Source organism: Lysinibacillus sp. SGAir0095 (assembly GCF_005491425.1).
Classification (GTDB): domain Bacteria; phylum Bacillota; class Bacilli; order Bacillales_A; family Planococcaceae; genus Ureibacillus.
On sequence record NZ_CP028083.1, the window covers coordinates 1,968,089 to 2,025,759 of the forward strand.

Annotated in this window: 60 protein-coding genes and 1 pseudogene (1 of these 61 cut by a window edge); 40 read left to right on the forward strand and 21 right to left on the reverse strand. The window is 34.8% G+C overall.

Going from position 1 to position 57,671, the window contains the following annotated elements; translation table 11 throughout:
* Both C1N55_RS09640 and C1N55_RS09645 read left to right on the forward strand, forming a co-directional pair.
* Window positions 1-432: the final stretch of an LCP family protein gene (locus C1N55_RS09640; RefSeq protein ID WP_137728629.1), read on the forward strand. Its footprint begins 522 nt before the window's first position; only the last 432 of its 954 coding nucleotides appear in the window; its start codon lies off the left edge, out of view; it ends in the stop codon at window positions 430-432.
* 136 nt (window positions 433-568) lie between these two features.
* On the forward strand, window positions 569-1,795 hold the full coding sequence (locus tag C1N55_RS09645) for an AI-2E family transporter (RefSeq protein ID WP_137728630.1): 1,227 nt from the start codon (window positions 569-571) through the stop codon (window positions 1,793-1,795).
* A gap of 46 nt (window positions 1,796-1,841) precedes the next feature.
* Here C1N55_RS09645 and C1N55_RS09650 read toward each other — a convergent pair whose 3' ends face one another.
* A complete protein-coding gene (locus tag C1N55_RS09650; RefSeq protein WP_137728631.1) occupies window positions 1,842-3,008 on the reverse strand; it encodes an aminotransferase class I/II-fold pyridoxal phosphate-dependent enzyme in 1,167 nt (388 codons plus the stop codon).
* A gap of 210 nt (window positions 3,009-3,218) precedes the next feature.
* On the opposite strand from C1N55_RS09650, the gene C1N55_RS09655 reads away from it, so the two are divergent.
* A complete protein-coding gene (locus tag C1N55_RS09655; protein WP_137728632.1) occupies window positions 3,219-4,022 on the forward strand; it encodes an ATP-binding protein in 804 nt (267 codons plus the stop codon).
* Window positions 4,023-4,085: 63 nt separating this feature from the next.
* Here C1N55_RS09655 and C1N55_RS09660 read toward each other — a convergent pair whose 3' ends face one another.
* The gene (locus tag C1N55_RS09660) at window positions 4,086-4,877 is read right to left on the reverse strand and encodes an enoyl-CoA hydratase/isomerase family protein (protein WP_137728633.1); all 792 of its coding nucleotides are present in this window, start codon (window positions 4,875-4,877) and stop codon (window positions 4,086-4,088) included.
* A 298-nt stretch (window positions 4,878-5,175) separates the two neighbouring features.
* On the opposite strand from C1N55_RS09660, the gene C1N55_RS09665 reads away from it, so the two are divergent.
* A complete protein-coding gene (locus C1N55_RS09665; protein WP_137728634.1) occupies window positions 5,176-6,048 on the forward strand; it encodes a tyrosine-type recombinase/integrase in 873 nt (290 codons plus the stop codon).
* Between the two features lie 34 nt (window positions 6,049-6,082).
* On the opposite strand, the gene C1N55_RS09670 is transcribed toward C1N55_RS09665, so the two are convergent.
* A complete protein-coding gene (locus tag C1N55_RS09670) occupies window positions 6,083-7,111 on the reverse strand; it encodes a PTS sugar transporter subunit IIC (protein ID WP_137728635.1) in 1,029 nt (342 codons plus the stop codon).
* Window positions 7,112-7,465: 354 nt separating this feature from the next.
* Here C1N55_RS09670 and C1N55_RS09675 point away from each other — a divergent pair, with 354 nt between their 5' ends.
* The 4 genes from C1N55_RS09675 (at window position 7,466) to C1N55_RS09690 (ending at window position 10,588) form a co-directional block, all read left to right on the forward strand.
* Complete coding sequence (locus C1N55_RS09675; protein WP_137728636.1) at window positions 7,466-7,891, forward strand: GatB/YqeY domain-containing protein; 426 nt, start codon at window positions 7,466-7,468, stop codon at window positions 7,889-7,891.
* Between the two features lie 425 nt (window positions 7,892-8,316).
* Entirely contained in the window at window positions 8,317-8,472 is a 156-nt protein-coding gene (locus C1N55_RS09680; RefSeq protein ID WP_137728637.1) for a transcriptional regulator, read from the forward strand.
* 1 nt (window position 8,473) lies between these two features.
* On the forward strand, window positions 8,474-8,638 hold the full coding sequence (locus C1N55_RS09685; RefSeq protein ID WP_137728638.1) for a transcriptional regulator: 165 nt from the start codon (window positions 8,474-8,476) through the stop codon (window positions 8,636-8,638).
* Window positions 8,639-8,875: 237 nt separating this feature from the next.
* A complete protein-coding gene (locus C1N55_RS09690) occupies window positions 8,876-10,588 on the forward strand; it encodes a sensor domain-containing protein (RefSeq protein WP_240758426.1) in 1,713 nt (570 codons plus the stop codon).
* 74 nt (window positions 10,589-10,662) lie between these two features.
* Here C1N55_RS09690 and C1N55_RS09695 read toward each other — a convergent pair whose 3' ends face one another.
* Entirely contained in the window at window positions 10,663-12,054 is a 1,392-nt protein-coding gene (locus C1N55_RS09695; RefSeq protein WP_137728639.1) for a nucleoside-diphosphate sugar epimerase, read from the reverse strand.
* A 360-nt stretch (window positions 12,055-12,414) separates the two neighbouring features.
* On the opposite strand from C1N55_RS09695, the gene C1N55_RS09700 reads away from it, so the two are divergent.
* Window positions 12,415-14,037, forward strand: a complete 1,623-nt coding sequence (locus tag C1N55_RS09700) for a YceG family protein (RefSeq protein WP_137728640.1) — start codon at window positions 12,415-12,417, stop codon at window positions 14,035-14,037.
* A 29-nt stretch (window positions 14,038-14,066) separates the two neighbouring features.
* Window positions 14,067-15,155, forward strand: coding sequence for a toxic anion resistance protein (locus tag C1N55_RS09705; protein WP_137728641.1), 1,089 nt, complete (start codon window positions 14,067-14,069; stop codon window positions 15,153-15,155).
* 256 nt (window positions 15,156-15,411) lie between these two features.
* On the opposite strand, the gene C1N55_RS09710 is transcribed toward C1N55_RS09705, so the two are convergent.
* Window positions 15,412-16,434, reverse strand: coding sequence for a DUF2332 domain-containing protein (locus C1N55_RS09710; protein ID WP_137728642.1), 1,023 nt, complete (start codon window positions 16,432-16,434; stop codon window positions 15,412-15,414).
* A gap of 109 nt (window positions 16,435-16,543) precedes the next feature.
* Between C1N55_RS09710 and C1N55_RS09715 the strand changes: the two genes are divergently transcribed.
* Together C1N55_RS09715 and C1N55_RS09720 are read left to right on the forward strand one after the other, a co-directional pair.
* On the forward strand, window positions 16,544-17,425 hold the full coding sequence (locus C1N55_RS09715; RefSeq protein ID WP_137728643.1) for a LysR family transcriptional regulator: 882 nt from the start codon (window positions 16,544-16,546) through the stop codon (window positions 17,423-17,425).
* A 193-nt stretch (window positions 17,426-17,618) separates the two neighbouring features.
* A complete protein-coding gene (locus C1N55_RS09720) occupies window positions 17,619-18,185 on the forward strand; it encodes a nitroreductase family protein (protein WP_137728644.1) in 567 nt (188 codons plus the stop codon).
* A 343-nt stretch (window positions 18,186-18,528) separates the two neighbouring features.
* Here the strand turns inward: C1N55_RS09720 and C1N55_RS09725 are convergent, their stop codons facing one another.
* Complete coding sequence (locus C1N55_RS09725; RefSeq protein WP_137728645.1) at window positions 18,529-19,392, reverse strand: LysR family transcriptional regulator; 864 nt, start codon at window positions 19,390-19,392, stop codon at window positions 18,529-18,531.
* Window positions 19,393-19,503: 111 nt separating this feature from the next.
* Here C1N55_RS09725 and C1N55_RS09730 point away from each other — a divergent pair, with 111 nt between their 5' ends.
* Window positions 19,504-20,382 carry a DMT family transporter gene (locus C1N55_RS09730; RefSeq protein WP_137728646.1) on the forward strand — a complete coding sequence of 293 codons (879 nt, stop codon included), beginning with the start codon at window positions 19,504-19,506 and terminating at the stop codon, window positions 20,380-20,382.
* Window positions 20,383-20,547: 165 nt separating this feature from the next.
* Window positions 20,548-21,042 carry a DinB family protein gene (locus C1N55_RS09735; protein WP_137728647.1) on the forward strand — a complete coding sequence of 165 codons (495 nt, stop codon included), beginning with the start codon at window positions 20,548-20,550 and terminating at the stop codon, window positions 21,040-21,042.
* Between the two features lie 187 nt (window positions 21,043-21,229).
* Here the strand turns inward: C1N55_RS09735 and C1N55_RS09740 are convergent, their stop codons facing one another.
* The 4 genes and pseudogenes from C1N55_RS09740 to C1N55_RS09755 all read right to left on the reverse strand — a co-directional run bounded on the left by C1N55_RS09740 (window position 21,230) and on the right by C1N55_RS09755 (window position 23,671).
* Window positions 21,230-21,694 (reverse strand): DMT family transporter, encoded by a 465-nt coding sequence (locus tag C1N55_RS09740; RefSeq protein ID WP_137728648.1) that lies wholly within the window; start codon window positions 21,692-21,694, stop codon window positions 21,230-21,232.
* Between the two features lie 14 nt (window positions 21,695-21,708).
* Window positions 21,709-22,138: pseudogene (locus C1N55_RS09745) on the reverse strand (DMT family transporter).
* Between the two features lie 82 nt (window positions 22,139-22,220).
* Window positions 22,221-22,535, reverse strand: coding sequence for an ArsR/SmtB family transcription factor (locus C1N55_RS09750; protein ID WP_137728649.1), 315 nt, complete (start codon window positions 22,533-22,535; stop codon window positions 22,221-22,223).
* A 266-nt stretch (window positions 22,536-22,801) separates the two neighbouring features.
* Window positions 22,802-23,671 (reverse strand): LysR family transcriptional regulator, encoded by an 870-nt coding sequence (locus C1N55_RS09755; RefSeq protein ID WP_137728650.1) that lies wholly within the window; start codon window positions 23,669-23,671, stop codon window positions 22,802-22,804.
* Between the two features lie 350 nt (window positions 23,672-24,021).
* Between C1N55_RS09755 and C1N55_RS09760 the strand changes: the two genes are divergently transcribed.
* The 3 genes from C1N55_RS09760 (at window position 24,022) to C1N55_RS09770 (ending at window position 26,505) form a co-directional block, all read left to right on the forward strand.
* Complete coding sequence (locus tag C1N55_RS09760) at window positions 24,022-24,906, forward strand: DMT family transporter (RefSeq protein ID WP_137728651.1); 885 nt, start codon at window positions 24,022-24,024, stop codon at window positions 24,904-24,906.
* 380 nt (window positions 24,907-25,286) lie between these two features.
* The gene (locus C1N55_RS09765; RefSeq protein ID WP_137728652.1) at window positions 25,287-25,742 is read left to right on the forward strand and encodes a DUF421 domain-containing protein; all 456 of its coding nucleotides are present in this window, start codon (window positions 25,287-25,289) and stop codon (window positions 25,740-25,742) included.
* Between the two features lie 136 nt (window positions 25,743-25,878).
* Window positions 25,879-26,505, forward strand: coding sequence for a hypothetical protein (locus C1N55_RS09770; protein WP_137728653.1), 627 nt, complete (start codon window positions 25,879-25,881; stop codon window positions 26,503-26,505).
* A gap of 88 nt (window positions 26,506-26,593) precedes the next feature.
* Here the strand turns inward: C1N55_RS09770 and C1N55_RS09775 are convergent, their stop codons facing one another.
* The gene (locus tag C1N55_RS09775; RefSeq protein WP_137728654.1) at window positions 26,594-27,277 is read right to left on the reverse strand and encodes an ArsR/SmtB family transcription factor; all 684 of its coding nucleotides are present in this window, start codon (window positions 27,275-27,277) and stop codon (window positions 26,594-26,596) included.
* Window positions 27,278-27,367: 90 nt separating this feature from the next.
* Here C1N55_RS09775 and C1N55_RS09780 point away from each other — a divergent pair, with 90 nt between their 5' ends.
* On the forward strand, window positions 27,368-27,844 hold the full coding sequence (locus C1N55_RS09780) for a DinB family protein (protein WP_137730607.1): 477 nt from the start codon (window positions 27,368-27,370) through the stop codon (window positions 27,842-27,844).
* Between the two features lie 213 nt (window positions 27,845-28,057).
* Here the strand turns inward: C1N55_RS09780 and C1N55_RS09785 are convergent, their stop codons facing one another.
* Window positions 28,058-28,594, reverse strand: coding sequence for a CBO0543 family protein (locus C1N55_RS09785; RefSeq protein ID WP_137728655.1), 537 nt, complete (start codon window positions 28,592-28,594; stop codon window positions 28,058-28,060).
* Window positions 28,595-28,968: 374 nt separating this feature from the next.
* Here C1N55_RS09785 and C1N55_RS20515 point away from each other — a divergent pair, with 374 nt between their 5' ends.
* Window positions 28,969-29,757, forward strand: coding sequence for a hypothetical protein (locus tag C1N55_RS20515; protein ID WP_168193835.1), 789 nt, complete (start codon window positions 28,969-28,971; stop codon window positions 29,755-29,757).
* Window position 29,758: 1 nt separating this feature from the next.
* Complete coding sequence (locus C1N55_RS20520) at window positions 29,759-30,220, forward strand: hypothetical protein (RefSeq protein WP_168193836.1); 462 nt, start codon at window positions 29,759-29,761, stop codon at window positions 30,218-30,220.
* A 201-nt stretch (window positions 30,221-30,421) separates the two neighbouring features.
* On the opposite strand, the gene C1N55_RS09795 is transcribed toward C1N55_RS20520, so the two are convergent.
* The 3 genes from C1N55_RS09795 to C1N55_RS09805 are packed head-to-tail and all read right to left on the reverse strand — an operon-like array spanning window position 30,422 to window position 33,539.
* On the reverse strand, window positions 30,422-32,029 hold the full coding sequence (locus C1N55_RS09795) for a YndJ family protein (protein ID WP_168193837.1): 1,608 nt from the start codon (window positions 32,027-32,029) through the stop codon (window positions 30,422-30,424).
* On the reverse strand, window positions 32,019-32,630 hold the full coding sequence (locus C1N55_RS09800) for a DUF4166 domain-containing protein (RefSeq protein WP_137728657.1): 612 nt from the start codon (window positions 32,628-32,630) through the stop codon (window positions 32,019-32,021). Before C1N55_RS09800 ends, C1N55_RS09795 begins: the two co-directional genes overlap by 11 nt.
* A gap of 6 nt (window positions 32,631-32,636) precedes the next feature.
* Complete coding sequence (locus tag C1N55_RS09805) at window positions 32,637-33,539, reverse strand: DoxX-like family protein (protein WP_137728658.1); 903 nt, start codon at window positions 33,537-33,539, stop codon at window positions 32,637-32,639.
* 568 nt (window positions 33,540-34,107) lie between these two features.
* Between C1N55_RS09805 and C1N55_RS09815 the strand changes: the two genes are divergently transcribed.
* Complete coding sequence (locus C1N55_RS09815) at window positions 34,108-34,560, forward strand: GNAT family N-acetyltransferase (RefSeq protein ID WP_137728659.1); 453 nt, start codon at window positions 34,108-34,110, stop codon at window positions 34,558-34,560.
* 69 nt (window positions 34,561-34,629) lie between these two features.
* Here the strand turns inward: C1N55_RS09815 and C1N55_RS20765 are convergent, their stop codons facing one another.
* Both C1N55_RS20765 and C1N55_RS20770 read right to left on the reverse strand, forming a co-directional pair.
* The gene (locus C1N55_RS20765) at window positions 34,630-35,367 is read right to left on the reverse strand and encodes a hypothetical protein (RefSeq protein ID WP_240758428.1); all 738 of its coding nucleotides are present in this window, start codon (window positions 35,365-35,367) and stop codon (window positions 34,630-34,632) included.
* Window positions 35,368-35,583: 216 nt separating this feature from the next.
* On the reverse strand, window positions 35,584-35,868 hold the full coding sequence (locus C1N55_RS20770; protein WP_240758430.1) for a TolB-like translocation protein: 285 nt from the start codon (window positions 35,866-35,868) through the stop codon (window positions 35,584-35,586).
* 318 nt (window positions 35,869-36,186) lie between these two features.
* Between C1N55_RS20770 and fosM the strand changes: the two genes are divergently transcribed.
* From fosM to C1N55_RS09865, 9 genes are all read left to right on the forward strand, one after another.
* On the forward strand, window positions 36,187-36,609 hold the full coding sequence (gene fosM / locus C1N55_RS09825) for a FosM family fosfomycin resistance protein (RefSeq protein WP_137728660.1): 423 nt from the start codon (window positions 36,187-36,189) through the stop codon (window positions 36,607-36,609).
* Between the two features lie 214 nt (window positions 36,610-36,823).
* Complete coding sequence (locus C1N55_RS09830) at window positions 36,824-37,117, forward strand: metal-sensitive transcriptional regulator (RefSeq protein WP_137730608.1); 294 nt, start codon at window positions 36,824-36,826, stop codon at window positions 37,115-37,117.
* Window positions 37,118-37,182: 65 nt separating this feature from the next.
* Complete coding sequence (locus C1N55_RS09835) at window positions 37,183-37,530, forward strand: rhodanese-like domain-containing protein (protein WP_137728661.1); 348 nt, start codon at window positions 37,183-37,185, stop codon at window positions 37,528-37,530.
* A 23-nt stretch (window positions 37,531-37,553) separates the two neighbouring features.
* Window positions 37,554-37,850 carry a rhodanese-like domain-containing protein gene (locus C1N55_RS09840; protein WP_137728662.1) on the forward strand — a complete coding sequence of 99 codons (297 nt, stop codon included), beginning with the start codon at window positions 37,554-37,556 and terminating at the stop codon, window positions 37,848-37,850.
* A gap of 65 nt (window positions 37,851-37,915) precedes the next feature.
* On the forward strand, window positions 37,916-38,476 hold the full coding sequence (locus C1N55_RS09845; protein WP_137730609.1) for a sulfurtransferase TusA family protein: 561 nt from the start codon (window positions 37,916-37,918) through the stop codon (window positions 38,474-38,476).
* A 21-nt stretch (window positions 38,477-38,497) separates the two neighbouring features.
* The gene (locus C1N55_RS09850) at window positions 38,498-38,893 is read left to right on the forward strand and encodes a DsrE/DsrF/DrsH-like family protein (protein ID WP_137728663.1); all 396 of its coding nucleotides are present in this window, start codon (window positions 38,498-38,500) and stop codon (window positions 38,891-38,893) included.
* A gap of 93 nt (window positions 38,894-38,986) precedes the next feature.
* A complete protein-coding gene (locus C1N55_RS09855; RefSeq protein WP_137728664.1) occupies window positions 38,987-40,114 on the forward strand; it encodes an MBL fold metallo-hydrolase in 1,128 nt (375 codons plus the stop codon).
* A gap of 71 nt (window positions 40,115-40,185) precedes the next feature.
* Window positions 40,186-40,413, forward strand: coding sequence for a sulfurtransferase TusA family protein (locus tag C1N55_RS09860; RefSeq protein ID WP_137728665.1), 228 nt, complete (start codon window positions 40,186-40,188; stop codon window positions 40,411-40,413).
* A 66-nt stretch (window positions 40,414-40,479) separates the two neighbouring features.
* A complete protein-coding gene (locus C1N55_RS09865) occupies window positions 40,480-41,256 on the forward strand; it encodes a sulfite exporter TauE/SafE family protein (RefSeq protein WP_137728666.1) in 777 nt (258 codons plus the stop codon).
* 169 nt (window positions 41,257-41,425) lie between these two features.
* On the opposite strand, the gene C1N55_RS09870 is transcribed toward C1N55_RS09865, so the two are convergent.
* Entirely contained in the window at window positions 41,426-42,292 is an 867-nt protein-coding gene (locus tag C1N55_RS09870) for a hypothetical protein (RefSeq protein WP_137728667.1), read from the reverse strand.
* A 280-nt stretch (window positions 42,293-42,572) separates the two neighbouring features.
* On the opposite strand from C1N55_RS09870, the gene C1N55_RS09875 reads away from it, so the two are divergent.
* The 7 genes from C1N55_RS09875 (at window position 42,573) to C1N55_RS09905 (ending at window position 50,883) form a co-directional block, all read left to right on the forward strand.
* On the forward strand, window positions 42,573-43,151 hold the full coding sequence (locus C1N55_RS09875; protein WP_137728668.1) for a VanZ family protein: 579 nt from the start codon (window positions 42,573-42,575) through the stop codon (window positions 43,149-43,151).
* A gap of 11 nt (window positions 43,152-43,162) precedes the next feature.
* Window positions 43,163-43,846: a response regulator transcription factor gene (locus C1N55_RS09880; RefSeq protein ID WP_137728669.1), complete on the forward strand. Its 684-nt coding sequence runs from the start codon at window positions 43,163-43,165 to the stop codon at window positions 43,844-43,846.
* 94 nt (window positions 43,847-43,940) lie between these two features.
* Window positions 43,941-44,948: a sensor histidine kinase gene (locus tag C1N55_RS09885; RefSeq protein ID WP_240758432.1), complete on the forward strand. Its 1,008-nt coding sequence runs from the start codon at window positions 43,941-43,943 to the stop codon at window positions 44,946-44,948.
* 326 nt (window positions 44,949-45,274) lie between these two features.
* Complete coding sequence (gene aspA, locus C1N55_RS09890; protein WP_137728671.1) at window positions 45,275-46,705, forward strand: aspartate ammonia-lyase; 1,431 nt, start codon at window positions 45,275-45,277, stop codon at window positions 46,703-46,705.
* 317 nt (window positions 46,706-47,022) lie between these two features.
* A complete protein-coding gene (locus C1N55_RS09895; protein WP_137728672.1) occupies window positions 47,023-47,832 on the forward strand; it encodes a hypothetical protein in 810 nt (269 codons plus the stop codon).
* Between the two features lie 341 nt (window positions 47,833-48,173).
* Entirely contained in the window at window positions 48,174-49,001 is an 828-nt protein-coding gene (locus C1N55_RS09900; protein WP_137728673.1) for a GNAT family N-acetyltransferase, read from the forward strand.
* Window positions 49,002-49,266: 265 nt separating this feature from the next.
* Window positions 49,267-50,883 (forward strand): thiamine pyrophosphate-binding protein, encoded by a 1,617-nt coding sequence (locus C1N55_RS09905; protein ID WP_137728674.1) that lies wholly within the window; start codon window positions 49,267-49,269, stop codon window positions 50,881-50,883.
* A 278-nt stretch (window positions 50,884-51,161) separates the two neighbouring features.
* On the opposite strand, the gene C1N55_RS09910 is transcribed toward C1N55_RS09905, so the two are convergent.
* On the reverse strand, window positions 51,162-52,058 hold the full coding sequence (locus C1N55_RS09910) for a LysR family transcriptional regulator (protein ID WP_137728675.1): 897 nt from the start codon (window positions 52,056-52,058) through the stop codon (window positions 51,162-51,164).
* 137 nt (window positions 52,059-52,195) lie between these two features.
* Here C1N55_RS09910 and C1N55_RS09915 point away from each other — a divergent pair, with 137 nt between their 5' ends.
* On the forward strand, window positions 52,196-53,668 hold the full coding sequence (locus C1N55_RS09915; RefSeq protein WP_137728676.1) for a sodium:solute symporter family protein: 1,473 nt from the start codon (window positions 52,196-52,198) through the stop codon (window positions 53,666-53,668).
* On the forward strand, window positions 53,619-54,746 hold the full coding sequence (locus C1N55_RS09920) for a M24 family metallopeptidase (RefSeq protein WP_137728677.1): 1,128 nt from the start codon (window positions 53,619-53,621) through the stop codon (window positions 54,744-54,746). Before C1N55_RS09915 ends, C1N55_RS09920 begins: the two co-directional genes overlap by 50 nt.
* A gap of 88 nt (window positions 54,747-54,834) precedes the next feature.
* Here C1N55_RS09920 and C1N55_RS09925 read toward each other — a convergent pair whose 3' ends face one another.
* Window positions 54,835-55,689 (reverse strand): helix-turn-helix transcriptional regulator, encoded by an 855-nt coding sequence (locus C1N55_RS09925; RefSeq protein WP_137728678.1) that lies wholly within the window; start codon window positions 55,687-55,689, stop codon window positions 54,835-54,837.
* 117 nt (window positions 55,690-55,806) lie between these two features.
* On the opposite strand from C1N55_RS09925, the gene fabF reads away from it, so the two are divergent.
* Window positions 55,807-57,042 (forward strand): beta-ketoacyl-ACP synthase II, encoded by a 1,236-nt coding sequence (gene fabF / locus C1N55_RS09930; RefSeq protein ID WP_137728679.1) that lies wholly within the window; start codon window positions 55,807-55,809, stop codon window positions 57,040-57,042.
* A gap of 260 nt (window positions 57,043-57,302) precedes the next feature.
* On the opposite strand, the gene C1N55_RS20675 is transcribed toward fabF, so the two are convergent.
* Complete coding sequence (locus C1N55_RS20675; protein ID WP_205758531.1) at window positions 57,303-57,551, reverse strand: hypothetical protein; 249 nt, start codon at window positions 57,549-57,551, stop codon at window positions 57,303-57,305.
* Window positions 57,552-57,671: the final 120 nt, after the last annotated feature.

Consider the following 57,671-nt stretch of genomic DNA (forward strand, 5'->3'; position numbering starts at 1 on the left):
GTAGAAAAAGATATGTCAGCCTATATAGGTGTGACACTATCAAAAGGCGAACAGCAATTAAATGGACAAGAGCTACTGGGCTATGCTCGATTCCGTCATGATTCTGAAGGAGACTTTGGTCGTGTTGAACGTCAGCAAAAGGTAATCGATGCTTTAAAAGATGAGCTTTTGTCACCTACCAATATCAACAACCTTCCAAAGTTAATCGGTGCTGCGCAAGGCTATATTACAACAGATTTATCAACATCAGAGGAAATTAAAACCGTATTGGGGCTAGCAGTTGGCGGAAAAGTGGAAATTGAGAAGCTGACAATACCAGTTGAAGGTAGCTATAGCTATCAATCGTACAGTCATGCGGGAGAAGTAATCGAAATTGATGTTGATACGAACAAACAGCAAGTGCAAGACTTTCTTAAGTTAGAAGGAGAATAATTTTCTTCTTTACAGCATTTGTACCAGTCGTGATTAAAAAAGTTCCAACGGTTGGTAGTTGTAACACTTTATGAAAAAACATTTTACATGATAAAATAAAATGAATAATAAATTCATAGTTTGACGAGGTGGTCTTTTGGAAAGAGAAAAGGGTTACGAGGATCGGTTAACAAGAGAAAGGTCTTCATTTTTTCAAACAAGGTTTATCCGCTTTTTAGGTGGAAAAAATCTTTTGTTTTTACTCATTACATTATTATTAACTGGATGCATTATTTTTGTATTCAATAAAGTTGATTTTATCTTTTATCCACTTCAGGTTTTATTTGAGGTTGTTATTTTACCAGGTGTATTAGCAATCATAGGTTATTATCTGTTGCGACCGTTTGTTCGGTTAGCAGATAAAAGTGGAAAGGGAAAAGTACCTCGCAGCTTAGTCATTTTAATTTTGTATGTGATCGTAGCAGCACTCATGACTTTACTTTCGCTTCTTGTTTATCCATTTTTACGTGATCAATTTACGAATTTAGTAGAAGAGTTTCCAATGTATTTTATGAAATTTTCACAAACAACTGTTGCGTTTTTAAATAATACGAGAATTCACGAACTACTATCAAATTATAAATTAGATTATGAAAATGTTTTAACGACCGTTACAAATGATCTAGTCTCAACTGTAAAAGATACACTGACGAATGTCGCTTCCACTGTTGCTACTGGTATTACTGGTTTCGTATCTGCCTTGACTGGGATTTTATTATCACTTGTGACAGTACCATTTATTTTGTTTTACTTATTATATGAAGGTGAAAAATTACCGAAGTTTATCTTACGTATTTTCCCACCTCGTGCGCGGAATGAAGTTGGACAAGTTTTGAAAGAAATGGATAAGCAAGTAAGTTCATACATTCTTGGTCAAATATTGGTCTCGATTTGCATTGGTGTCATGATGACGATAGGATTTTTAATTATCGGTCTTGACTTTGCTTTCTTATTAGGAATTTTAGCGATGGTAACAAGTGTTGTTCCTTATTTAGGGCCAGTAATTGCCATCACGCCAGCACTCATTATTGCCATTGTTACTTCACCAATTATGTTAGTAAAATTAATCATTGTTTGGACAGTTGTTCAGTTAATTGAAGGGAAGTTTATTACACCAAATATTATGGGGAAATCTCTTTCTGTCCACCCAATTACGATTATTTTTGTTTTATTAACATTTGGTTCCTTGTTTGGAGTAGCAGGAGTAATCCTGGGTATCCCTGCTTATGCTCTATTAAAAGTATTAGTAACTCATTTGTTCGGACTGGTGAAAAGAAGATATAACCGATATGAACGTGATATCGAAAATAAATATGATATTTAATTAAACAAAAAGGATGTCTCAAAGTTTTAAGAGACATCCTTTTTATCTATATGGATAGGCTTTTTAAGCGAGTAACTGCTTCTTTTAATAGCCCTACATTTTGAACAAGTGCCAGACGTACATAGCCTTCTCCTTCTGAACCAAATGCTGTGCCAGGCACCATTAGGACGCCGGTTTGCTCTATCGCTTTAAAGGCAAAGGAGACACTATCAATTTCAAATGGATACTTTGCCCATACAAACATTCCGCCGTTAGACGGTGCTATTTCCCAGTCCAGTTCTTGAAGTCCTTTCATAAGTATTTTGTGACGTTCTGCAAAAGTATCTCGTAAAGGAGTAGTTATTTCTTCTGCATGGTCTAATGCAAGTATAGCCGTCTCTTGAATGGGGTCGAAAATCCCGAAGTCTAAATTAGATTTCAACTGCTTCATGATTGCAATCATTTCAGCGTTTCCTACAATATAAGCAACTCGTGCTCCAGCTAAACTAAAGCTTTTTGAAAGAGAGTTGATTTCCAAGCCAACTTCCTTTGCCCCAGGTACTGCTAGGAAGCTAATTGGGGCATCTCCAGAAAAGTAAAATTCAGAATAAGCTGCATCATGCAAAACGATAATATTATGCTTTTTGGCAAAGTCGACTACTTCAGTAAAGTATTCGAGAGAGGGCGCCATTGGAACTGGATTTCCAGGCATATTTAATATTAACAGTTTTGCCTTGTCTGCTATGTCTTCCGGAATCTCTTCAAGGTTTGGTAGAAAACCATTATTTTCATCTAGTGGTATGTAAAAGGGTGTTGCACCAGCTAAAGTGATTCCTGCTGCATAGGCAACATAACCAGGGTTTGTCGTTAAAATGTAATCTCCTGGGTCACAAAACGCAATAGGTAAGTGAACTAACCCTTCCTGTGAGCCAATGGTTTGGACAATTTCAGTCTCAGGATCTAATACCACTTTATTTACGCGTGAATAGTATCTTGCCACTGCTTCAAAAAATCCTGACGAGCCAGTTAGTGTGTAGCCGTAAGAAGTAGGCTGTTTACTTAATTCAGACATAGATTTAAGAAGCATGTCATGTGGTGGGATATCGGGACTACCTAAGCTTAAATCAATTAAACTTTGGTTACTAATTTTCTCTTGTTGCTTGGCATAAGTTTTCAAACTGGAAAATATTGCAGGCTGGAATAACGACATTTTCTTTGAGGGGGTCACATTCAAGGTTGAACACTCCTTATATTCTATTAAAATAGTAATCACATTTTAACATAGTGCCGATAGAAATTCGCTATTTAATCAGAAAAAAGGAAATAAATAAAAATTTCGAGAAACAAGCTATTTTTAAAGGCTAACATAAGATTTTCGTAAACATAAATAGCATGTTGTGATTCTTTGATTTAAACTATAAAAAAAGAAGTTGGAGTGGATTTGATGATTGTACATTCTTTAAGTGGGCCGAGTGGAACTGGTAAAAGTACAAGTGCTATTCAATTTGCCTATGAAAATCAAATTGAAGCCATTATCGATGATGGGTTATTAATCATCAATGGAGAAAAAATCGCCGGGACATCAGCTAAATTTGAAAAAAATACAATAACTGCAGTACGTCGAGCAATTTTCCAAGATGAAGAACATAGAATGATGGTCTTAAAAGCCTTAAAAGAATACCAAATCCAATCAATTCTCATCATAGGAACCTCAGATAAAATGACGAAAAAGATTGCAAAACGCCTCCAGCTTGAACCAATCAACTATATACATCATATTGAAGAAATTCGTTCAAATAGAGAAATACAGATGGCGAAATTTATAAGAAATACACAGGGTAAACATGTAATGCCCATTCCGTATAGACAAGTAGAGCAGAATTTTTTCAAACGGTTTATTCAGAGGGGCTTCGATATTTTCTCAAAAAATAAAGTGAAATTGGGAGAGACGACGATTGTGCAGCCTGATTTTCATCAACAAATAATTTATATATCCAAAACTGTATATGTTGATTTAGTGAGATATTTAATTAGTCAATATCGTGTAATTGCAAAAATTGATACGGTCCATTTTGTTATGAAGGATTACCATCAAATACTTTATATCACCGTTTATTTAGCTTCACCAGTCAATTATGATGTGCAGGATAAAATGCGGGGGCTCCAGCAATTAATTGCTGAGCAGTTTATACGACATTTCGAATTTGAACCTTCTGCTATTAGACTCAATATTAAAGGGATTGTTTGATGGATTCTATTATAAGAAGAAAGCCTGCCTGGAAATTCTGTTGTATTCTCGGCAGGCAATTTTTTATTTACGTGAAAATCTCGGTTGGCGTTTTTCAACAAATGCGCGGACACCTTCAGGAAAATCATGTGGATCAACAAATGGTGTAGAGGTCTTCCATAAAACTGGTGCAGAATCTAAACATTCCTGAACAGTACGTTTTACAGCGAGTACTGATGAAGGGGACATTCCGGCAACTAGCTTCCCCATACGAATTGCGAATTTATTTAAATCTTTTTCAGCGACTAAATAATTTAACATTCCAGCCTTAAAAGCTTCTTCTGCTTTATACATACGTCCGGTAAAAACGAAATCCTTAGTTGCAGATGGGCCAACTAAATCAACAAGCCGTTTAGCAAACTTGTTATTAATTGTAATACCGAGCTTTCCAACAGGAATTCCCATTCGTGCTTTGTCCGAACCAATTCGAATATCACAGGCTAATGCCAATTCTAAACCAGCTCCCATTGCAGGTCCGTTAATAACACCGATTACAGGAATCGGTAATCTTTCTATAGTGGAAATCGTTTTTTCCATATGAACAAAGGCTTCTTCAGCTTCCTCTAAGGAAATTGAGTTAAACTCTTTAATGTCAGAACCTGCGGTAAAATTCTCACCAGATCCTCGTAAAATTAAAACTTTATTTTTAGGATTATCTAGTGTTTTTAATGCTATATCTGCTAGCTGTGTCCACATATTTGAAGTCAAAGCATTCTTAAGTCTAGGTCGGTGGATTGTAATAATTGCAAGTCCAGCAGTTTCTTGATAGATAATTTTAGCCTCTTCTTCCTTTAGTCTTGTAGTACGTACCTGCATTCAAACAGCCCCTTTAGTTTGTTATTCACATTATATACTACGATAACTTTAACTAGCATTAAATTATGAATATTCAAGCTAAATTCAAAAGAAGTAGAAAATTCTTTTTATCATCTGAAATTATTACGATTTACCAGGTATTAATTTCTGTTATAATTGTGCATTGTGAAATGAGCCATCCGTTCATTCCTTGCATATTATCCGACACTTTTATATAATAAATTAAAATTAGAATCCACGCATCAATTCCATTAATAATTATATTCAATTTACGCAAAGTTCATAAGGAGAAGTAGAAATGGATGAATTAGTAACAAATTATAGGGCATATTTACAATCATTAAGCAAATCGCCCCATACCATCAAGCAATACGGTATTGATACACACCAATTCCTACAATTTATGAATGAACATCATTACACTTTCAACGATCCACTAGGCAAAATAGTTGATGGCTATAATGAATATTTAGAAGTTGCCTTTTCATCTGTTGCTAGCATAAACCGCAAGAGAGCCTCATTACAGCATTTTTTAACCTTTCTGAAGCAACGCGATATAATAGGAGAAATACCAAAAGGTTTATTCAAACCAATGAGGACAGAAAAACAAGCAATACAGACCTTGAGTGTTAATCAAGTGAAATTGGCTTCGAATTATTGGTGTGGTGTATTTGAAGCAGCTGAAGATACTGAGTTTAAATGGATCGCATTAAGAAATTTTTGCATTATGAATATTATGTTGGAAACTGGAGTTAAGCCTTCTGAAATTGTAGGATTGAAATGGTCCCACATAATGGATAATGAGATTACATTTATTCAAAATAAAAAAATAAGAAAGCTTTCATTATCAATGACTATTCTTAAATGGCTGCATTTATTTCATTTGGAGACAGAAGCCTTACTACCTTTAAGTAAAAATTGTGAGTTTGTTTGGCTTGGCCTAGGAAATAAACAGAACGAACCCATTACTGTGAAAACGATTGAACGAATTTTCCAATCTACCTCTGAAAAACTTGGTTTTAAAGTGACTGCCACTTCACTTCGATATACACTTATTGATAAAGAGGTTAAACAGCTTCACGGTAAACAGTTAGAAGACTTTATGCGATATGGCTATTCACGTAAAAGTGTTTTGAAAGAACGACTAAATCTGATTAATAAATCCCCCTAAACTACTGAACTTCACAGTAGAATAGGGGGATATTTTATTCATAATTTACTTTATAATCTTCTGATTTAACCCATTTTAGCTTAGTTTCAAATAGTTTTATAAATAATAAATTTAAAACGATTGGTAAGCCTATGAATAATGTTAGAGAAATAATCATGCTTTCCATTTGCCATCCTACAATATCAAGATATTTAAGTGGACCAACGAACCCTGCTAGTCCAAAGCCAGCACTGTATGGAGTTCCTTCTATTTGGAATACACCAGCTAGCCCCCCTAAAATAGCAGCTGTTAAAATCATAGGTAAAGCAATTTTCGGCTTCATAAGGAAGTTGCGCATTTGGATTTTTGCAGATGCCACATGAGCAATAGCTGTACCAAAATTATTCGAGCGATAGCTTGCGATACACATTCCGACGCCAGAAGCACAAACTCCAAGATTAGCAGCACCAGCCCCGATTCCTGATAGCATAATAACGGTTGCAACTCCAATTGTTGATATTGGAGAGATAATAAGTACCGAGAATATCATTGCAATAAGTGCACCCATTAGGACCGGTTGGAGATCTGTTAAATACATAATAACATTACCAATTATTAATGAGCTGTTTTTCACATATGGAAGGATAGCAAGGCCCATTAACCCAGGAATGAAGATTGTTAATGCTGGCATGGCAAGCAAAGTCCAATCCTTTAATTTTGTTCCTAAAAATTGAACAAAAAGAATTGCTAGTGCTGTTGTTAAACCAATATTGATAACTGTCCCGATTCCTGCCATCGTTATAGATCCATCTTCCATAACTGTTGTTACACCACTGCCAACAAATGCAGCTAATCCAACCGAGCAAGTTTGAATCGGTGTTAATTTAAATTGAATTCCTGCCATAACCCCAATAATAACTGGAAGTAAACTCATTACAATAACGGAAGCATTTAAAACAGTTTCTAAAAAGGGGATATAGGGAATAATTAATTTTAATATTTCTCCGACAAGAGCATTTGGAATCAAGCAAACAACAATTCCTAAACTCATACCAGTTAATAACTTACTAAAAAAATCTTTCATATTGAAACAAATCCTCTCTAAGATGTCGTTTTTCTAATATAACATCATGGTGTAATGTAAGAATTATTATAGTAGTTTAGAAGATTATTTCAATACAAAATTTTCTGACTTTTTATCCATTTGATAAGTTAAAGCTATTTTAGAGAATGGAAACGTTTTTTTAGAGAATATCAATTTATAAATAATAATGGTGTAATTTTATATTTAATAGTTTAGTTGGTGCTTTTTGCTATTCAAAGTTGAATTCTTTTTCCTAGATTCTCTATTATTGGCGAAAAACGACTTTATCTAATATAGTTAATCATGTACCTATATAATTTGGTGGAACAAGTTATTTTGAAAGGATGAACATAAATGCTGAAAGAAAAAGTATTTGAACAATTAAAAACGGCTATGAAGGAAAAGAATGTATTGGCAAAAGGAGTATTTACTCTTTTAAAATCTGCTTTGGATACAGCAGAGAAAGAAAAAGGTGCAGCGCTTACAAAAGATGAAGAAATTTCAATTGTCAATCGTGAAATTAAACAAACAAATCAAGCATTAGATGGTGCAAAACAAGCAAATCGAGACGATTTAATTGAAAAAGAAGAAGCCAAGCTCACGCTTTTAAAAAGCTTCTTACCAAAACAATTAACAGAAGATGAAATTGTTGCTGTGTTAACTGAAGCTGGAGTTAGTAAAGGGATGAATATGGGGGATGCCATGAAGATTGCAAAACCGATATTGGCTGGTAAAGCAGATAGTGCAACTATTTCAAAAGTAGTAAAAAGTTTAATTTAACTGAGAAGTGTTACTAAAACTCACCTGAATAGCGTGGGTTTTTTTTATTTGAAAAGAGATTCAAATTGGGCTTTGCCTTCAAAAGGGGAGCTGCCAAAGCTTAAACAGTCCAAAGGGTCGCTGCTATAAGACGAAGAGGGAGCCCTCAAAGTACAAACTGTCCAATAGATGGCTTCTATAAGAAAATACCGGAGCTGCCAAAGCATAGACAGTTCAATAGCCTACCTTTCTTAAAAAAATCATGATGTCCGAAGCCTGAACTTTCCTCAAATCTCAAAGCAATGAAAATTAGAGCACCACATTAAATGTTTATCTATTCAGAAAATTATATTGACTTAAAATAAAATCTGTACTATATTAACTTTAACGAAAATATTCTGTTATATAACAAAAGCGCAGACAATTAGAAAGGATGGTTGATGAAGATGTCTAGTTATCGTGATGGTTATGATTATTATGTGATGAGATGTATGGATTTTGAGCTAGAGCCAATTAATTTTTATTATTTTGTTCAACAATTATCACAAGAACAGCTGGAAGTGTTCAATGAGCAAGCAAAACAAATGAAAGGGTGGAAGTAGGATGGTGGATTACAATATTGGCTATGATTATTATAAACAAGCATGTCAGCAGTATGGATTAGAGCCTATTAATTTTGCCTATTATCTATTAAGCTTGTCAAAAGCACAATTGGATGCATTTAATGAGCGTGCTCAACCAAAAAGGGGGCATGATCTTGAAGATTGATTTAGACTTAGCAAACGTCCGATAGCAACCTTACTTGAACATAAAATCAAGTAGGGTTGTTTTATTTTCTGAATGAGAGACTATTTTACTAACAACAACCAAACAAATTGTAACGATTTTTATACATTTTTCGACATTTTATCTATTATCTTACCGATTTTCAATGTATAATATTTATATAATACTTAAAAATAATTATTTTGAGATATTTCAGTTAATTTGTAACGGAGGGACTTCATGATAAACAATAACTTACAGTTAACAAAGACCACATTCATGGAGCATACATATGAAGAACTAAAAGATATCAAAGCGGCTATAGATGAAGCTGTTATACTAGCTGTAACCGATTCAAAGGGAAATATTACTGCAGTAAACGATCGGTTTTGTGAACTCTCAAAATATAGTCGAAAAGAATTAATTGGTCAAAATCACCGTATTTTAAATTCAAGATTTCATACGAAAGATTTCTTTAATACGATGTGGAAAACTATTAGTAATGGGGAAACCTGGAATGGTGAGATATGCAACCGTGCAAAAGACGGAACTCTTTATTGGGTTCAGACTACTATTGTACCTTTTTTAAATAAAAATGGAGTACCTTACCAGTATATCTCTATTAGAACAGATATAACGGAACAAAAAAATATCCAGATGATTACACATTTTGCGAATCATGATGTGTTAACCGGGTTACCAAACCGTAGATATTTAGCTCAAAAGCTAAAGCTGCTTATTGAGAAAAGTAATGAAAACCATTCTAAATTTGCTCTTTTCTTTATTGATATTAATCGATTCCGACATATTAATGATGCACTTGGCCACAATATCGGGGACTTATTTTTAGTTGAAGTTGCCCAAAGATTTAAATCAATGGATAGTAATGGAGACTCATTCTATCGATTAAACGGAGACGAATTTGTATATTTACTCGAAGATATAGATTTGCTTTCAGAAATGGCGACAAAACTTATGAAAATGTTTGAAGAACCATATGTCTTTGATAGGTATGAATTTTATTCTACGATCAGTATTGGAATAAGCTTATTCCCTGAGCATGGATATGACGTAGATAGTTTACTAGTAAGTGCCGATTTAGCTATGTATGTAGCTAAAAATAGAAAGGGAAATCAATATGAGATTTTCAAAAAGCTTATGCAAGGGAAAAATGACCAGATATTGATATTGGAATCCAAGCTTCGAAATGCTATAAAAGAAGATCTTTTGGAAATCCACTATCAACCGAAGATGGATGTAAAAACTGAACAACTGGTTGGGATGGAAGCGCTACTTCGGTGGACAGATGAAGAATTAGGTCTTATACCGCCAAATGAATTCATTCCTTTTGCAGAAGAGTGTGGGTTAATCAATGGCATTGGAGAATGGGTATTAAAAACAGCCGCCCTACAAATAAAAGAGTGGGAAAAGCAGTTGAATTTTCATCTAAGAGTAGCTATTAATATTTCTCCTTTACACTTTAAAGAACCGAATTTTGTTGGTCGACTTGTTGAAATACTGGAAGAAACAAAAGTAAGAGCCGAGCTTTTAGAAATTGAAATTACTGAAATGAGCATGATGGATTATAATGATGATCTTATAAATAAGATTCAAGAAGTAAAAAAAATTGGTCTAACAGTGGCAATTGATGATTTTGGAACAGGCTACAGTTCTCTTGGTTATTTGAAAGAATTCCCAGTCGACACGCTTAAAATAGATCGAAGCTTCATCGTCAATATACGTGAAGGGGAATCCGGAGTGGCCATGGTAGCAGCAATCATTGCACTGGCACATGCTCTAAAGCTAAAAGTAGTAGCTGAAGGTGTGGAAACAATTGAGGAATTGGAAATCCTAAAACAATATAATTGTGAATATGTACAAGGTTATTACTTCAGTAAACCTTTAAATGTAGCTGATATAACACAAAAAATGCATCGTGAATTGTCGAAATAATAAAAAATCAGGAATAGTATTAGACTTTTCCTGATTTTATAATGGTATGATAGAGTGAAATCTTCATACCATTTTTATTCACTTAGGAGCTCTTGTAAACGTTCGTATTCATCGTTGCCCACTGCATCGTAATATTGGAATAACAAATCTGAATTGACTTTTATCATATCCTTATAATTTAAATATAATTCCTCAGTTAAATGACGAATGATGATAGGAACAGGCTGATTATGATTAAAGTGTTTTAGATATTTTTTTATAAATCCATCAGAAAGTTCACACCACAAATTATTACCAAGAGCTTCAAATTCAATATATTGCGAATGAGCATAAAGGAAATCCTCTGTTAAATGTTCATTATACTGACAAACAATTTGCCAATTGATTTTCTCTCGGTAGCGATGTAACCAATGAGGTTCTAAAACAGCACTTATTAACTGAATTTGTAGTTCCGAGTATTGATTGAAAATTATGTCCATTTCTTTGTTGATTCTTTTTTTATACCCCATGTCATCATATATTTGACTAGCCAATGATGGAATACCTTTTACCATATGTTCACTACCCGGCCACTTATACTGTCCGCGTTCAAACTCGAAAAAATGATATTCTAGTCTTTCTTCTTCTTCCTCTAGTTCGTATTCATCGAGTAAGTGTATCGTGCTATATTCACTAAAGTATGTTTCATCTTCTATAAACAAATCGATTTCTTGTTCGAAGTGGTCGTTAATTTTTAAATTCTGTCGTCTTAATTCACTCACAATATAGTTTTTAAATGATGCAGAAAGTCTTGAAAGTACTGGGTAATTATATTGTAGGGAAGCAACATCCACTAAGTTTAAATGTTCGATTAAATATTCTTCGGTTAACTGGTCGCAGGCATAGCAAATATAGGCAAAATCAACATAATCCAAATACTTTTCAAACTCAGTCGGGTGAAGTTTTACCAAATTATATCTCCAAAAACAGTAATCGTGGACGAACTTTTTCGACATGCCAGGATTTGCTTTGGTCATTTGGTTCATGTCAATCTCATCTATAATCGGTCCTACATAAGAAGGTATTGACTTTACATCGAAATCCTCTGGGAAATTTAACTTATCCAATGCTTTATCGGGTTTGAACTTTCTTTTTCGGCTTGGATGTGTTTTCAAGCTATAAGTCCCAATCGATCCGCGCTCATCCAACAAAATATAGGCTAATTCTTGTCTTTGATCCCTTGTCAGCTTTATGCTCTTTGGGAATTTTACAGAAGCATAGTATGTAATATTGGACATATCGTAGAAAAATTTAAAGTCGCCCTCAGGTGTAAAATCTGAACGAGACGAATTTTTTTTCCAATACAAAAGTGCCCCATTAATTGGGGGATAATTGGAGAATTGAATATTAGCTATCGAGAATATATTATGTGAAAGAGATTCATCATAAACAGTTTTTATAAATTCAATATGTTTAATTTTAAGCATACTGTACCTCCATTACTTCTATTATATTTCTTTCGCTAAAGAAACAATAGCAAAAAGTGTTGCAAATGTATGAATTCTTCCACGTAGAATGAACAAAACATGAATAATTTTTCATTAATTTGCATGGTTTGCCCACTCTACTAATTTATTGTGTTTGCCTAAAATTTAGAACCGAATTATAAATTTTTTTTAGAAAAACAATGGATTAATTCACATTGACATTTGAAAAAGGAAACATATTACAAGAAGCATATAAAAGATTAATGAGAAAATATGGATAAACACTCTCTTAATATTGATAAAAGATGTATAATTGAATTTAACTAAACCCAAGAATTTTAAACAAAAGATGGTGAGTTTATGAGTTCAAACTATATTGTTTCTTTGAAGGAAACGAGGAACCCCTTAGAGGATATTTTAGTTCCAGCAGAAGAAAGAATCGGATATATAAGTGAAAAAACGCCTGTTATTCCAATTTATTTTTATCGTATACTTGGCGTAGAGGGCGAAGAAGAAAATGATTTTAACTTATATAAAAATGAATTATTTCGACTAGATGAACAGTTAACTAATTATGGGCGTTATGTTCGATTTGATGGTCCTATACTTACACCACAAAATAATGAAATGAGCTATTTTAAGAATTTTATAGGGACTTCCTTAACCCAAGATATTCCAGCGTTGAAAAAACAAGGGTTATCTTTATTTTTTAATTCCCGAATTTTTTACGGACATAGCCACTATGCTGCTATTCATAAATCTTTACAGCAGGTTCTGGATTTATTTCTTAAAAATGAGTCTTTCGTTAATACTTCAAAAGTAGAAACTTTTGTTGTCAAAATATTAATCTGGCTACAGCGTATACTACCAAAACTGTATCCAACGAACATGATTGAAAAGGATATCCCAAAAATCATTTTCTATGGTGAAATCAAAGCCCATGAAATTTATTTCTTAATCTTTCTTTCTTTAATGGGAATGGACGTTTTGTATATTCATACAGAGCCAGTCAAAGAACAAAGGTTTTCTCAAATTGATCCGACTGAAACGTTCTCAAAAATAATGGTATACTCAAATAGTTTTGCACTAGAACCGTTCCCACTTGAAGCAAAAAGAGTAAGAAAGAACACCGTAACCTTTGAAGCAAAAGAAGAAATAGAAGGCTTCTTATATGGGGAAGACGTAGGGATTTTTAAAACGAGGCAATTTGAGTCGGGTTCTACCAAGCCGATTACATTAAGAACTACCCATGATGAACTGAAAATTTTGTGGTATGAAGATGCAAAAGTAAGACCTGAATTTCAGGTGAAAAATGAAATCGTCTCTGTACCGAATTTATTTGTAAAAGTCAGTGGAACGTATCCGCAAATAGAAGAGTACTGGAAAGAGTTGTTTGAACTAAAAAGTACTGCCAATACAGTATTTAAAGAGAAGGTGGATTTCACACCAGTTACTTATTCCAGACAGGAAATGTATTCTACTTCATTTATTTTCGATGCAAATGGGTTAATTGAGAAGGAAAAGCTATTTAAACATCCTTTATACAAATTTTCTTATTTAAATCAAACCGTTCAAGATTTCATGGTTGGTAAAATGAACGAGCTAATTAAGTCGGATATGTTCCTTCAAGAGATGACGAATGATTTAAGAATTAAAATACTAATGACAATTATTACGATGGATAAAGAGTTTTTAAGACTTGTCGAATCCTTTGACTTTACAGGTAAGGTTCCTAAAATAGTTGTTTACGATCATAAACCTGATAACTTCACCGAAAGCGACATTATCCTACTATGCTATTTCAATCTAGTTGGGGCAGATATACTTATTTATACACCAACGAATTACAACAACATTGAAGCATGGATCAATCAAAATTACTTTGATATTCATCAATTGCCGTCTGTTCAGTTCGATATGGAGATTCCAAAGGAACTACCTAAAGAAAAAACAAGTTTTTTAAAAAGATTCTTTAAACGATAACTCACTTCTAACTTAAAGGAGGAAGTAAGATGGAAGTAGAAAATTTAAAAGTTCAATTGCCGAACGAAATTGAGCAAAAAACAAATGAAATCAAAAGCAATGTACAAAATTCTCCTGAAATACTAGCCATAATACAACAGCTGGATATCGAAAATCTAAATTCACTTGTATCATTTGGTAGTCAATCGACAGTCGAGATTTCAAGATTTTCCGATATGATATTAAGTTCAATTCGGCGAACTAAAATCGATGAAGCAAAAGAATTATCTCTGCAGCTCAGTAGAATCATGGATGCTTTCAATTTAAATGATTTTAAAAAAGAGAAAAAAACTGGCTTTTTTCAAAAACTGTTCAATAAAGCGAAAGATACTATGGAAATTATTTATAGAAAGTATGAAACAATGCAGACAGATGTAGAAAAGGTAGGCATTACGTTAAAGAAATATGAAACGGAAATATTAAAGGAAAATGATCAGCTAGAATCCATGTTTCATCATAATCTAGCTTATTATGAAGAGCTTCAAAAGTATATATTGGCTGGCAAGCAAGCTATTCAGGAGCTTTCCACAAAGCAGATCCCGCAGTGGGAAGAGAATGTAAGAGTCTCGGGCAATCAATTAGACCAATTAAAACTCCAAACCTTACTTCAAGCAAAACAAATGCTTGATCAGAGAATATATGACTTACAGTTAGCAGAGAATATTGCACTTCAAAGTCTTCCAATGATAAAGGTCACACAAATGGGAAATGATGAATTGGTTCGTAAAATAAATGCTTCGTTTATTATTACCCTTCCATTATTTAAGCAAGCCTTAGCTCAAACAGTAGCATTAAAACGCCAGCAAGTAAGAGATAAAGCACAGCAAGCACTGGATGCGAGAACGAATGAATTATTATTACAGAATGCTGAAAATGCTGCTTTACAAGAAAAAGTGATGGCTCGATTAAAAAGTGGAAACCTCATTCAACTGGAAACCCTGGAAAAGACATGGGGAACAATCATGCAGGGGATTGAAGACGTGAAACAAATATATACTAAGTCAGTTGAGGACCGTAAAGTGGGGACAGATAAATTAACAGAGTTAAAGAAACGTTTTGAACAAAAAATGGAAAAGTAAAAGGTGTCCCCTAGGTGACACCTTTTTAATTGCTCTTAAATGAACGATATTTTAGAGAACGAGAGAATAAAGTGGATTGAGGTCACTAGTTTCCATTGTTTTTTTCTGATTTCGGATTCGGCTCGTAGCTTGCGGATAGCAGGAAAATCTATTTTATTAGTGTTTGCTGGATTATCAGTTGGCTCTGTTGTTTCAGCAAATCGCTAAATTACTGATACGCTTAATTTGTTCTATCATTTTGTATCGTATTTCAATTTCATTTCCAATAAAACCATCGACCATGCCCGTCTGCCTTATTAAACGTCTTTTCCTCTACGACTTTTCCATTTTCTAACAAATCCTGATGAATATCTGTATCATACATATTGTTATAAACATGATAGATTGTACGGTCATTGCTCAATTCTTTTAGCAGGTACTCAAAGTCCATTTTTAATTGAACTGGAAATTGATTTGCTACGTGAGTATGGAATACTACAATTTGGTCTTCTGGTGAAGTGGACTGAATTAGCTTCGGCAATAATTCTAACAAATCTCCCTCATACAACTCTTTTTGGATGCCATTTGTAATTTTGCTTGCTTCTTTAAACTGCTTGCGTCTTTCCGAGTGTTCCGGCCAAATTAGCGCAAGCATCCATTCATATTCCTCCTCGTTAGTTAAATCGACAAGATTCAAATCAATCCCGATTCGATTATTGATTTTTAGCCTAGTTCGAATATAGCTTGGTAATTTTTCACCCTTATTCTCGGATTGAATGAAGAGAGAATCCTGTACATTTTCAACAGTTAATAATTGATTCTCTTCTTTATATTCGTAGTTATAAACATCTAAACAAAGTAACAGTCCGGCACTTGTGCCAATTTCTATGAGTGTTAAAGGCTTATTGGTCATTACATTAATATCTAAGAACATAGGATATAAATAAGCAGCTCGTTTGACTTCATTGGTCTGTACTAATTTTGAATGGAACAATTCTATTAAATGTTGTTTGTAATTTAATGCAAATCTTTTAAAAGGTTTAAAGCTTTCCTCAACAGGTAAAGGTTTTTCGGTCAAAGAGGGGTAATAATTTCGTAGAGGTGAATCTGATTTTGATACAAGGTAGTGCACTGATGCGAAAAATAGATTTGGTTTAGGCTGCGTGGCAGGAATTTTTCTAATAATCTCCATTAAATCTTGATCCTCAACAACTCTTTTACTTAAAAAGTAATAAAGTTCACTACTTCCTTTGGCTTCATTTTCAGCAAATTCCTGAAAATTTTTTGTGATTACATCCATTTCATCATCCCCTTGTTGATCAATTAAGTTAAGTGTATACTTTTGTTTAAATTAAGAAAATTAATTATTTTTAATTAATTCGATTAAAAAGTTTAATTGGGGCGATAATTTGGAAACTAAATGGTTAAAGTCTTTTGTGGTTGCAGGTAAAACAGAAAACTTTAGGGAAGCAGCGAATCTCCTATTTATTTCACAGCCATCGGTTACGGTACATATTCAGCAATTAGAAGAATACTTACAAATTCAATTGTTTAAGAGGGATAATGGGAAGGTTTCTTTGACTGCGGAGGGGAAATTCTTTTTAAAAGAAGCTGGAGAAATATTAAGTAAAATGGAGGAAGGGAAGCAAAATCTAAAGTTATTTTCAGAAAAGAAAAATGTAAAGATTAATATCGTCATATCACCAATGCTAGTTGAATCTACATTACCTCAAATCATTTACCAATTTATGATTGAAAATCCCACCTTTGAAGTGATATTAACGGTTGAAGAATCCGAGAGAATTGAAAGTTTGCTACAAAATGGGGAAGCTAACATAGGAATTGGATTAACTCCAAGTAACAGTGATTTTATACAAAATGAATTAATACATTCTAGTCCAATGCAGTTTGTTGTTCCATTAGATCAATATGATGATGAGACGGGCGTCAACTTTGATATTGAAGAACTCTTCGGTACCTATCCCTTCTTTACAAATCATATTTCAAGTATCTTTCCAAACATAAATTTGTTAGTTAAAGATCGGTTCAGTTTTGTTAAATCAATCTCAATACCTCAATGCTATATTGTCAAAAGGTTTATAAAGGACGGTTTGGGTATTTCCTTTTTACCAAAGCTCATCATCCGCAGAGAAATGATGGAGGGGAGATTCAATGTAATCCCCTTTAACGAATTTGAACTACCTTTTGTAAAAATCTATATGCAATATAAATTAAATGATCATAATACATTCCTGATCAGAGAAAAAATTTTAAACTCTTATTTGGATTAATAGTATTAAGCATTATTAATACATTGCCCATAAGGAAGAAGTTCTACCCAATGACTATTTATCAAGCCGTTATTTTGGATTTTTCGGTGGAACTGTTTTAATATTTTGTATGGCATTTGAGTAATATCATACATAAAATGCTGTCGAATTACACCTTTACCATATAAAACACACTCTAAAAGGAGCGAAAGACATGAATGAACTACAAATTAAACAATTCCGTCAAGCCGAATATGACGTTGACCCTGTCATTTTAAATCGTTGGTCACCTCGTTCTTTTTCTGAAAAAGAAGTATCTGAGGAGGTTTTAATGCGCATATTTGAAGCGGCGCGCTGGTCTCCTTCTGCAATGAATATGCAACCATGGCGATTTATTATAGCTCGAACAAAAGAGGATAGAGAAAAATTCCATTCATTTATCTTAGAAGGGAATCGACGGTGGTGTGAAAAAGCTCCAGTGCTAGCCGTTCTTATTTCGGATAAAGAAGATCGTGTTCATGCGTTTGATAGTGGGACTGCTTGGGGTTACTTATCTTTACAAGCTGCAAAAGAAGGATTAGTCACACATGCAATGGGTGGATATGAGAAGGATAAAGCTCGTGAGCTGTTAAATATCCCAGAAACTTTCGATCTTCAAGTGGTTATTGCCATTGGATATCAAGGAGAAAAGGATGCTTTACCAGATGATTTACAAAGTCGTGAACAACCATCCGACCGCAGACCATTAAAAGAAACGGTTTTCGAAGGGACATTTAAATAAGCATTAGAATACTCCTTTTAAGATTAAGGAGTATTTTTTGTATCGTTTTGAGGTGTTTTGAAGCTAATATTGTGTATACCAATCAATTAGAGCAAGTTTTGTAGACTCTCATGAAGAACAAATAAGGTAATATAAACTACGTTATTTATCGTAAGCATTTAACAAATTTTCGGAGTTGCAGGATTAGCTGCTGGAGTTACTGTTGTTGCACTACTTACACGCACAGCAAATTCTTGTTAAGTTGCCTTTTAGAGCCATTTATTTTATCAGCAGCTAATTAAATTAGCCGTAAAGATAGAGCAAGGACTGTCATTTAGTCAGCCTTGCTCTATTTTGTTTCGAATTATTTTTTTAAACTTTCAAGAATAAAGTCTATAAAATATCTACTTGCAATTGGTAAGACACGTTTATCTTTGTAAGACAAACTTATTGTGCGTGAAATAGTAGGTGAGATTGATTTTGTCACAATACCATATGGACATCGATCCAAGACTAATTTAGGTAGTATGGATATTCCTAGACCTTGTTCAATCATCGACATAATTGCATAATCATCATGTACATGGAATTGTATATTAGGTTCAAATTGGTTTTCACTAAAAATGCTTAAAGCTACATTGATTTCCCCTTCATCCAAAAGGATAAACGGTTCTTCAGATAATTCTTTTAATGTTACCTGACTTTTAGTTGTTAAGGGATTATCCTTTGGTAATACAGCAAGCATTTCGTCTTCACGTAATGGGAGGGTTTTGAGATTTTTAGCGGCATCTGGGTTAACAAAACCAAAATCTACAAATCCTTCTCTAATCCAATTCGATATAACAGTATATTCACCTTGATAGATTTTAAAATGAACAGCAGGATAAAGTTGTTTAAAATCCTTGATTAGCTTAGGTAACCAATGACATGCAACGCTAGAAAATGTACCAATTCGAATAAGACCGCTTTGTAGACCCTTCATCTCTTTTTGTTTCACTAACAGTTCCAAATGAGAATTACTTAAATTTCTAATATACGGTAAAAATTCCTCTCCATCTGGTGTAAGTGTAATACCGTTTCGAGAGCGTAGAATTAGAGTTGTCGAAAGTTCCTTTTCTAATGAATTCACCATTTGACTAATGGCAGATTGAGTATACCCGAGTTCTTCAGCAGCCTTAGTGAAGTTCCCTTTTTCTATTACTTTTATAAAAGCGTGATATGCATTCAAGTAAATTACTCCTTACATAAGTAATACTAATAATTATATTATAAATATTCGTTTTACTTATGTAAAATCAGATGATACCATTTAGCCATTAAAGTTTAGGGGGGAATGAGTGTGACACAAAAACAGGCGAACTGGTTATTGGCAACTGTTTCATTAGGCTGGGGAACTTCTTATATTTTTATGAAGCTTCTAGCAGAATCTGTTTCTCCATTTACCGTGATCGGCTTACGATTTGGTATTGCATTCTTAGTTATGACCTTGATATTTAACAAAAAAATAATGAAAGTAAATACCCAACTATTAAAGTACAGTGCTATAGTCGGTGCTTTGTTGTTTGGAATTTTCATTGCTCTTATGTATGGCATGAGAACAACATCTGCTTCTTCTGCAGGATTCTTAACAAGTACTACAGTCATTTTAGTACCGGTTTTGCAAACAATCCTTACACGGAAATTACCTCGAAAAGAGATTGTTAACGGTGTGATTTTTGTTTCGATTGGTTTAGCATTACTAACTATTAAAGATAACTTTACATTTGAAATGGGTTCTTTATTATGTTTAGTGGCTGCATTTCTATATGCAGTTCACATAATAATTACAAATTACTTTGTCAAAGAAGTTGATGCCTTACAGTTGGGGATATATCAGCTAGGCTTTGCTTGTCTTATTGCTTTAATAGGAAGTATTTTATTTGATAGGCCTACGATGCCAAATGAAAGTATAGAGTGGATTGCAATACTAAGTCTAGCGATTATTTGCTCTGCATATGGTTTTGTCATGCAGCCAATTGCACAAAAATACACAACAGCCGAGAATACAGGTTTTATATTTTCACTAGAACCAGTATTCTCATCCATATTTGCTTTTATTTTCTTAAACGAAAATATGGGAGGACAAGGATATTTAGGGGCTTTCCTCATCCTTGCAGGTGTGTGCGTGGCAAATAGTCCTTCCAGAGCTAAAAATCCGGTCGAGATTATTAGAGAATAGTTAGAAGCAAGTTCCTTTTTTAGTTGTAGTCAAATAGGAAGTTAATTACTATCAACACTGATAAATGGATTTTTTAAGTGACATGGTATTTGTAGAGGTAGAATCTAATAAGATTTAATTGTTTAGAGATTTAGAGAGAACAATATTTATATGAGGAGTGTTGTTGTGGTTCATGCAAAAGATGTTATATTGGACCAGTTGTTGGCAAATGCGAATGACCCAAGCTGGTACCTACCATTTTCAGACTCAATTAAAAACTTGTCTGAGGAACAAGCATTTTGGAAGCCAAACGAGGAAAGTAATAGTATAGCTGAAATTGTGCAGCACCTACTTTATTGGAATAACACATGGCAAACAAGGTACCAAAAATCCCACGTGAATGCTGTACCTTCCATAGGGAATAATAATGATTCCTTTATTATTCCGAAAAACCGTACATTTGCTCACTTAAAAAACCGACTTTTAGAGGTTCGCTTAAATTGGCAAGCCTTATTATCTGAAGAAAAATTGGAAAGGGAAGTAAATGGTTTTTCTGGTCATGTGAAATGGTGGCAAGTTCTGGGGAATGTGTCAACTCATAACGCATATCATATTGGTCAAATCATTTATATCCGAAAATTGCAAAATAGCTGGGAAGTAGATACAAAAGAAGCAGAATAGAAATTAGTTACTTTAGATCCTTCTTAAAAAAATAAGACAGTAAAAAGGCAATTCTCATTTCGTGAGGATTGCCTTTAAGTTATATTTATGAAACTAGTAATATGATAAATTCAGTTAATAATTGTTTTGGTAGCAATCTAATATCTTTTGGGTCACATTAAGCATGTTAGTGTTATTTCCAAATGATTTATGCAACAGTTTCCTTGATAGTTCGCTTATTCCCTTTATGAATAAAATAAAGTGAAATAACCATAAATAGCAAAGCAAAAATCCGTTTAGTATCTAATTCTATGACTAAACTATTAAACCATCCAAACTGATCAATAATTACGCCAATCACAAGTTGACCAGCAATACCAGAGATATTTGTTGCAATAACGCCAATTCTTGGAACTGCCATAACAGATAAAAGTAAATACATAGTGCCCAAAAATGCTGCACTTAGTTGCCATTTGGGTGCGTCTAGAAGTGCAAGGATATTTCCATTCCCAAAAAATAATATGAAAATAGTAAGAAACAATGTTCCTGCAATAAATGTTAAAAATGTTGTTTCAATTGTTCCAGCTTTTCGACTTAACGTACCGTTTATGGATGATTGTGCACTTAAGGTGATACCGCCAATCAATGTAAATAAAATCATAAAAATACTCATGTAATATAAACCTCCTAGTTAATTAATATTAGAGCGATAATCATTGAGACTACTGCGATAATCTTCTCTTTATTAATTCGCGTTTTTTTACTACATAGCCATCCAAAGTGTTCAATAATCATGCTCATTACTAGCTGCCCGATAATGACAGCAACCATTGTTATGGCGACTCCTACGAAAGGGACACTAATAACAATGGAAGTTAAATAAACAACACCCAAGAGCCCCCCAAGTAATGACCATTTTGCGCGCTTCAAGTACATGAGAAAGTTTTCCTTTTCCAAAAAATATCCACAATAGCCCCATTATGATAGAACCCATAATGAAGTTATAAAAACTTGTTTCGATTTGTCCAATTGATTTACCTAATTCAGCATAGATAGCTCCCTCAAAGCTAAGCGCTGCTCCAGCTAATAAGGCTAGTAAATAAGCTATTAATCGCATATAAATATCTCCTTTTTCAAATAATTATATATCTAGAAAAATAGATATACATATTGGTAAAAAAACAGAAATCAACATAAATTTAGATTTCTGTTTTGAAGTATTTAGCTAGCTGCTGAATGAATTCTTCATTACGTCTATAATATGTCCACTGCCCGTGACGAATTGATTCAAGTAGACCAGCTTTTTGCATCATATTTAAGTAGCTAGAAACCGTTGATTGAGAAACTTTGGCTTTTTCTTGAATATCCCCAACACATACGCCACCTTTGTAACTTACCTCCTTTGGAAGGTGAGCGCCTTGTTTGGGGAAATGCTTCTCGGGTTCCTTTAACCACTCTAGGATATTGAGTCTTGTTTCGTTCGATAACGCTTTGAATACATCAATAGGTTCCATGGGTGTAATTGTATATCTAGATTTCTCGATATGTCAAGTTAGTTGCGAAAATTACATAAAAAATAGGTGGGCTATTTCAAGTAACGAAAAGAAACTCGTGGAGCAAGCAGAGAGTAAAGGGGGAAACAGAAATATGGGAGCGTCTTGAGGAGCATATTACCATTTTAAATTAATTTTTATTAAGTACTCAACAAGGAAAGCAACTCACAAAAATGTGGGTTGCTTTTTACGTAGCCAAATAAATAAAATGTGATTTAATAGCTTTTTCATGCATTCTTTCTAAAGGATACATAGTCTAAAAACCTTTTGGCAGCAAGTGATAGTGATTTTTGTTCACGCATAGCTATACCAATATTTCGAAAAGCAGGAACTTCAAGCTCTTTCGCTGTAATTTGGTAAGGAATACGGTTTAAAATCAATTCAGGCAAAATACTGATTCCTAGCCCATTTTCCACCATAGACATAATGGCATAGTCATCCCATGTTGTAAAATGTACTAAGGGTGAAATCTGGTGCTTGTCAAAAATTTCAGATATTTCTGTTTTGGCCCCTTTTTCTAAAAGCATGAAAGGACTGTTCAATAATTCGGCAATTGGAAACTTCTTGCAATTTGCAAGTGGATGATCTAGAGGTAGTACTACCATCAAACGGTCTTGCTCCATAAAGATTGTTTCAAATTCTCCATTAGTTGGAAGCCGCAAAAATCCAAAGTCAACACGTCCTTCGATAATCCAATTTTCAATCTCTGTATAATCACCTAACAGCAATTCAAAATCGATATTAGGATAATCCTTCTTAAAGAATTTAATTATATTAGGAAGCCAATGAGTTGCCACGCTTGAAAATGTTCCAATACGAATCATTCCAGATTGCATATCGTGTAAGTCCTGTACCTGCATCATTAAATTATCATGCTCATTACAGATCCGCTTTAAGTGGGGCAATAATTTTAAGCCATCAGAGGTTAAACTGATGCCAGCACGTCCTCTTTCGAAAAGAGAAATCCCCCAATCTACTTCTAAATCATGAATCATACGGCTGACTCCTGACTGAGTATAGTTTAATGCATCAGCTGCTCTAGTAAAGCTTCCATATTCTACGGCTTTGACAAACGCCATATATTTCTGGATGTTCAAAAAAATCCTCCTTAACATTCCTTTTTGTCATATCTAACATGAGAAACATTCCATTTTGTAATGCTAATGAAAATGCTATTCTATTGATATAAAAAAATCAAGTTTGAAAGGGAGGGATCTATAAAGAGGCTACATGTAAGCGAATGAATTCTGATAAACAATTTTCAATGGTGGATTGTATCGAAATAAATAAAAAATAGAATATGAATGTTGTAAAACTGCTTTTCCTATGAAATTACAAATAGAAAAAGTTTTAATAATTTGTAATTACCCCATAAAACCATTTTTATACAAAGCTATTTACGATTGTTAATAGAATTTAAATTATTATAGAAATAAGGTGATTAAAGTTGAACAATAGTTATATAAAATATGTAATCGCATTGCTCCTATTTGGGTCAAATGGAATTGTTGCAAGTTACATACTTTTGGACAGTTATGAAATCGTTTATTTAAGAACGTTGATCGGTAGTATATTTTTGATTTTTGTATTTTTACTCGCTAAGCAGAAAGTACATTTTTGGAAAAATAAATTGCACATTTTGTATTTGGTGATATCAGGGGTGGCGATGGGAGCAAGTTGGTTATTTTTATTTGAAGCATACGCCGAAATTGGTGTAAGTATCGCTACTCTGGCCTATTATTGCGGGCCTGTAATCGTCATGATTCTCTCACCAATTCTATTTAGAGAAAAAATGACAAGTGCTAAATTACTTGGATTTGTTTCGGTAATTATTGGGATGCTCTGTGTAAACTGGAACGCTTTTACTCAAGGGGAAATCTCTTGGGGTTTGATTTACGGTATGTTGGCGGCATTGATGTATGTCGTAATGGTTATTTTTAACAAAAAGGCTATAAGCATAACAGGTGTTGAAAATGCCACTTGCCAGTTAGTTATTAGCTTTCTGACGGTTGCTATTTTTATGATCCTAAAGCAAGGAATTTCAGTTAGTATTCTGGAAGGAAATTTGATACCAATACTCATATTGGGAGTTATAAATACTGGCATTGGTTGTTATTTATATTTTTCCTCTATTGGTGGTCTGCCGGTACAGTCAGTCTCTATTCTAGGATATTTGGAACCTCTTTCGGCATTAATTTTTTCAGCTTGCATTTTAGGAGAAAAATTAGGTTTTGTGCAAATAACTGGGGCTGTGTTGATCTTAGGAGGTGCAGCATTTGGGGAATTGTTTCGGTCGAAAAATATAATGAAGGAAAACATTGGTGAAAATTGAGTGACGTATATTACTCTAAATCAAGTTTTTCAATGAATAATATCCCGAAAATATGGATTCAGTCAGAAAGTTTCTATTTATTCTTTGCTGCTTCTATTAATGATATAGATTTTATAATTCCTATTATTTAGTGATAGGTGCTTATTTATTTTATCTTTTGTTTCTATAGTGGTCATAAAACCTTTCATTATTAGCTTTAATGTTATAATTTAACAAATGGTTGAGAGTAAAGATAATGACGAATGATTAAATGTTTTTCATATACTTTCACATTTAGTACAAAATACGTAGGATTTGTTTGAAAAAGAAAACAAGGAGGAATAGATACAGAAAAAGACGAAGTTGAAGTGGAAAACCACTTCATTTAAGAGGAGAACCATATGGAAGAAATGAGTCAGATTTTAGTTGAATTTCCGCTAGTTTTATTCTTGATGTTTATCGTTTTTCGTTTGATGGGAAGTAAAGAATTAAACCAATCGACCCCGATTGACTTTGCGTTTATGGTACTTTTGACAAGTATTGGCTGGGATGTGACGATTAGCCAGGATTTTCCTTTATGGTTTACGTTCGTGTTAATTATTTTATTAGTGGCGATGATCTATCTATTTGATTTAATTACTAGTAAGTCAAAAAGAGCAGAAAAAATCATAATCGGAGAACCCCTTCTCCTTATCGAAGACGGGGAAATCGTTGAGAAGGCCTTAAAAAAGGTACGACTTTCAGAAGATGAGCTACTGGCACTTTTACGATTAAAAGGCTTTTTTTTACTAGAGAATATAGAACTATGCTATCTAGAATTTAACGGAGATATATCAGTGAAACCAAAAGAGGGATAATACTACACCGTCTTAAAAGGAATATTATATATTTTGAAACAAAATGGTGCAATTTTTATAAAAGAAAAGTAGCTTTTTGTAGTTGATAAAGGAATTCATTTTATTAAAGTCTTATTTTAAAAGGGGTTAAGTTTCTTTGAGCCATAATATGCATATTCAATATCATCGTAAATATGGGTGGGATTTAGTTGATAGCAAGGCAATGTTGAATTTTGCGAGCAAGCAAAGTAAGCAGCTGAAGATTTTGAGTTATGGATGTCATTTAGATTATAAGGCGATTCAAAAGTTAATAAAGGATTTATCGTTAGCTGGAGGTAAAAGGGAAAATGAAAACTTAATCGATATTAACTTTGAATCCTATGATGCAAATTCAATTTTTCATAACAATCATGGTTATTATATTGATCTTTTTAATATTGAACCCATTCAGTTAATAGAGTTTGAAAACGAGTTGCATAAACTTAAAAGTAAACACATACGTTGTGATTTCAATATTCGTGGTCATTATGAAGTACAGCTTGATGGAAAAGAGTATTCAACACTTGTATACAAAACAATAGAATTTTCAGCTGTTTATCGAGAAGCTCTAGCTGGCCGTTACTTATTTTTTATTGATAATGAATCAGAAGATAATTATGAAATTAGATGTAAAATACATTTATTGCCAGAAAACTTACAATCGCTAACACTACCTTTAAATATTACAGAAATGCAAAAAGTGATTTTTATAAAAGATTGGATTCGTCAAATACTAGCTTATTAATTTAAAAGTAGAACTTTTATCATTCTTTTCGTAGGGAAAAAATCCATTCGCATAGGGGGTATCCCCCTTTAATAAAAATTAGTATTGTTCAAATGTAGATACCTAAAATTTCATGTAATTGCTTTTTCCCTAATTCGGTAACTCTTACAGCTCTGTCAGGTAGCTTTTCGATCCAATGAAGTTCTAGCAGACGTATTAAAACTGCTTGTCCTAAAGAACCTGCTAGATGATAGCGTCTTTCGCTCCAATCAAGGCACTTTCTAGCAAAATGTCTTCGCTTTGTTCGCAACGAATCAAGATTAATTTCGAAATCATTGAAGAACTGCTCTCCAATATCTGTTACTTTAAAATCAACTTGATCTTCGATTAGATACCCTCTCTCAACAAAAGCATTTGTTAAAGCGACTCCTAGTTGCCCAGCTAAATGATCGTAACAAGTTCGAGCAATTTTAATTTTCTCAGCTCTTGATGAATCCTTTAATGATTTTATCTGTGGAGGAGGAGCAATAACTGTCAATGTCTCAATTGCTTGAGCAACATTAGAATTTGCTAGGCGATAGTAACGATGTCTCCCGTGTTTTTCCACCCGAACGAGTTCACCTTCAACCAACTTCGATAGATGCCCACTCGCTGTTTGTAGTGTAATACTTGCTTTCCTAGCTAATTCATTCGCTGGAAGTCCGTCAAGGCCTAGTAGAGCTTCCAACATTGCAGCTCTAGATGAGTCTGCCATTAGTTTCGCGACATATGAAAAATCCGGTCTACTTCCCATTGTCATCCCCCTTAAACATTTATAGTTCGATTATAACCGAAGTTTTCATATGCTACTATTCTATTATCTAATTTGAGAGGGGATAGAATGATGAATGTGAATGCGTTAATAATACTTAATATTGAAGAGGTAAGACGTAGAAGTATAAAAGTTTGGAAGGCAATACCCAATCAGTTGTTAACTTGGAAACCTGATCAAGAGGCTTTAACTTGTGCTGAAATGATAAGGCATGTGTTAGAAAGTGAGTTTCTATATCATCAAATTCTAATTGAAGGAGGTACTAAAACATTGTCCGATTTATCTACTCCATTCGAAAACAAAGAATTTACTACGATAGAGGCTGAACTTGAACTAGCTAAAACTGGTCGAGAAGATTTTATAAATTACATTAAATCGCTAAATGTAGATGAATTAGAGAATATTAAAATTGACCGTTCCGATATCGGCTATATTAGAACGCTTGGGGATATGCTTTTACGAATCGCTTATCATGAATCTGTACATGCTGGCCAGTTATTAGACTATATGAGAACAATGGGAGTAGAACGTCCTCTTATATGGGATTGAGAATGTAAAATTAATAGAAAAATATGTTTGCGCACTTTCATTCGAAATAGGATTAATATCTTCATATCTGATAAATTATCAAAAATCATATTAGGATTTTATGAAGACTTCTAAGCCTCCTAAATCTATTTCAGGAGGCTTTTTATTTGTCTATGTCTTAAATTTCAACTCATTAATTGGAATGATATATAATTCACGTATAAAAGTGAATCCCTATCCATAAGTCTGTTTGAATTTATTCATAACGTACTTAAAGACCACTGCAATCATGAAATATGGTAAAAATGAATAGATATGTTTCCATTGATATAGTTGATATATTTGTAACCACACCAACAATGGTTCCAAAATGAAAGCGAAAACTATCGCAACTATTGTGACAGCGATTAAAAAAGGTTTCCAGGTTTTAAAATACTGATAAACAATCATATAAATAATTGGCATTTGTATAAAGTGAACTTCAATAATTATAGGGAAAGGTGTTAACGTGTGTTTATAGCTCCATAGCATTAAGAAAACACCAATCGAATCCAGTAATATCGTTAAAGTAGAAATCATAAATCCATATGTAAGAATTTCGAAAATTCTCTTTTTGTCTAAAAGAATAACCCAAACAATAAAAAGGGCAATCGATGTAACTAACAGAACCCACCAACTGAATGTGAATAAAGTTTCATTTAACCAAAATTCAATTTGAGTGTCTCTGAACTCTCGTCTTAACTTATTTAACTCTTGCCAACTGGTTAGCATATTAAAATTCTCCCATATTGAAATTAATGTCGATATACGATTGACTAATTTGATGCCCACCTATGATAGAAGCAGAATAGAACAAATATTATTTTTTCAAAATCCGTTATGTTCCACTATAAGCTGTGTACAATTAACCAAATGTATACTAAAAAATTATAGTGGTGACTGTTCAGAAAGTAACATATTTCACCTATTACATCACTCTCCAAAAATAGAAGTAATTAAACGTCTATCCTTTACTCGTAGTAAAGGATCAAGCTAAAAGGAGCTGCTCCAAATGTATGGAAGCGTGTTAACGGACACATAATAATTTAAGAAAAGTATGGTTAAATATACACTTTTTTAGTTTCCAGAGGGAGCAGAAGATGTAAATGCACAATTATACCAATGATAATTCCACTAGAAGATTTAAAGCCCATGTAAGTGCGATTGGAACAACTCAACTGCACTTAAGGAATCCTTATATTATTGCTTGGTGGTCTGCTGCATTCCCTGGTTTTGGTCATCTCCTCTTATCCAAATATCTTAGAGGATATTCCCTCTGTATATGGGAGATTCTTGTAAATAATATGTCTCATATTAATCACGCAATTGTGTATTCTTTTAATGGAGATATTCATATGGCGAAAGCGATACTAGAACCCAGATGGCTACTTTTGTATCTACCTGTCTATATTTTTGCCATTTGGGATAGTTATCGAACCTCTGTGGATATGAACAAAATTTTTATTCTAGCAGAACGAGAAAATGCCAACTTTAACACTTACATTATGGGTGCTTTGGAGATCAATTATTTGGATAAAAGAAGACCGCTGATGGCGATATTATGGTCCCTATTTACACCAGGATTGGGTCAACTATATATTCACCGAGTAGTCACAGCTATTTTTTTGGTGACTTCAATGATTGTTTTTGTGTACTTTTCCAATGTTCTTATCGCTGTTCATAGCCTCTTCCTAGGAGATTTTGTACAAGCGACAAAAGCTTTAAACCCGCAGTGGTATATGTTTCTTCCATCGCTCATAGGTTTTGGCGTTTATGATGCTTACATTAATACAGTGGAGAACAATAAGCTGTTCGAAAGTGAGCAACGAAAATTTCTTCAGAAGAACTATCAACAATATCGAATACAACTATCAGCATCTGATGAGGTGAAGTAAATTGCAAGTTTTTTCTACCTTCGAGCATTCAACATATCTTGAGTTAGCGATTACGGCTATAGAGAAAATAGGTATTCAAAAAAACAATATTCTTGCTGTACCGCTTATGAACCGAGTCGAAGAAAGAAGATTATTTGATACACTTCATCGAGCTGATGGCATCAGTTTGTTTGATAAGGGGGCAGCTATCGGAACTGCCTTTTCGGTTATTGGGGCAAGTATTGGATTTGTCCTAGAATGGGGTCCGATTTTTTGGGGAGTAATAGGTGGAGCAACTGGATTTATAATTGGTTTTATGATTGATTATATTTTTTATAAAGTAATTCATAAAAGAAAAAGGCTGAAAAGGGGAAAGTATTCAGAAGTAGTTTTAATAATCAATTGCCCCAATGACCTTGTTGAGAAAGTGGAACAGTTACTTTGGGATCATTTAGCTTTAGGGGTAGCTAAATTAGAAGCTTAATAATTTTTAAATTCATAGGTGGATATAATTGAATCACTGAAATGAAAATACGAGTATAAAAAATGATAACACCATAGTACAAATTAGTTTCAACCATTGAAGAGTCAAATTCCTTCAATTACAATCTGATAGAAGTGAGGATGCATATAAAAAAGACGATTCTTCTGTTCAAGAAATCGTCTTTTTTGTTCGGTAGTACTTTCAACAATGAGGTATTTTGGTAATGAGGTAGTTGATTTTTAAAAAAGGAATGGAAAAAATCCACATATTATGTTGCGCATAAAGTTTTCCATCGGCTGTTTCCTTGACATGAAAGGTTTCTTCTAATGGCAATGCAAGTAGGTACTTGTTCCAGGCTAAATAGATACCCGTATCCAAATTTCCGTGCTGTTTTTTGCTAGATATTTGAAGTTCATTACCAATCTGTTTCAATTCTAAGATCCCAACCATCGATGACCATGGAAGTGGAAGAGCTATGTTCATAAAGGTATGATTTTTCGTTCGGTGCCATGAATACAAAGCGACGAAGGTAACTTTATCATTAATTTTTCGTACCCAAGCTCTTGGGCGGCTTCTACCATCTAAAGCTTCGTCGATCTTTATGATGTCGCCAGTCATTTCAATCTGTTTACCTGATAGAGGTAAATTGATTTGTTGAATAAATGAACTGAATAAACGATAGATGACAGCAAAGGGCTTGAACCAATTTTTCCATTTGATTTCAGCATAAAGTCGATAATCTAGTGTATTCTCATAAAAATCACGAACTGCTGGGGCGAGCGAATTTACATTGATATGGGGCTCATAGATGGTCATCTCGTCCACTAATCCACTATAAGAACATGATGCTTCTTGATTCTTGATTTCATTAAGAATCCTTTCCCCAATAACCATGGTCCCTCGTATTTTACTAACCGGGAAAATTCTTTTTTCTGCTTTTGTCGGAGGTACTAAAATAGACCATCCAAAAACACCTAATAAAGCAAACAGAACACAATTGAAGAATCCGTGGAATTGGAGCATGAAATTTAAACTAATAGAATAATCCTTCGACAGACGTCCAAAGGCATATAAAAAGGAAAATAAAATGGTTACGCCTAAAGACCCGAATGATAAAAAAATCAGCCCTTTTTGCAATCTTTGCTTAAACGGGACTCGCAAAGAAAATAAGATAAAAGTATAGATTCCTATAATATAGAACACAACTGACAGCCATTCGATCCACACAGAAAAAGTAATGCCAATTGCCAGGATGATAGGTGATATTAATATAATACCAGCTGCTAAAGGGTAGAAAGTTGGCTTATAAAGTCTACCAAGCAAGCCTACAAAGATGGGCAATAAAAATGCTGCATAATGAAAATGAATCGCAGTCAACCAAGTAATAATCGATGAAAATCCTGTATCCATGTTGGTGATATGTGCAAAGAACCACATCCCACCAATTGATAAGTTTAAAAGAGCTATATCGATGCAAAATTCTTCAAAAAGAACAAAACCCCTTGTTAAAAAGCGGCTTATCCCATAGGAAGCAACGATACAAGTAAATAACAAATAAATAGCTGCAAGTAAATAATCCCAAACCGAAACATTTGTCAGATGTAAAAGAATCACTGAAATATAAGCTGGCATGGAAAAATAAGAATAGTATCTTTCGAACCAATCGTTCTTTCTCACAATCATTTTTAACGTCAGAGGAACATAGACGACTTGGGCAACTGTCAGCATTAATAGATAAGGTGAATCTTGTCCAAAAAATACAGCAACTAAAAACAATACAATCGAAAAGATTAGACTTTTATTTCTCAATGGGATTGAACTCTCCTTCATATGAGAAAATGTGACCAATTAACGGATTCCTGACATTCACAGATATTTGAAAAACGCCCTTTTCTTCGCAATATTTTTCAGTAATCGTTGCTAAGCCCTGAAATATTTTGGGTAAAGGTAATTCGAGATTTCCTAGAACCAATCTTTGTTTGCTGGATACAATTTTCAAAAATCCCTCTGAAGAAACAATAAAGACTAAATCTGAATATAAAATACTTGGTTCCCCTAAATAATCTTTTATCAACCTTCTTTTGGAATCAAAACTCATAAGGGCATTAAAATATCTTGTCTTCTCCCCAAAATAAAATACTCTTTCCCAATGGATTTGTTCTTCACCGTTTGCTCCAACCAAAGGTGTATTCAATAGTTTAAAGGGGATATTAGTTCCGTATTCAGGGAAAAGTAGTTTTCTTTTTATACCAAGCCAAAATAATGGATAGAGAAATTTTGGTCCCACTTTTATTCTTTTCATCACACCTTCTGCCTGGAAGGGGCGATCATCTAAAAATTCATATCTCTTTTGCAACATCTGGTGTAACCTATAAAACTCTTTATCCAATACCTTTTTAAATACTGACATTATTTCTCATCTCTTTCTCTTACAAGTAGTTGCAGAAGGGACATTTTTGCTCATGAAAAAGCCTATTAGTGAAATAAACAATAGACTCAAATTAAATGTTACAGGATTAAAGGGGTGGAACAATGCATTTGGATTTGCTACTACAGCCGTTATGGTAAGAATAGGAAAGATGATGATTTGTATAGCAAATAGATTTCTTTTCTTTTTATATAACAGCCAAAATAAGCCTAAAATGACTTCGACTATTCCGGTGGCTTTCACTATGAAATATGCCGTATCATAAGAAATTGGAATTAAATTTTTCACTATGAAAATTTCTTCTGGATGCATGTAAATAAGCTTCGGAATGAGTCCATGATAGATCCATATAAAGCAGAAAAGGAAAGTCAGGAAACAGTTTACAAAGAAACGAAAAAATTGAGTGCTTGGAGCTTCACCATATTCCATCCATCGTTTTAATACATCGAAACTAAGGGCTGTCCCCCAGCCAATTAGAGGACGAAACAGCAATCGATCCATTACTTGACCGAATTTACCAAAAGGCACGTCATAGTCATACTGAGTTAAAAATTTAATGGAGTTTTCTTTTGGTATATACTTCCAATACCCTTTTCCTTCTTTAATAGGGGAGATAGCATTATCAGTTCCGAAATGTAAGGAAGATGTTCTCGCTCCTTTTTTACTTTCATGGCTGCCAGAGGTAATTCCCCAGCCCTCTATGGTTTGCCCGAATGCAAGATTTCGTTTGTATGAAAAATGTTGGGGTCCATTTTCTTCTTTAGGTAAGTATGTAATTGAAGAGAAACGAACATCCCACTGTTCATGCAAATGAGGCGTTTGAGTTGCTCTCCATAGCTTCTCCATCGAGGTATAAATTTCAATTTCGACATAAACCGGATTGCTTTTCACTTTATTCAATCCTCCTTTCGTACCCGCTGACAATTAAGTCTTACAAGTACATTTGTTAGTTTTATAGAGTTTTCATCGATACCTGCTAATCAAATAAGTAATAATTAAATACCAATAAGATTAATGCTAATACTGAAAAAGCATAATAAGCTAGATTAGTTTTACTCAATCTTTTTTTAGCCTTCACTTATTCCACCTCAATTTTTTTATTTACTAAATTGAAATATTCTGCCTTCATTATACAAAAAAACTAAAAAGGATGGTATGAAATTCCAAATTCATATCAGGCAGGGATTCATTTAAGTACTATTGTGGCATATCACTAGTAAAGGGAAATGGGAATTTTTGTTGAATCTATTATATACGGATGTTGTGGAAGCTTGGTCTTGATCAAGTATATTCTGCACATGCAGAAATTTTTGAGGTTAGAGATTTATATTCGATAATTCGAGAATTTCCTGCTTATTATAAATACCTCGTTTTATAAAGGATATAGAAAGTGTATCTATAGAAGATGTACTGCAATGTAATGATTCACTCTGAACTTATTAATAAAGGATGAATAATAATGATTATTAGGGAACTGGAAATGGGTGAAAAAATTCCATATGAACTGTTGTTATTGGCTGACCCATCAAAAAAGATAGTTGAGGAATATGTCAATAGGGGCGATTGTTTTATAGCCGAATGTGGAAACCAAGTTGTTGGAATTTATGTATTATTACCAACAAGGCCTAAAACAGTGGAGTTAGTGAATGTAGCAGTTGCTGTAGAGCACCAAGGTAGGGGGATTGGGAAATTCTTAGTATTGGATGCAATCAATTTTGCAAAAACAAAAGGTTACAAGACTATTGAAATTGGTACTGGGAATTCAAGTATTGGGCAATTAGCCTTATATCAAAAATGCGGGTTTCGAATTGTTGGTGTTGATTTTAACTTTTTTATTAAGCATTATACCGAAGAAATTTTTGAGAACGGGATACAGTGTAGAGATATGATCCGCTTATCAAAGGACTTATAAGCCATCAAAATGGCATGAAATCTCCTTATAGTAGCTAAATTAATTCTACTATAAGGAAAGTCTTTAGGGCTATTTATAAAATACAATTTCTTCTACATCGCGTACCCATTCCGTCGCTTCAGTGCCATCTGAATTGGCTTTCCAGAGGTTTCTATTAGTATCTGTAATAGAAGTTCCCCTTAACCAAACGAGTTTCTTAATAGATGGGATGAATTGAGGTGCATAATCTCCAAACCCTGTAGGTGGATTGGTTATTTTCGTTTGTTTTTCTGTATCAATATTAATTGTATAAAGCACTGGAAGAGGGTGCTTGCTAAAATCATTCGACCATTCATGTTCTTTTATTCTCGATGTTACCAATAAGTCGTCAGTAACCCAATTAAAATCGAGATCAGCGTAATTGTCAGGGGTATATGTTCCTGAAACCGGCATCACTTTTAGTTTTAAATCTTTATTTTTAAACCCAAAGACAATTCGTCCACCACCGGCGATATAGGCAATCTTATCAGTTGTGGGTGCCCATTTAGGGTCACCTACGTGCAAAATCATTTCGTCTAAAACTTCGAAATTATTTCCTTCTTTGTCAATAACACAAACCATGTTGCTATCCATTGACCATGAGGCGGTTGGAGAGACAACAAAAGAAATCCACTGACCATTTGGAGAATAGGATAGTTGCTCGGCATGGATGGCGTTTAACATGTTCTTATCGGAAGTCCCAATTTCTCTTGGCAGTGTAAAAAAGGGAACTACCCCTCCAAACAGAACAATGTCTTCATAGTTATCGCCGACTTTTTTTGTGAACAAAGTAGCACTTGACCATCCATCTGGGCGCAGAGTCCCAGCTGAAGAAAGAAGGAATCCACTACCATCTGGAAGTCAAGTAAAATCATTCACTCCGGTTGCAATGTTGTAGAAACGCTCGAAATTAGAGATGTCTAGAATCCCTTTGGCATTAAAAGCAACAACGTTCTTATGTGGTGCCCATTTAGGTGAATAGCCATCAAAAAAAATTTTCTTCTTTTAATTCGTTTTAATATTGTAGATCCATACCTCCGACTGCATTTCCCCTTTGTAAATTTCAGAAGGTGCCTCCACTTGATAAACCAGCATAGTTCCATCTTTTGACCACTGCGGCCTAGAGAGTACCATACTCGAATCGGTTACTTGCGTCTCTTTGCCATCGATTAAAGTCCACAGATTTCCACCCCTTATAAACCCAGCTTTCACTTCATTTTGTACAACGGCTTCGGGGACTGACGGATACAGAACCATAAAGATTAATATTAGGAGGAAAGCTCGTTTCATAGATAGGTCTCCTTTCTTGCTCATGCTCTTATTTTCTATTGAAATAACATTTTTATGTATAGAAATCACTTTTGTTAGCTATTTTATATTTTAGATGGAAGCACTTCCATATAAAAGAAAAGGAATACTGAAATAGAAGGATCATTTAATTGAACTGAACTTTTGGAGTGAATACATAAATTTACAGAGTATTTTAATGTTAATATAAGGATGTACAAGTATTTTTTGAATTTAATCATGAACTTGTTTTAGATTTTATGACCAAGAGAAAGAAGTCATTTTTCTATGCAGTTGTACAAATACTAATGAGGTGGTAGAGTGTCGATAAAAAGTATAAATCATTTCTTATTTTCAGTGTCTAATTTAGAAATTTCTATTGAGTTTTATCAAAAAGTATTTGACGCAAAATTGTTAGTAAAAGGTAGAAGTACCGCTTATTTTGATTTAAATGGGTTATGGCTCGCACTAAATGAAGAGAAAAATATACCTCGTAACGAGATTAGCCAATCCTATACTCATATAGCATTTTCAATAGAAGAGGATAAGTTGGAAGAACAGTATGAGAAACTAAAAAAATTAAATGTAAATATATTATCAGGTCGTCAAAGAGATAAAAGAGATAAAAAATCAATTTATTTTACAGACCCAGATGGTCACAAATTTGAATTCCATACGGGTACATTACAAGATAGGTTGGCTTACTACAAATTAGAAAAAACACATATGGAGTTTTTTGATTAATATCATCTCTTTTCAACTGTATAGGCTAAATATGAACTGTTTCGAAGTAGTCTATTTTTATTGGATTCTAATTTATAGTAAGGATATCATCCATTTGAGTAAGGACTAAATGTAGTTGTTACTGTCAGTAATAAACTATTAAAAGCCTTAACATAGGTAAAAACAAAATTCGTTGACATAATACCTGTAGGGGTATATTATGTGTATATCAGCAATGAATCAATATCTGAAGGAGGCAATTTTCTTGAATTCATATGATGACAAAGTAAGAAACCGAGTGAAACGGATGGAGGGTCAACTTCGAGGCATTTTGAAAATGATGGACGAAGGGAAAGATTGTAAGGATGTAATCACGCAACTTTCAGCTGTCCGTTCAGGTGTGGATCGTTCAATTGGTTTGATTGTTAGCCAAAACTTAATTGAATGTATCCAAAACGCTAACGGAGATAAAGAAGCATTAAATGAATCGGTACAGGAAGCTGTCAATCTATTTGTAAAAAGTCGTTAATAACTGTTATCGACTTTTAATTTTTAAAATAAAAAATACCCCTAAAGGTATTTGGGAGGAACTTAATGGAAACATGGATTATAGTATTAGTGGCAATCTTATTTATCGCATGGCGTTTGAAGCCAACCAAAGGGATAAGAACAATATCAACCGATACGCTTAAGGGTATGTTAAATGATAAGGATAAAGTGTTTGTAGATGTTCGTACTTCTGCTGAATATAAAGGCAGAAATATTCATCAGTTTAAAAACATTCCTTTAGGTTCAGATTTATCGAAGCTCCCAAGTGACAAGGAAATAGTTGTAATTTGTCAAAGTGGGATGCGTAGTGCACAAGCATGTAAACAATTAAAAAAAATAGGTTTTGAACAAGTAACGAATGTCCGTGGGGGCATGAGTGCTTGGAGAGGTTAAAAAAATTAAGGGGGATTTAATCTGTGAAAGAAATTAGTGCAAAAGAAGTCCAACACTATATAGAAAATGGTGTAAAGTTAAATCTAATCGATGTCCGTGAAGTGGATGAGGTGAAAGCAGGTCATATTCCTGGTATTACACATATTCCACTTGGAGTACTTGAATTCCGTACACATGAACTAGATAAAAGTATACCTTATATTATAGTTTGTCGTTCGGGTGGACGCAGTGCCCAAGCAACAAAACAATTAGAGAGTCTAGGGTATGACGTAACTAATATGACTGGTGGAATGCTTTCTTGGGAAGGTAAAGTTGAATAAACTTTGTCTCAAAAAAATTTTGAACAAAATAATACCCCTATAGGTATAAGGAGTTGTAACATATGATGATTAAAGCTCATTTACAATTAGACGCTAAAGGTATGTCTTGTCCAATGCCAATTGTGAAAACAAAAAAAGCAATGAGCGATCTGAAGGATGGTCAAATATTAGAAGTACAAGCAACAGATAAAGGCTCAGTGGCAGATTTAAAAGCATGGGCTGAAAGTGTTGGCCATCAATATATAGGAACAATAGATGAGAATGAGGTATTACTTCACTATATCCGTAAAAGTAGTGACGAAGAAAGTGAAGAAAAAGCATTTCAACAAACTATTTCAATGGAAGAAATGATCAATCGCGCATCTAGCGGCGGTCTAATTCTGGATGTTCGTGAAGAAGCTGAATATGCATTTGGTCATATCCATGGTTCTTTATCCATTCCAATGGGTGAGTTAGAAAATCGAATAATTGAGCTGGAAAAGGACAAAGAAATTTTTGTCATTTGTCGTACAGGTACACGCAGTGATTTAGCTGCACAAAAGCTAGATGAAAAAGGATTTACGAAAGTTTATAACGTCATACCAGGGTTAAGTTCATGGAACGGCGATCTATCAAAAAAAATATAAATTAACTGGAGGAGTTTTATTATGTCTAATAAAGTAGCAATTATCGCAAGTAACGGTGGTCTTTTTGACGCATATAAAGTATTTAATATCGCAACAGCTGCAGCAGCAACAGAAAAAGAGGTAGCCATTTTCTTTACCTTTGAAGGTTTAAATTTAATCCATAAACAGGGTATGCAGCAACTGCATATGCCGGAAGGTCGAGAACATTTTGCAGAGGGATTTGCTAAAGCAAACGTGCCAAGTATTCCGGAGTTAGTTGAAATGGCTCAAGAAATGGGTGTTAAATTTATCGGATGTCAAATGACAATGGATGTTATGGGCTTATCCAAAGAAGACTTTATTGATGGTATTGAAGTAGGAGGCGCTGTAACATTCCTAGAATTTGCAAAAGATGCAGCACCAACTTTAACTTTTTAATACCATTAGTATCAATTTATTAGGGAAGGAAAGTGGAAGGGAAATCCCTTCCACTAAAAAGCATTAAAATAATACCACTGGGGGTAATTGTATATGACGGTTTTTAAACTAACAGCAGCTCAATTAGCTCGTAAAGTAATAGAAAATCATGAGTTATTCATCTTGGATGTACGTAACAAAGAATCTTTTGAAGATTGGAAAATCGAAGGACACAGCTTTGATTATTTAAATATTCCATATTTCGATTTATTGGATGGAGTAGATGAAATATTACCGAAACTCCCAACAAATAATGATGTATTAGTGGTATGTGCTAAAGAAGGTTCTTCACTTATGGTCGCTGAAATGATTTCAGAGACTGGACGCGACGTGTTTTACCTTGAAGGTGGCATGAAGTCATGGAGTTCTTACCTAGAACCAATTAAAGTTGGAGATTTAACAGGTGGTGGGGAGCTCTATCAATTTGTAAGACTTGGCAAAGGGTGTCTTTCCTATATGGTCATTTCGGAAGGGGAAGCGGCTATTATTGATGCTGTTCGTTTCAAAGAAGTTTTTGCAAACTTTGTAAAAGAAAAGAATGTAGTTATTAAACACGTTTTTGATACTCATTTGCATGCCGATCACATCTCAGGAGGGCGTTATATCGCGGAAGAAACAGGTGCCAAATATTATTTACCACAAAAAGATGCAGAAGAAGTAATATTCGATTACACACCTCTAGAAGATAGTTTAACAGTGAAAATTGGTGCCTCTCAAATTGAAGTAGGCGCACTTTACTCACCTGGTCATACAATTGGTTCAACATCCTTCATCATTGATAGCAAATACTTATTAACAGGTGACATATTATTCATCGATTCAATTGGTCGACCAGATTTAGCAGGTCTTGCAGAGGATTGGGTAGGCGATCTACGTGATACTCTCTATCGTCGTTACCATGATTTAGCAGGGGATCTAATTGTGCTGCCCGCTCACTTTATGATTCTCAATGAGTTAAATGAAGATGGTACAGTGGCCAAACGCCTAGGTGATTTATTTGCAGAGAACCACGGTTTAAAGATTGAAAATGAAAAAGAATTCCGTCATACCGTGACAAATAACTTACCTCCGCAACCGAACGCATATGAAAAAATTCGACAAGTAAATATGGGGAAAATCAAACCTGATAATGATGAACAAACGGAGATGGAAATCGGTCCAAACCGTTGTGCAGTACGATAAAGGAAAAAAAAGGTAGATTTCGATTTAGAGGATTTGTATTCAAAAACTATTATGAAAAGGAGATTATTCAAATGGAATCAACCAAAATTTTAGATGTAAAAGGAATGTCTTGTCCGATGCCAATCGTACGTACAAAAAAAGAGATGGATACTTTGAGTTCAGGAGATATCTTAGAAGTACATGTGACTGACAAAGGTGCGAAAGCAGATATGCCTGCTTGGGCACATGCAGCAGGACATTCAATTATAGAACAAATAGAAACTATAGATGTAATAAAGTTCTTTATTAAAAAAACGTAAAAGAAAATAAGTTTTTTTCTTCAAGTTTTCTAGTTTGTTTGTAATAAATTGAAAGAAGGAAATGTCATGGATATCTCTTATGTACTTCTCCTTTTTGGTATAGGTTTTATCGGTTCTTTTTTATCCGGAATGTTAGGAATCGGTGGGGCAATCGTGAAATACCCTTTGCTCCTTATGGTTCCTCCGCTATTTGGTTTACAAGGATTAACCGCCCATGAAGTATCAGGTATCAGTGCATTAGATGTATTATTTGTATCTATAGCTGGGGTGATTGGGTTTCGTAAAAGTGGCTATTTAAACAAATCATTAATTACCACTATGGGTATATCCATAGGAATTGGTACATTCCTTGGGAGTTTTGCTTCTGATTATTTATCTGAAAACCAAATAAATGTAGTTTATGGGCTTTTAGCTTCATTGGCAGCCATAATGATGATACTACCTAAAAAAGAAGCTGCTAATATTTCTCTAGATGAATTTCAGTTCAACAAACCAGTAGCGGTTGTTTTGGCATTTTTTGTTGGGATTAGTTCGGGGATTGTAGGAGCTGGTGGTGGATTTTTATTAATTCCGATTATGCTTTTAGTACTTCAAATACCCATACGAATGGCAATCGCATCTAGTTTAGCAATTACATTTATTTCGTCTGTTGCGGGTTCAATTGGAAAAATAATAACAGGGCAAGTGGAATACCTTCCAGCAATAATCATTATTATTGCCGGAATAATCGCAGCTCCAATAGGTGCGAAAGTGAGTGCAAAATTGAATTCGAAGGTTTTAGAAAAGATTCTGGCTGTCTTAATAATTGGCACTGCTATTAAAATATGGATTGATTTTCTATAATGATAGAAATATCAAATTGTTGGAAAGAAATTAGTAAGTGCCATTATTTAGAGAAATAAAAATTAACGGATCTTGATAATATTACTTATATAAAGGCAATTATAAAAGTCGATTTCTAACACGCGAAATCGACTTTTATTTTCTAGTTTAAATTTTCCTGATTCTTATTCTATTTACCGTCAGTAACATCAATGGTATGGCCATCAATAATCAAGGTTTTAATATTTTCATTGTTTAAAAGAATTCTCTCTTCATTTTCATTAATATTGTATTGCCACTTAAACCCTGATTTAGTTGAACTCGTTGAACTAGGTTTTAACTCAAATGTATTATTATCTAGGGTAGTTACCGTTAATGATGGTGAATACTTTGGTAGTACATCTTTTTCCCCGTTTAGACGTGTTCCTTCAACGCCTATACCATTTGCCGAAATATTAAACTGTCGAAGTGCTAAGTTTTCATGCTCTGCCGATAAATTTATACTTGTTTTGATATTCTTTGATGTTTTGCTTTCATCTGCTTCAAAGGAAAGATGGAAGGGACCATCTGCTATCACATTATCTGTGTGTCGATCTACAATACTATCAGCCATGATAGTTATTTTCTCCCCATCTATGTTTTTCGTTGTATCAATATCGAACATAGTAATGAGCTTTTTATGGTCTTCTGTCATTTGCTGTTCCACCATATAGCTTGCATTCTGTTTCAAATCCAGTTCCAATGTTGGAATTATGATATCCCCAGAAAAAGCTGTTCCATCTTCCTTCTCAAAAGAGACGATTATGAGCGCAGTCTTGCCTCCAATGATACTTTCTTCTACTTCCATCTCAATGCCTGAGATTACTTTAGACACTTGATCGGAATTATGTTTTTCTACTTTACTAGTTTCTTCCTTACCAAAAAACATTGAGATGTAGTCATTACTTTGTGCGCCAACCGTAGTAGCTCCGATAACTAGCACAGTAGAAGCTGTTAAGAGACTTCTTTTGAGCAATCTTCCTTTCAGATTCTTCTCCTTCAAATTTTCATTTTTCATTATTATACCTCCATTTAAGTAGTGGAAGATGTTCTCTTCCTTTTCGACTAAGTTCCAATTTTCCTTAGTTGAATGTCTTTAGCATATAGAGGAGTTCTAAAGATTTGTTAAAGATAGTTTTAAGGTTCTCTTAATTTATCAAAACTTAATTATTCACTTAGGATATTATGTATTTCTTTCCATATTATTAAGAAAACCTTTATTTCTTCTTTATAAATAATTCAGAAATAGCGACTATACTGATACTTGCTTCATAGAAAAATTTTTTGGAGGGATTTAAATGGAAGTTGAAGAATCAATGTCGATTATGCTTACGATAAAGTCGTGGTATGTATTGGTTCCTGTTGGACTACTAGGTTTGATTTGGTTCATCTTTTGGGCAAAACGTCTAAAACGAAAGATAAATATTGCTCAATTTTTCGTTCTTATTACCTTTGGGATATATTTGCTTTTTGTAATTCAATTGGTATTTTTTCCCATCGAAGTGAATATTGGACGTTATGCCAACCTAACACCATGGTATAAAACAATTAACTATATTCCGATTTTAACAATTGATGTCAAGACGTTTCTATTAAATGTCATTATGCTAATTCCTTTTGGTATGTATATCTCATTTTTAAATAAGGCTGAAATTTCTGTTAAAAGTATCGCCAAACTAGGATTTAGTTTGAGTCTTTCTTTTGAATTCGTACAGCTTCTTATTCGAGTGACATTAGGAAGTGGAAGAAGTACGGATATTAATGATTTATTCGCGAATACTGCTGGGGCTGTTATTGGTTTCCTCATTATAAGGAAATTGTATAAGGTACAGCTACTTGGTGGCGTTTTACAGAGACTACGACTCTATCCAAAGTAAGGAGTTAAAAAATGACAAGAATTCTGATTGTAGATGATGATCCACAAATTGCTGAGTTAATTGAGACATATTTGAAAAACGAGGGTTACGAAACCAATAAAGCCTTGGATGGGGTGGAGGCTTTTAAAATCTTGGAGCAAACCACTTTTAATCTCATCATATTAGATATTATGATGCCGAATATGGATGGACTTGATTTTTGTAAAAAAGTACGTAAAGTCAGTCAGATACCTATTGTGATGGTTAGTGCTAAAGTGGGGGATATGGATAAAGTCATCGGTTTAATGTCGGGTGGCGATGATTATATGATCAAGCCGTTCAATCCACTAGAGTTAATAGCTAGGGTAAAAGCATTGCTTCGGAGGGCTGATTATAAGCATCATGAAGTGTATAAAGATGCAATTCGTGTTGGGGTACTAGACATAGATAAAAAGAGTCATACAGTAACTTTAGAAGGAAATCTGATTAAACTAACTGCACGTGAATTTGACATTTTATATTTACTCGCGAAACATAGCGGACGCGTATTTGGATCTGGAGAAATATTCGAGAGTGTATGGAATGAGCCTGCAGAGGGGTCAAATCCAACTGTAATGGTCCATATCAGCAATCTTCGAGATAAGCTGGAAGGAGCTATGCCAGGCGAATCAATCATTCAGACCGTCTGGGGAGTGGGATATAAAATTGAAAAATAATGTTATGAATCTACTTAGGTTTATACCAAAGTGGAAAGTTCTACTATATATACTGGGCTCATTGATACTTTCTGTGGTGACGGGAGCCCTTCTTTTGCCGGCATTAGAGTACTTAGAGGATACTTCCAGATTTTTCGAGAGTTTACTTTACGTATTATCCTATTTTCCTAAATTTATAATTTTCTTTTTTTACATTACCTCTTCTGGGATCTTCATAGCCATTATTTATCAATATGAGAGAAAAAGATATCTTGCTTTTTACCTAGAAAGAATCACTGAGCATGTCCATCTGTTAGCAGAAGGAAAACCTATCCCCTTGGAAATGTGTGTTCTTTCAGATTTCCAAGCATATTTGAATGGAATACAAAAAATCATGGCCAAATCAGATGAGGCCATTGAAGAAGTGAAAAAAGCAGAACAATTAAAAAACGAGCTTGTGACAAATGTTGCACATGATCTTAGGTCACCTCTCACTTCAATTATTGGTTATCTAGAACTTATTAATAATGATGGCTATCGTGACGAGGTGGAGCTTCGTTATTATATTCAAATAATTCGCGAGAAAGTAGCCAACTTGCATATATTAATCAATGATATCTTTGAGTATACGTATATGAATAATCATCATGTCAACATTCAAAAGGACCTGGTAAATCTTGAAGAAATGCTGAATCAGCTAGCTGTTCAATCAAGAGTGCAATTAGAAGAAGTGGAGATGGAATTCCGTTTATTTTCTTCTGCTACAAGCCCAGTTGTTGTAGGAGATGGAGGAAAATTAGCACGAGTATTCGAAAACCTTATCCAAAATGCCATACGATATGGCAGTGACAGTAAATACCTTGACATGCATCTAAGTGAAACGGATAAAACGATAGAAATAGAAATCGCCAATTATGGTCAAGTTGCCATTCCACCTTCGGATCTTCCACATATCTTTGAACGATTTTATCGTTTAGAAAAGTCACGATCACAATTTACAGGTGGCTCTGGATTAGGGTTAGCCATTACAAAAAGCATCATAGATTTACATTATGGAAAAATTAAAGCTTTTAGTACACCAGGTAGAACAGCTTTTACTATAACGCTCTTAAAGAAGTGGTAGATAAGAGTACATGTTACCGTATGATCCTAAACAAAAGATTACTGATTAAAAATGTATCTAGAATTGATAGGGAGGATTTAACTTAAGAACGTTTATAAGTAAAAATTAACCTCTTTTTCACTTCTTATTCTAATTGTTTGGTTATCATTTTGTTACATTATCCAATAGATATAATCTGAATTTTTAGATAATTACGTGTATTTGTTTATTTATTTTTTTATCTCAAAATGAGATGATATTGTGCTAATCTAGAGATAGATTCTTAACTTAAATAACATATATATGTAACCTACATTTGATTACATCTAGAATTGGAGATTAGTAATATGAAACTTACAGAACTTCGTATTGAAAAAGATTTTTTAGGTGAAAAGGAAATACCAAAAGACGCTTATTATGGTGTTCAAACGATGAGGGCAGTTGAAAACTTCCCAATCACAGGATACCGTATTCATCCAGAACTTATTAAATCTTTAGGAATCGTGAAAAAAGCTGCTGCTCTAGCAAATATGGAAGTTGGTATGTTAAAGAAAGATATTGGATCATTCATTCTTATCGCGTGTGATGAAGTGATTGCTGGAAAATGGAATGACCAATTTATTGTCGATCCGATCCAGGGTGGCGCTGGCACTTCCATCAATATGAATGCGAATGAAGTGATTGCAAATCGTGCGCTTGAACTGATGGGAGAAGAAAAAGGGAACTATAAAATCATTAGCCCGAATAGCCATATCAATATGTCGCAATCAACAAATGATGCATTTCCAACTGCAACTCATATTGCCATATTAAGTTTGATGAATCAATTACTTACTTCATCGAACATCATGAAAAATGCCTTTGTTTCAAAAGCGAAAGAATTTGCTGGTGTTATTAAAATGGGTCGTACTCATCTTCAAGATGCTGTACCTATTTTACTGGGACAAGAATTTGAGGCATATACTAGAGTAATTTCTCGTGACATTGATCGTATGTCACTTTCGATTCAACATTTATATGAAGTCAATATGGGGGCAACAGCGGTAGGTACAGGCCTAAATGCAGACCCTTCATATATAGATGCAGTAGTTCGAAATCTTAGTGAATTAAGTGAGTTGCCATTAAGCAGAGCAGAACATTTAGTTGATGCCACACAAAATACGGATTGTTATACAGAAGTATCTGCAATGTTAAAAGTTTGTATGATCAATATGTCTAAAATTGCCAATGATTTACGTTTAATGGCTTCTGGCCCTCGAGATGGGTTATTTGAAATCATATTACCGGCTCGTCAACCAGGCTCTTCAATTATGCCTGGTAAGGTAAATCCGGTAATGGCAGAAGTAGTAAACCAAGTTGCGTTCCAAGTAATGGGGAATGATTTAACAATTTCACAGGCATCTGAAGCAGGTCAATTTGAACTAAATGTTATGGAACCAGTATTATTTTACAATTTAATTCAATCCATATCGATCATGAGTAATGTATTCACTGTATTTACAGAGAAATGTGTACTAGGAATTAAAGCAAATGAAGAACACTTAAGAGAATATGTGGAACAAAGTGTAGGGATTATCACTGCTGTAAACCCTCATATCGGTTATGAACTGGCTGCACAAATTGCAAAAGAGGCTATAGCAACAGGGGCCTCTGTCCGTGAGCTTTGCATTAAGTCTGGCGCATTAACAGCAGAACAATTAGATAAGATATTAGATCCTTATGAAATGACACATCCAGGCATTGCGGGTGGCAGATCTTTAGTAAACAAGATAGTATAAGATAAAAGAATTTAAAGGGAATAGACCAGGTTGAGTGCAAGAATGCTTCGAAAGTATGGCAGTCAACCTGGTTTTTTAAAAAAAACGAATTAGTAGATTTTCCACTAAACTGCGCTTTCCTATCATAAGGAGAGTGCTTTTTTAAATCGAGTGAAACATTAATAATTATCTCCTATACTATTAGATATAAGTAGACACTGCATGTTGTATAAAACAAAATTCATTTTACTGACTGATAGATGTTTTGACATTAGGAAAAAAGGGAAATTAGTTTAACAATTTAATTGCATATAGTATAAATAATCCAAAACGAAAAATTGATAAATAAAAAAGGAGGAAGTGCACTGAAAAAGCTAATACTGACCTTTCTTATCGTGATATTGACAGCTTGTGGAAGTGAAGAGGAATCAGTTTTACAAACGCAAAGTAAAGAACAACTAGTAGACAATGTTGAAGTAGAAAGTGGACAGAAGAAAAAACAAGGTTCAGATAATGAAGAAGCTGTTGAAACAAATACAAATATAACAACTAATAAAGATCAAGTGAGTTTTCAGAGCATTATTCCTAGCGAATGGAACATTACATTGCCTACAAATTTTCCAGTTACAAAAGGAAAATATTTAACTGCTATCACTTCTTCACAACAGGATGTAGTAACTTTTGACTTTTATGAAACAGATAGTGAACTACCTATAAACGATTTGAATATAAAAAATAATGGGCAATTTATTGGACATTTAGTAATTACTAAATTTGCAACGGCAGAAGCCGCTAGTGAAGAAATAGATAAATCCATTTTCACTGAGGGCAAAGCTGTTAATTTAGGGCATGGCATTACGGGGTATCAAGATGGGGGTGCAGGCTCATTATTTACAAGTTGGAATGAAGGACGCTGGGCAATTATTGTACGTTCAAGAACAGAAAAATCAGAAGAAGGCTTAGCAACAGCCAAAAAAACAGTAGAGTTTTTGGAAACGAATACGATGCCTGTACCGAAACAAAATGGGCATCTGCATATTGATGCAGAACATAAAGGAAGCCTAGCAAAATGGCAAAAACAAAACATCGTTTATACGCTAACTGATTTCGGAGATAGAACACTTAATTGGCTTGTCACTTTTAAATAAGGAATATAGAAATTTCTCATAACTTATGCGATCCAAAATATAGTTGTTTAAAAATTAACAAAGTGTTAAAAAGGTTAGTTATGGCGCAATTTAAAAAAATCGTGTCCTCCTAAAACTTATGTACGCAAGAATTGAGCAATGTAAAAAGCCTATTTTCTTAAATCTCTTCTGGAAATAGGCTTCTTTATATGCAGTCAACAGAGAAATTGAAAATATGGATACTGATTTGATTATAGTAGAATTAAATTTGAGGATTAAGTAAAGATAGTTCTCTAACCTAGATTGCCGACATAAAATTATCTTAAAGAGCAGATTAAATCTACCAAAAAGAAGGTTATAGTATGAACATTAAAACCATTGATAAATGTACACTTGAAGATGTAGTAAGTATTTGGAATGAAGGTTTTTCAAATTATTTCGTACGGGTTCACGATGACCAAAATAGCTTTATTAAGCGTCTTGCTAATGAGGATTTAAATGCCTCATCTTCCTTTGTTGCTGAAAAAGATAGGGTGCTGCAAGGAATCCTTTTGAATGGCTTTCGTGAAATGAATGGTGAAATTCTCGCGTGGAACGGTGGGACAGCTGTACATCCCAATGCCAGGAGAAAAGGTGTTGCACAAATGCTCCTACAAAAAAGTATAGAAGAATATAAAGAGCGTAGTGTGCAACGTGCAAGCCTTGAAGCAATCAAAGAAAATACAGCTGCTATTTCACTTTATAAGGAGCTTGGCTACAAAATAAAGGATGAACTCATTTTCTTTAAAGGTAGTGTTGAAATGAAGGCTACTATGAATGTTGAGTTTACACGTCCTGAATTACTTCCTTTTTTAACAATATATAATGAAGACGTCCCGTGGCAATGCCAAGTGAAAAGTAACTTATCTGCTCAAGCAGCAGTGTTTTACGATGAATTCAAAAATCCTGTTGGTTATGTGCTGTATCAGCAAACAGATAGTAAGACGAAGCAGACAAAATTTCTTCAAATTGAACTAACAAATACTGTTAAACAAGATGAGTTTTGTGCCATGCTATCATTTGTTACAGAAGGTGCAAGTTTTACAACGGTCAATACCCCTCTTTCTTCCCGTGCTGCTAAATTTTTCATCAACATAAACACTGAAGAAATTATTCGTCAGGTATGGATGGAAAAAGTGATTGATTTATAGATTTCGATTAATACTTATAATAATCGGGCGTGTTTCTTTTTAGAAATGCGTCTTTATACGTTTAAGGAGTTTTTTTGAAATACCTATAAAATTGACTTAAGGAGGTTTGTCTATCCACTCCAGCACAACGTCCGCGACATTTTGCTTGGCTTTGGAAAAATGAGGATTAACCTGCGCTATTTCGGGAAAAATTAATATGAACACAAAATAAATAGATGCTTAATGCCTGGCAGGTTGTAAAGATCTATCAAGGAGGTTCATAGACATGAAAAAAACAGAGCGTACGGTTGCAGAATTGATACTGGATCAATTATCTTTGTTCGGCGTACAACGGATATATGGGGTAGTGGGTGATGCTACCATTGGGCTGATCGATGCATTGGCTAAGCAGGATAAAATTAAATATATTGCGGTCAAGCATGAATCGACAGCTGCTTTTATGGCATCTGCAGAAGCAAAACTAACTGGTGGACTAGGAGTATGCACCGCGACGATGGGACCTGGTGCAACTAATTTACTAAACGGGCTAGGTGATGCATATGCAGACAGAGCGCCTGTACTTGCAATAACTGGACAGGCACCTACTAATAAAATTGGCATGGAATACCAGCAGTATATTGACCAGCAGGAGCTTATGAAGCCTTTTGCTACTTATTCTGCTAATCTGGCAAGTCCGGAGGCGGTGATTGAAGTTCTTCAAAAAGCAGCAAGAACATCACTCGGACAGCGAGCTGTCACACATTTGTCCGTTCCAAAGGACATTTTCATGATGCCTGCTTCAGCTGAACCCCGTCCATTGCCGAATGTGATAGAGGGTTCTTCCATTTTCACGAAAGAAAGCTTGCAGCAAGCAATAGAAATCATGAAAACAGCGGAGCGGCCAATGATACTTGCTGGCTCGGGAGCTGCTCAAGCATCAGAAGATCTGGAAAAGCTAGCAGAATTGTGGGGGGCTGGCATTCTTGTAAGCCTGGGAGGAAAAGGATTATTGAACGAATCTTCGCAATATAATTTGCAAGGGATTGGGGAAGGCGGTAATCCTTATGCCTCTGAATTATTTAAAGAGGCAGACGTGGTAATTCTTGCCGGCACAACTTGGTGGCCAGAGGGGTATGTGCCAACAGAAGCGCGGGTTATCCAAATTGACCGCCAATTCGATAAATTCGTAAAGGATATTCCAACAGATCTTGGAATCACTGGCAAAACAGAAGAAGTCCTACCATTCTTAACGGAGAGCCTACAAGGATTCTCCCGCTCGGAAGATTGGGTTGCACGTTGCCTAGACATAAAAGAAAAATGGGCATTGCAAAATGAGAAAGAAGGCAGTACTGAAGGTTTTCCAGTTCATCCGGCACGAATTATCCGTGCCCTTGACCGAACAGTTGCACCGGACGCGATTCTGGCACTTGATACAGGGGATAATACAGTATGGACGAATCGCATCTTCAAGCAAAAAGAACAATCTGTTTTATTCTCCGGCTACTGGCGAACGATGGGCTTTGGTCTTCCAGCCGCAATGGTAGCCAAGCTTGTTAAACCTGAAAAACAAGTAGTGGCGATAGTGGGCGACGGTGGACTTCAAATGGTGCTGGCTGATTTATTGACAGCTACCCGCTATAAACTCAATATTACAGTCGTTGTACTAAATAATGAGTCCCTGCAAATGGAGAGAGACAAAATCCAGGCTGAAAACAAGAAAGAATTAGGTGTCGATTTAACCAACCCTGATTTTGTAAAATTGGCTCAAAGCTGTGGATGGAGAGGACTACGCCCCGGCTCGGATACCGAGCTGGAATCGGTGCTGGAAGAAGCACTCAATACGAATGCGCCAACGTTAGTGGACATCAGTACTGCCCAGGTGTTTTTCCCGGAAACAGAATAAGAAGAAGTGGTGATCGAATGGTCGGTCACCACTTTTTTGAAGCTACATTACCAAAATTTACCGAAATATGACCGGCGGCTGACTGAAATAAATATTCACATTGAAAATCTCTTGAAAAACTTAAAATCTTAAATTTAATGGTATTACTCTATTCCTATCGGTCATTCTTTCATAAACAGGGGATGTATACATATGGTAAATGTTATTTCAACAATGTTTGTATTAACATGCTCTGCAGTTACATCGTATTTCGTTCCTTTTCATCTAGATATGCTGTCTTAACTTAAACAAAGATCCTGATGATCAACATGTTCGATAAATGATTTTAAAATTGCAGAATCGTTGTCTTTTCTCCAGGCCATGGAAGAAGTACAGGAAGCGTTGTTTTCAGTTAGTGTTAGATAGGTCACTTTATTATTGATGTAATTCATGATGGATGCTGGCAATACGGCATTTCCTACTCCAGATGCCACTAACGAAACAATCGTTTGCAATTCATTCGCTTGTTGAGATTTAATGGGACTAAATCCAACTTCATAAAATAGGCTGATGATTGCGTCGTAATAACTGTGTCCTACATCGCGGTCAGTAAAAATAAATGGCTCGTTTTTGAAATTAAATAAACTAACAGGTTCCTTTCGGTTGGCCATTGGATGGTTACTAGGTATCGCTATGATAAATGGTTCACTCCGCAACGTTTTTACCTTTAATGAATTCGATTCAATAGGAGATACTAACATACCAATATCGATCTCCTTGTTTTCTAGGGCTTCCACCTGTCTTGCGGAAGACATCTGCGTTAAAATGATATTGATTTTAGGGTTCGCTCGTTGATAGGTTTGAATTAGCTTAGGTAATAAATCATATGTAACCGAGCCTGTAAAACCAATGGATAGTTTGCCTGATTTTCCACTTTCAACCTGCCTCGTCTCTTCAAAAACTAATTCCAGCTTTTGGACAATATCTTTTGCCTTCTCTAAGAAGTATGATCCTGCTTCCGTTAATTCTACAACTCGTTTATTGCGATTGAATAAGGTTACATTCAATTCCTTTTCCAATATTTTAATTTGTTGGCTTAAAGGAGGTTGAGAGATTTTCAGTCGTTCTGCAGCTTTTGTAAAATTTAGTTCTTCTGCAACTGCTATAAAATATAGTATTCTACGTAATTCTATCATGGGAATCCTCCTCACTTATATGTAAAACGTCTTAATATTATTCAATATATATATTATACAAATAATAAAAAGTACTGTAAATTTAATTTATGGACAATTTGAAATAATCTATAAATTAAATTTAGAGGGGGTTTAACATGAACACGATATTGTTGATTACAATAATTGGCTACATTTTGTTAATGATTGTAGCTGGAACATTTATAGGCAAGAGCAAAATAAAGAACACGGAAGATTATATGTTAGCTGGTCGTTCATTACCAAATATAGTGCTGGTGGGTACATTGTTAGCGACTTTTGTCGGCTCGGGAACGGTAATCGGCGGTGCGAGCTTCATTTATCAACAAGGACCATTAGCCGGTATCATCTACTTTGCCGGTGTACCGATAGGAATAGTTATTTTGTATTTTATTGCGGGAAAAACTTGGTTGATTTCCAAATATACAATTCCACAAATCTTAGAAATAAAATATGGAAAACTGACTAGAACGATTTCCTCTATATTTATTATTCTCGCTTATATTGGAATTGCATCTTACCAATTCACAGGTGGCGGGTACATATTAAATTTAACAACAGGTATCTCTGTTGAAGCAGGAACGATTGTAACTGCATTCATTGTCATATTTCTTGCAACGATTGGCGGTATGTTCTCGGTTGCCTATACGGACTTTATCAGTTCTTTACTTATTCTAGTAGGGTTTATTCTAGGATTCTTCTACTTAGTTACGAATGTTGTAAGTTTTGACACAATCATCACTTCTTTACCGGAATCACATTTTACTTGGACTGGCAACTTAACGATTCCACAAATAATCGGCTACTTTTTGCCATTATTCCTATTGGTTCTAGCAGATCAAAACATGTATCAACGATTAGCATCAGCAAAAGATGCAAGCACTGCAAGACGTTCAACAATCGGATTCTTTATTTCATCTATTGCAGTATTTGGACTAGTAATCTTATTGACAATCGGTTCACTTGCGCTATTCAGTGACATCAAACCGGATACAGCCATACTGCAACTTGCTTATAATGGTGGATTGCCGATTGTTGTCGGTGCGCTAATTTTAACAGCGTCGGTTTCATTTCTAATTACAACAGGTAATTCCTTCTTATTATCAGCAGCAGGTAACATTACGTATGATATTGTCCAAAGAGTGAAGCCTGATATTTCAGATAAGAGTTTACTAAAAATCAATCGATATTCTGTATTCGCTCTTGGTGGTATTGCTTATATACTTGGAGCGTTCTTCCCAGATGTGCTATCGATCCAAATGTATTCTTATACAATGTATGGTGCAGCACTAACTCCTGCTATTCTAGCTAGTTTCCTTTGGAAGAGGGCAAATGGACCAGGTGCTTTAGCATCGATTGTCATTGGCGGAGTAGCTACGCTCGTTTGGGAATTAGTTTTACAAAAACCATATGGATGGAATAGTGTTCTAATCGCATTGCCATTGTCTATAATTGCACTGATTGTAGTGAGCTTACTAACTCCAAAATATACAGTACAAATTGAACAAGACCAATCCAGAAAAGACAAGGAGGAAAAAGAAAATGTCGAATTTAAGAGTGAATATGCTTCGGGAATTTATGAAGGAAAATAATCTTCATGCAGCGGTGGTGATGAGCCCTGACTATCAATTCTATTTAACTGGTTTTCGTGCATTGATCTATTCAAGACCTATTATTCTCTTTATAACATCTGAACAATGTAGTCTAATTGTGCCAGGACTTGAAGAGGTTCATGCTAGAGAACATGCCGATGTGGATCGAATTCTTCCATATTACGAGCACCCTGAGAAAGCAAATATCGCGAAAACATATCTAGAAGTTCTGGAAAACGAGTTAAAAGCACAAGAGGGAAGTGCTGTCGGGGTTGATATGGATTATACTCCAGGGAAAATAATCAATGAGATTCTTAATGTTAAATCTACGGTCATCGATTTAAGTGTACAAATAGAAAAAATGAGATCCATCAAAGATGATGAAGAAATTTCAGCAATGATTGAGGCTGGAAAGCTAGTAAATTTAGGTGTAAGTGAAACACTTAAACATTGTAAGGTTGGTGCAACGGAATTAGAAATCGATGCCATAGGAAATCAAATTATCTATCGAACAGCTTCCGAGAATTATCCAAATGCTACGTTAGATTTACTCGTCATGACACCATCAGGGCCTGAACGGAGCATTTTACCGCATGTCTATTCCAATACACGGAAAATACAACAAGGAGATGTCATCATCCATACAAGGCAAGTTTCGTTAAATGGATATCGTGCAGAACTCGAACGTACAGTGATTATGGGGGAGCCTACTAAACAGCAAGAGCATGCATTTTTAGCGATGCAAAAAGCTCAACAAGCTGCCTTGGATTTTATTAGACCTGGTGTGAAGGCATCCGAAGTTGATGCTGTGGCTAGGGGAATTCTGAGAGAGGAAGGCTATGCAGAATTTGCAATACATCGGACTGGCCATGCCATTGGTGTTTCCCTTCATGAACCACCATATCTTTCATACGATAATGACCTTGTTCTGGAGGAAGGTATGGCGTATACCATTGAACCAGGAATTTATATCCCGGGATTGGGTGGATTTAGACACTCTGACACCGTTATCTTAAAAGATGGTGGAAATCTACTAATTACTGATTATCCTAGTAATCTAAAAGAGTTAATTTTTTAATGCACATTAACTATCAATCGTGTAGACAGAGCATTTTGGCTTTGTCTACACTTTTTTTTGAGTAAAAGGCTCCGTTAGAAAAGCTCCATTAGTCTTCTTCAACAGAAATCCTCTTCATCAATCGCATTAATTTCTTTTCTGTGTCCGTTTCTTCAACTGGTGTATAAATGCTGCACCGCAAATCCATATCACCTTGAACTTGAAGGGAAGTTAGATTAAACAGCATTTTGCCTGCTTTCGCATGTCTAAACTCAATGATCATTTCTGGCGCCTTGCTCACTTGACTTTCTTGCCATAAATCCTGAAATTCTACATGTGAATGACTAAGTTCATCGATAAATTGGTTGTACCATTCATCTCCTAAATAGTGTCCATAATACGTACGGAAAATAGCAAGAAATCCTTTTGCAAAATACTCCCAATTAACGGCCAATGCCTTGAATTCTTTTCTAGTGAATAATAAACGAATTAAATTTCTTTCATCATTCGGTATTTGTTCAAAATCCAAAAATACATGAGCGGCAGCTTGATTCCATCCCACAATATGGCAATGTCGATCGGTAACGATAGTTGGACAATATTTTAGTTCAGCTAGAATTCGCTTTAAAGAAGGATTAAGATCAGGCTGCTCTTTATTGGGACTTGTTATTTCCAATTTTGACTCTAGTGCCAGGTTATATAAGTAATCTGCTTCATCCTTATTTAATTGCAAAACTGTAGAAATACATTCAAGTACGATAGAGGATACTTTTATATCTCTCCCTTGTTCCAGCCACGTATACCAAGTGGTGCTTACTCCTGCCAATTGTGCAACCTCTTCTCTTCTTAACCCAGGAGTCCTTCTTCGATTTCCTGTAGGCAAGCCAATGGACTCTGGCTTAATTTGAGCACGCTTCGCTTTTAAGAATGCAGCTAACGCTTCACGCCTCGTTTTATCATTCATGGTAAAAAACTCCTTATAGATTTAACCTAGTAGTAATTATACCAGGATAAACAGTCCCTTGTAATAGGATTTAAAGGCTGTAAAAATATAAGAAATGATTGATTTGGAGGGATAAAAGTGGAGAGAGTTGTAATTAGCGGCATGGGGGTAGTGACTCCTATTGGAAACACTATTCAGAAGTTTTGGGAAAATATGATAAAAGGAAAATCGGGGATATCTACAATTGATACATTTGACGTGACAAATCATAAAACTAAATTTGCGGGGGTAGTTCGAGATTTCGATGCTGATGAGGTATTAGGAAAGAATGCAGCAAGACGTTTAGACCGATTTACTCAATTTGCTCTGGCTGCAGCCGAACAAGCTTGGGAAGATGCTAAGTTAGATCTCAATTCAATCGATGCAGAAAGATTGGGCGTATACGTAGGTTCTGGAATAGGAGGGATTGAAACCTTAATTGAGAATATTGATGCACTTAGACAAAAAGGTCCAAGAAGAGTCAGTCCAACGCTAGTTCCTGCCATGATGTCTAATGCTGCCGCGGCACAAATTAGTATCAGATGGAACGCGATGGGACCTTCTTTGTCTCCTGTTTCTGCTTGTGCAATAGGTAATACTGCTATCGGGGAAGCCTTTCGACTAATTCGTTCCGGAGAAGTTGACGTTGTATTTGCGGGTGGTACAGAGGCAGCTATAACAGATTTATCCATTGCAAGCTTCAGTAATGCTACAGCATTATCTTCAAGAAATGAATATCCTACGAAAGCTAGCCGTCCATTTGATGAAAATCGAGATGGGTTTGTTATGTCAGAAGGTGCTGGAATCCTAATTTTGGAATCCTTATCTCATTCTTTAAGAAGAGGGGCAAAGATATACGCCGAAGTCATTGGATATGGAGCAAGTTCAGACGCACACCATATAGTAGCCACACATCCAGAAGGCAAAGGTGCTTATCTTGCAATGAAATCAGCTTTAAAAAGTGCTAATATATCGCCTGAAGAAATTGATGTGATTAGTGCCCATGCAACAAGTACAAAAGTAGGGGATATCTCTGAAACAATGGCTATTAAGCAGCTGTTTGGAAAAAAAGCTTTTGAGATTCCGGTCACTGCAAATAAATCGATGATTGGTCATATGTTAGGGGCAGCCGGTGGAGTTGAAGCAATTGCATTGGCGATGAGCTTAAAGGAAGGAATCATTCCACCAACCATTAACTTGGAAACTCCTGATCCATTATGTGATCTAGATTACGTTCCAACAGTTGCTCGTCAATTGAACATTAGCACGGGTTTATCGAACTCATTCGGTTTCGGAGGACACAACGCAGCGATTGTTTTAAAGAAATACGAGTGAATAAACTCGCCTTTTGTATCGATATTAGCCGCTTTAAAATGATCCGTTAGCTGAAGAAATATTTAGACATCATCCTATACAAACCTTAACTGTGTATGTAGAAGAGAGGGGAAATGGTAGTTCATGAAGGGGAAATAAAGAAGCAAAAATATAGTAGTTGATTTGATTATATTTACAAAGAAATGGTTTGATGATTTTTAAAGGATTTCCAAAAAGCGCTTTTATGCGTACTTTTTTGGAAATCCCTATAACTTTTTTGCTTATTTAAACACTGGAATAGGTGGCTCTACATTCACTGGAATACCACATTCATAAGTTTTATCTGCTTTTAAGCGATAAAATTCTGCTTTCGCACTTTCAATAATGGTCGAATCTAGTAGAGTATCTAATGCTGCACCTGCCATTGTTTTTGCGGCATAATGCATGCCTTTTAAACCTATAGATGAACCGAATACTGAGGTTGCTTGCCATGTATGGAGTTGGTTAGCATGAGGAGCGCATGTCGTCATAACTTGACCAAGTGGTACAATCCACGATACATCACCTAAATCACTAGAACCTGGAGTAGTTTGTCGGAAAGTTAGTGGGATATGCGACGTAGAACTATAGAATCGTGTAGAATAAAATAA

What these genes read in the sequence shown, in the direction of transcription:
- C1N55_RS09655 (WP_137728632.1), top strand. Translation starts at nt 3,219, where the DNA reads ATGATTGTACATTCTTTAAGTGGGCCGAGTGGAACTGGTAAAAGTACA.
- C1N55_RS09660 (WP_137728633.1), bottom strand. Translation starts at nt 4,877, where the DNA reads ATGCAGGTACGTACTACAAGACTAAAGGAAGAAGAGGCTAAAATTATC.
- C1N55_RS09665 (WP_137728634.1), top strand. Translation starts at nt 5,176, where the DNA reads ATGGATGAATTAGTAACAAATTATAGGGCATATTTACAATCATTAAGC.
- C1N55_RS09670 (WP_137728635.1), bottom strand. Translation starts at nt 7,111, where the DNA reads ATGAAAGATTTTTTTAGTAAGTTATTAACTGGTATGAGTTTAGGAATT.
- C1N55_RS09675 (WP_137728636.1), top strand. Translation starts at nt 7,466, where the DNA reads ATGCTGAAAGAAAAAGTATTTGAACAATTAAAAACGGCTATGAAGGAA.
- C1N55_RS09680 (WP_137728637.1), top strand. Translation starts at nt 8,317, where the DNA reads ATGTCTAGTTATCGTGATGGTTATGATTATTATGTGATGAGATGTATG.
- C1N55_RS09685 (WP_137728638.1), top strand. Translation starts at nt 8,474, where the DNA reads ATGGTGGATTACAATATTGGCTATGATTATTATAAACAAGCATGTCAG.
- C1N55_RS09690 (WP_240758426.1), top strand. Translation starts at nt 8,876, where the DNA reads ATGATAAACAATAACTTACAGTTAACAAAGACCACATTCATGGAGCAT.
- C1N55_RS09695 (WP_137728639.1), bottom strand. Translation starts at nt 12,054, where the DNA reads ATGCTTAAAATTAAACATATTGAATTTATAAAAACTGTTTATGATGAA.
- C1N55_RS09700 (WP_137728640.1), top strand. Translation starts at nt 12,415, where the DNA reads ATGAGTTCAAACTATATTGTTTCTTTGAAGGAAACGAGGAACCCCTTA.
- C1N55_RS09705 (WP_137728641.1), top strand. Translation starts at nt 14,067, where the DNA reads ATGGAAGTAGAAAATTTAAAAGTTCAATTGCCGAACGAAATTGAGCAA.
- C1N55_RS09710 (WP_137728642.1), bottom strand. Translation starts at nt 16,434, where the DNA reads ATGGATGTAATCACAAAAAATTTTCAGGAATTTGCTGAAAATGAAGCC.
- C1N55_RS09720 (WP_137728644.1), top strand. Translation starts at nt 17,619, where the DNA reads ATGAATGAACTACAAATTAAACAATTCCGTCAAGCCGAATATGACGTT.
- C1N55_RS09740 (WP_137728648.1), bottom strand. Translation starts at nt 21,694, where the DNA reads ATGAGTATTTTTATGATTTTATTTACATTGATTGGCGGTATCACCTTA.
- C1N55_RS09750 (WP_137728649.1), bottom strand. Translation starts at nt 22,535, where the DNA reads ATGGAACCTATTGATGTATTCAAAGCGTTATCGAACGAAACAAGACTC.
- C1N55_RS09765 (WP_137728652.1), top strand. Translation starts at nt 25,287, where the DNA reads ATGGAAGAAATGAGTCAGATTTTAGTTGAATTTCCGCTAGTTTTATTC.
- C1N55_RS09775 (WP_137728654.1), bottom strand. Translation starts at nt 27,277, where the DNA reads ATGGGAAGTAGACCGGATTTTTCATATGTCGCGAAACTAATGGCAGAC.
- C1N55_RS09780 (WP_137730607.1), top strand. Translation starts at nt 27,368, where the DNA reads ATGAATGTGAATGCGTTAATAATACTTAATATTGAAGAGGTAAGACGT.
- C1N55_RS09785 (WP_137728655.1), bottom strand. Translation starts at nt 28,594, where the DNA reads ATGCTAACCAGTTGGCAAGAGTTAAATAAGTTAAGACGAGAGTTCAGA.
- C1N55_RS20515 (WP_168193835.1), top strand. Translation starts at nt 28,969, where the DNA reads ATGCACAATTATACCAATGATAATTCCACTAGAAGATTTAAAGCCCAT.
- C1N55_RS09800 (WP_137728657.1), bottom strand. Translation starts at nt 32,630, where the DNA reads ATGTCAGTATTTAAAAAGGTATTGGATAAAGAGTTTTATAGGTTACAC.
- C1N55_RS09815 (WP_137728659.1), top strand. Translation starts at nt 34,108, where the DNA reads ATGATTATTAGGGAACTGGAAATGGGTGAAAAAATTCCATATGAACTG.
- C1N55_RS20770 (WP_240758430.1), bottom strand. Translation starts at nt 35,868, where the DNA reads ATGAAACGAGCTTTCCTCCTAATATTAATCTTTATGGTTCTGTATCCG.
- C1N55_RS09830 (WP_137730608.1), top strand. Translation starts at nt 36,824, where the DNA reads ATGAATCAATATCTGAAGGAGGCAATTTTCTTGAATTCATATGATGAC.
- C1N55_RS09835 (WP_137728661.1), top strand. Translation starts at nt 37,183, where the DNA reads ATGGAAACATGGATTATAGTATTAGTGGCAATCTTATTTATCGCATGG.
- C1N55_RS09845 (WP_137730609.1), top strand. Translation starts at nt 37,916, where the DNA reads ATGATTAAAGCTCATTTACAATTAGACGCTAAAGGTATGTCTTGTCCA.
- C1N55_RS09850 (WP_137728663.1), top strand. Translation starts at nt 38,498, where the DNA reads ATGTCTAATAAAGTAGCAATTATCGCAAGTAACGGTGGTCTTTTTGAC.
- C1N55_RS09855 (WP_137728664.1), top strand. Translation starts at nt 38,987, where the DNA reads ATGACGGTTTTTAAACTAACAGCAGCTCAATTAGCTCGTAAAGTAATA.
- C1N55_RS09860 (WP_137728665.1), top strand. Translation starts at nt 40,186, where the DNA reads ATGGAATCAACCAAAATTTTAGATGTAAAAGGAATGTCTTGTCCGATG.
- C1N55_RS09865 (WP_137728666.1), top strand. Translation starts at nt 40,480, where the DNA reads ATGGATATCTCTTATGTACTTCTCCTTTTTGGTATAGGTTTTATCGGT.
- C1N55_RS09870 (WP_137728667.1), bottom strand. Translation starts at nt 42,292, where the DNA reads ATGAAAAATGAAAATTTGAAGGAGAAGAATCTGAAAGGAAGATTGCTC.
- C1N55_RS09875 (WP_137728668.1), top strand. Translation starts at nt 42,573, where the DNA reads ATGGAAGTTGAAGAATCAATGTCGATTATGCTTACGATAAAGTCGTGG.
- C1N55_RS09880 (WP_137728669.1), top strand. Translation starts at nt 43,163, where the DNA reads ATGACAAGAATTCTGATTGTAGATGATGATCCACAAATTGCTGAGTTA.
- aspA (WP_137728671.1), top strand. Translation starts at nt 45,275, where the DNA reads ATGAAACTTACAGAACTTCGTATTGAAAAAGATTTTTTAGGTGAAAAG.
- C1N55_RS09900 (WP_137728673.1), top strand. Translation starts at nt 48,174, where the DNA reads ATGAACATTAAAACCATTGATAAATGTACACTTGAAGATGTAGTAAGT.
- C1N55_RS09905 (WP_137728674.1), top strand. Translation starts at nt 49,267, where the DNA reads ATGAAAAAAACAGAGCGTACGGTTGCAGAATTGATACTGGATCAATTA.
- C1N55_RS09910 (WP_137728675.1), bottom strand. Translation starts at nt 52,058, where the DNA reads ATGATAGAATTACGTAGAATACTATATTTTATAGCAGTTGCAGAAGAA.
- C1N55_RS09915 (WP_137728676.1), top strand. Translation starts at nt 52,196, where the DNA reads ATGAACACGATATTGTTGATTACAATAATTGGCTACATTTTGTTAATG.
- C1N55_RS09920 (WP_137728677.1), top strand. Translation starts at nt 53,619, where the DNA reads ATGTCGAATTTAAGAGTGAATATGCTTCGGGAATTTATGAAGGAAAAT.
- C1N55_RS09925 (WP_137728678.1), bottom strand. Translation starts at nt 55,689, where the DNA reads ATGAATGATAAAACGAGGCGTGAAGCGTTAGCTGCATTCTTAAAAGCG.
- C1N55_RS20675 (WP_205758531.1), bottom strand. Translation starts at nt 57,551, where the DNA reads ATGACGACATGCGCTCCTCATGCTAACCAACTCCATACATGGCAAGCA.